This window comes from Pseudomonas bubulae (assembly GCF_037023725.1).
GTDB lineage: Bacteria > Pseudomonadota > Gammaproteobacteria > Pseudomonadales > Pseudomonadaceae > Aquipseudomonas > Aquipseudomonas bubulae.
In genome coordinates, this window is the sequence record NZ_CP146077.1 from 2242843 (window position 1) to 2299107 (window position 56265).

At 60.7% G+C, this 56265-nt stretch carries 54 protein-coding genes, 1 tRNA gene and 1 pseudogene (1 of these 56 only partly in view); 33 read left to right on the forward strand and 23 right to left on the reverse strand.

What is annotated here, in order from left to right:
- Both V6L81_RS10460 and V6L81_RS10465 read right to left on the reverse strand, forming a co-directional pair.
- Positions 1-451: the 5' portion of a heavy metal sensor histidine kinase gene (locus V6L81_RS10460; protein WP_095038520.1), read on the reverse strand. The gene continues 941 nt to the left of window position 1, outside the view; only the first 451 of its 1392 coding nucleotides appear in the window; its start codon is at positions 449-451; its stop codon lies beyond the left edge, outside the window.
- Positions 451-1131 (reverse strand): heavy metal response regulator transcription factor, encoded by a 681-nt coding sequence (locus V6L81_RS10465; protein WP_095002193.1) that lies wholly within the window; start codon positions 1129-1131, stop codon positions 451-453. Before V6L81_RS10465 ends, V6L81_RS10460 begins: the two co-directional genes overlap by 1 nt.
- A 155-nt stretch (positions 1132-1286) precedes the next feature.
- On the opposite strand from V6L81_RS10465, the gene V6L81_RS10470 reads away from it, so the two are divergent.
- Both V6L81_RS10470 and queF read left to right on the forward strand, forming a co-directional pair.
- Entirely contained in the window at positions 1287-1823 is a 537-nt protein-coding gene (locus tag V6L81_RS10470) for a plastocyanin/azurin family copper-binding protein (protein ID WP_095019362.1), read from the forward strand.
- A gap of 81 nt (positions 1824-1904) precedes the next feature.
- Positions 1905-2735, forward strand: coding sequence for an NADPH-dependent 7-cyano-7-deazaguanine reductase QueF (queF, locus tag V6L81_RS10475; RefSeq protein WP_095019361.1), 831 nt, complete (start codon positions 1905-1907; stop codon positions 2733-2735).
- A 109-nt stretch (positions 2736-2844) separates the two neighbouring features.
- On the opposite strand, the gene V6L81_RS10480 is transcribed toward queF, so the two are convergent.
- Together V6L81_RS10480 and V6L81_RS10485 are read right to left on the reverse strand one after the other, a co-directional pair.
- Positions 2845-3318, reverse strand: coding sequence for a peroxiredoxin (locus tag V6L81_RS10480; RefSeq protein WP_095002190.1), 474 nt, complete (start codon positions 3316-3318; stop codon positions 2845-2847).
- 13 nt (positions 3319-3331) lie between these two features.
- Positions 3332-3892 carry a glycine cleavage system protein R gene (locus tag V6L81_RS10485; RefSeq protein ID WP_016780071.1) on the reverse strand — a complete coding sequence of 187 codons (561 nt, stop codon included), beginning with the start codon at positions 3890-3892 and terminating at the stop codon, positions 3332-3334.
- 327 nt (positions 3893-4219) lie between these two features.
- On the opposite strand from V6L81_RS10485, the gene dapA reads away from it, so the two are divergent.
- From dapA to V6L81_RS10510, 5 genes are all read left to right on the forward strand, one after another.
- Positions 4220-5098 carry a 4-hydroxy-tetrahydrodipicolinate synthase gene (gene dapA, locus V6L81_RS10490; protein WP_095002189.1) on the forward strand — a complete coding sequence of 293 codons (879 nt, stop codon included), beginning with the start codon at positions 4220-4222 and terminating at the stop codon, positions 5096-5098.
- Between the two features lie 17 nt (positions 5099-5115).
- A complete protein-coding gene (gene bamC, locus V6L81_RS10495) occupies positions 5116-6231 on the forward strand; it encodes an outer membrane protein assembly factor BamC (protein ID WP_095020284.1) in 1116 nt (371 codons plus the stop codon).
- Positions 6232-6235: 4 nt separating this feature from the next.
- On the forward strand, positions 6236-6994 hold the full coding sequence (locus tag V6L81_RS10500; RefSeq protein ID WP_095002187.1) for an MBL fold metallo-hydrolase: 759 nt from the start codon (positions 6236-6238) through the stop codon (positions 6992-6994).
- A gap of 28 nt (positions 6995-7022) precedes the next feature.
- Positions 7023-7736, forward strand: coding sequence for a phosphoribosylaminoimidazolesuccinocarboxamide synthase (purC, locus tag V6L81_RS10505; protein WP_019410660.1), 714 nt, complete (start codon positions 7023-7025; stop codon positions 7734-7736).
- A gap of 91 nt (positions 7737-7827) precedes the next feature.
- A tRNA-Ser gene (locus V6L81_RS10510) sits at positions 7828-7917 on the forward strand.
- Between the two features lie 86 nt (positions 7918-8003).
- On the opposite strand, the gene V6L81_RS10515 is transcribed toward V6L81_RS10510, so the two are convergent.
- Positions 8004-9578 (reverse strand): sensor domain-containing diguanylate cyclase, encoded by a 1575-nt coding sequence (locus tag V6L81_RS10515; RefSeq protein WP_338660665.1) that lies wholly within the window; start codon positions 9576-9578, stop codon positions 8004-8006.
- A 274-nt stretch (positions 9579-9852) separates the two neighbouring features.
- Between V6L81_RS10515 and V6L81_RS10520 the strand changes: the two genes are divergently transcribed.
- The gene (locus V6L81_RS10520) at positions 9853-10902 is read left to right on the forward strand and encodes an alpha/beta hydrolase (protein WP_338660666.1); all 1050 of its coding nucleotides are present in this window, start codon (positions 9853-9855) and stop codon (positions 10900-10902) included.
- A 15-nt stretch (positions 10903-10917) separates the two neighbouring features.
- Positions 10918-11406: pseudogene (locus V6L81_RS10525) on the forward strand (cupin domain-containing protein); the annotation flags it as partial.
- Between the two features lie 65 nt (positions 11407-11471).
- Here the strand turns inward: V6L81_RS10525 and V6L81_RS10530 are convergent.
- The 4 genes from V6L81_RS10530 to poxB all read right to left on the reverse strand — a co-directional run bounded on the left by V6L81_RS10530 (position 11472) and on the right by poxB (position 15370).
- On the reverse strand, positions 11472-12365 hold the full coding sequence (locus tag V6L81_RS10530) for a LysR family transcriptional regulator (RefSeq protein ID WP_095019351.1): 894 nt from the start codon (positions 12363-12365) through the stop codon (positions 11472-11474).
- A 25-nt stretch (positions 12366-12390) separates the two neighbouring features.
- Positions 12391-13182 (reverse strand): type I methionyl aminopeptidase, encoded by a 792-nt coding sequence (gene map, locus V6L81_RS10535; RefSeq protein WP_095002180.1) that lies wholly within the window; start codon positions 13180-13182, stop codon positions 12391-12393.
- Positions 13179-13421 carry a ParD-like family protein gene (locus V6L81_RS10540; RefSeq protein ID WP_016780087.1) on the reverse strand — a complete coding sequence of 81 codons (243 nt, stop codon included), beginning with the start codon at positions 13419-13421 and terminating at the stop codon, positions 13179-13181. The genes map and V6L81_RS10540 overlap by 4 nt, the downstream gene beginning before the upstream one ends.
- A 227-nt stretch (positions 13422-13648) precedes the next feature.
- Complete coding sequence (poxB, locus tag V6L81_RS10545) at positions 13649-15370, reverse strand: ubiquinone-dependent pyruvate dehydrogenase (protein ID WP_095002179.1); 1722 nt, start codon at positions 15368-15370, stop codon at positions 13649-13651.
- 348 nt (positions 15371-15718) lie between these two features.
- Here poxB and V6L81_RS10550 point away from each other — a divergent pair, with 348 nt between their 5' ends.
- Both V6L81_RS10550 and V6L81_RS10555 read left to right on the forward strand, forming a co-directional pair.
- Positions 15719-17098: a glutamine synthetase family protein gene (locus tag V6L81_RS10550; protein ID WP_338660667.1), complete on the forward strand. Its 1380-nt coding sequence runs from the start codon at positions 15719-15721 to the stop codon at positions 17096-17098.
- Positions 17099-17191: 93 nt separating this feature from the next.
- Positions 17192-17842 carry a bifunctional 2-polyprenyl-6-hydroxyphenol methylase/3-demethylubiquinol 3-O-methyltransferase UbiG gene (locus tag V6L81_RS10555; RefSeq protein WP_095019348.1) on the forward strand — a complete coding sequence of 217 codons (651 nt, stop codon included), beginning with the start codon at positions 17192-17194 and terminating at the stop codon, positions 17840-17842.
- On the opposite strand, the gene ampC is transcribed toward V6L81_RS10555, so the two are convergent.
- Positions 17839-18993: a class C beta-lactamase gene (gene ampC / locus V6L81_RS10560; RefSeq protein WP_095031712.1), complete on the reverse strand. Its 1155-nt coding sequence runs from the start codon at positions 18991-18993 to the stop codon at positions 17839-17841. The genes V6L81_RS10555 and ampC overlap by 4 nt on opposite strands.
- Before the next feature lie 251 nt (positions 18994-19244).
- Here ampC and rnd point away from each other — a divergent pair, with 251 nt between their 5' ends.
- The 3 genes from rnd to V6L81_RS10575 all read left to right on the forward strand — a co-directional run bounded on the left by rnd (position 19245) and on the right by V6L81_RS10575 (position 21727).
- On the forward strand, positions 19245-20378 hold the full coding sequence (gene rnd, locus V6L81_RS10565) for a ribonuclease D (RefSeq protein WP_095002175.1): 1134 nt from the start codon (positions 19245-19247) through the stop codon (positions 20376-20378).
- Positions 20375-20668, forward strand: coding sequence for a YcgL domain-containing protein (locus V6L81_RS10570; protein WP_095002174.1), 294 nt, complete (start codon positions 20375-20377; stop codon positions 20666-20668). The genes rnd and V6L81_RS10570 overlap by 4 nt, the downstream gene beginning before the upstream one ends.
- Positions 20669-20794: 126 nt before the next feature.
- Positions 20795-21727 carry a D-2-hydroxyacid dehydrogenase gene (locus V6L81_RS10575; RefSeq protein WP_095002173.1) on the forward strand — a complete coding sequence of 311 codons (933 nt, stop codon included), beginning with the start codon at positions 20795-20797 and terminating at the stop codon, positions 21725-21727.
- A gap of 111 nt (positions 21728-21838) precedes the next feature.
- Here the strand turns inward: V6L81_RS10575 and V6L81_RS10580 are convergent, their stop codons facing one another.
- Positions 21839-22432 (reverse strand): nitroreductase family protein, encoded by a 594-nt coding sequence (locus V6L81_RS10580; RefSeq protein ID WP_016780095.1) that lies wholly within the window; start codon positions 22430-22432, stop codon positions 21839-21841.
- A gap of 155 nt (positions 22433-22587) precedes the next feature.
- Between V6L81_RS10580 and V6L81_RS10585 the strand changes: the two genes are divergently transcribed.
- From V6L81_RS10585 to V6L81_RS10620, 8 genes are all read left to right on the forward strand, one after another.
- Positions 22588-23037: a YcgN family cysteine cluster protein gene (locus tag V6L81_RS10585; RefSeq protein WP_016780096.1), complete on the forward strand. Its 450-nt coding sequence runs from the start codon at positions 22588-22590 to the stop codon at positions 23035-23037.
- A 28-nt stretch (positions 23038-23065) separates the two neighbouring features.
- Positions 23066-24298, forward strand: a complete 1233-nt coding sequence (locus V6L81_RS10590) for a hypothetical protein (RefSeq protein WP_338660668.1) — start codon at positions 23066-23068, stop codon at positions 24296-24298.
- 282 nt (positions 24299-24580) lie between these two features.
- Positions 24581-24670 (forward strand): K(+)-transporting ATPase subunit F, encoded by a 90-nt coding sequence (gene kdpF / locus V6L81_RS10595; RefSeq protein WP_016780098.1) that lies wholly within the window; start codon positions 24581-24583, stop codon positions 24668-24670.
- An 8-nt stretch (positions 24671-24678) separates the two neighbouring features.
- Positions 24679-26373 (forward strand): potassium-transporting ATPase subunit KdpA, encoded by a 1695-nt coding sequence (kdpA, locus tag V6L81_RS10600; protein ID WP_338660669.1) that lies wholly within the window; start codon positions 24679-24681, stop codon positions 26371-26373.
- Between the two features lie 10 nt (positions 26374-26383).
- Positions 26384-28456, forward strand: coding sequence for a potassium-transporting ATPase subunit KdpB (gene kdpB, locus V6L81_RS10605; RefSeq protein ID WP_338660670.1), 2073 nt, complete (start codon positions 26384-26386; stop codon positions 28454-28456).
- A gap of 18 nt (positions 28457-28474) precedes the next feature.
- Positions 28475-29035 carry a potassium-transporting ATPase subunit KdpC gene (kdpC, locus tag V6L81_RS10610; protein ID WP_338660671.1) on the forward strand — a complete coding sequence of 187 codons (561 nt, stop codon included), beginning with the start codon at positions 28475-28477 and terminating at the stop codon, positions 29033-29035.
- Positions 29036-29167: 132 nt separating this feature from the next.
- Positions 29168-31834: a sensor histidine kinase KdpD gene (locus V6L81_RS10615; protein WP_095026101.1), complete on the forward strand. Its 2667-nt coding sequence runs from the start codon at positions 29168-29170 to the stop codon at positions 31832-31834.
- Between the two features lie 36 nt (positions 31835-31870).
- A complete protein-coding gene (locus V6L81_RS10620) occupies positions 31871-32572 on the forward strand; it encodes a response regulator (RefSeq protein WP_095023979.1) in 702 nt (233 codons plus the stop codon).
- Here V6L81_RS10620 and V6L81_RS10625 read toward each other — a convergent pair.
- Positions 32539-33588 carry a patatin-like phospholipase family protein gene (locus V6L81_RS10625; RefSeq protein WP_095002166.1) on the reverse strand — a complete coding sequence of 350 codons (1050 nt, stop codon included), beginning with the start codon at positions 33586-33588 and terminating at the stop codon, positions 32539-32541. The genes V6L81_RS10620 and V6L81_RS10625 overlap by 34 nt on opposite strands.
- Positions 33589-33799: 211 nt before the next feature.
- Between V6L81_RS10625 and V6L81_RS10630 the strand changes: the two genes are divergently transcribed.
- The 3 genes from V6L81_RS10630 to V6L81_RS10640 all read left to right on the forward strand — a co-directional run bounded on the left by V6L81_RS10630 (position 33800) and on the right by V6L81_RS10640 (position 35749).
- Positions 33800-34078, forward strand: coding sequence for a hypothetical protein (locus tag V6L81_RS10630; protein WP_095002165.1), 279 nt, complete (start codon positions 33800-33802; stop codon positions 34076-34078).
- A 28-nt stretch (positions 34079-34106) separates the two neighbouring features.
- Positions 34107-34874, forward strand: a complete 768-nt coding sequence (locus V6L81_RS10635; RefSeq protein WP_095002164.1) for a CHAD domain-containing protein — start codon at positions 34107-34109, stop codon at positions 34872-34874.
- A gap of 77 nt (positions 34875-34951) precedes the next feature.
- Complete coding sequence (locus tag V6L81_RS10640) at positions 34952-35749, forward strand: acyl-CoA thioesterase II (RefSeq protein WP_095023977.1); 798 nt, start codon at positions 34952-34954, stop codon at positions 35747-35749.
- On the opposite strand, the gene V6L81_RS10645 is transcribed toward V6L81_RS10640, so the two are convergent.
- The 3 genes from V6L81_RS10645 to V6L81_RS10655 all read right to left on the reverse strand — a co-directional run bounded on the left by V6L81_RS10645 (position 35750) and on the right by V6L81_RS10655 (position 38513).
- On the reverse strand, positions 35750-36007 hold the full coding sequence (locus tag V6L81_RS10645) for a terminase (RefSeq protein ID WP_095002162.1): 258 nt from the start codon (positions 36005-36007) through the stop codon (positions 35750-35752).
- Positions 36008-36106: 99 nt separating this feature from the next.
- On the reverse strand, positions 36107-37588 hold the full coding sequence (locus V6L81_RS10650) for a methyl-accepting chemotaxis protein (RefSeq protein WP_095002161.1): 1482 nt from the start codon (positions 37586-37588) through the stop codon (positions 36107-36109).
- A 115-nt stretch (positions 37589-37703) separates the two neighbouring features.
- Positions 37704-38513, reverse strand: a complete 810-nt coding sequence (locus V6L81_RS10655; protein WP_016780110.1) for a TatD family hydrolase — start codon at positions 38511-38513, stop codon at positions 37704-37706.
- A gap of 236 nt (positions 38514-38749) precedes the next feature.
- Between V6L81_RS10655 and V6L81_RS10660 the strand changes: the two genes are divergently transcribed.
- The 3 genes from V6L81_RS10660 (at position 38750) to V6L81_RS10670 (ending at position 41258) form a co-directional block, all read left to right on the forward strand.
- Entirely contained in the window at positions 38750-40168 is a 1419-nt protein-coding gene (locus tag V6L81_RS10660; RefSeq protein WP_095002160.1) for a transglycosylase SLT domain-containing protein, read from the forward strand.
- 103 nt (positions 40169-40271) lie between these two features.
- Positions 40272-40706, forward strand: a complete 435-nt coding sequence (locus tag V6L81_RS10665; RefSeq protein ID WP_095002159.1) for a DoxX family protein — start codon at positions 40272-40274, stop codon at positions 40704-40706.
- Positions 40707-40949: 243 nt separating this feature from the next.
- A complete protein-coding gene (locus V6L81_RS10670; protein ID WP_095019095.1) occupies positions 40950-41258 on the forward strand; it encodes a hypothetical protein in 309 nt (102 codons plus the stop codon).
- Between the two features lie 51 nt (positions 41259-41309).
- Here the strand turns inward: V6L81_RS10670 and V6L81_RS10675 are convergent, their stop codons facing one another.
- From V6L81_RS10675 to V6L81_RS10695, 5 genes are all read right to left on the reverse strand, one after another.
- Positions 41310-42575: an FAD-dependent oxidoreductase gene (locus V6L81_RS10675; protein ID WP_338660672.1), complete on the reverse strand. Its 1266-nt coding sequence runs from the start codon at positions 42573-42575 to the stop codon at positions 41310-41312.
- Complete coding sequence (locus V6L81_RS10680) at positions 42568-44157, reverse strand: aldehyde dehydrogenase (NADP(+)) (protein ID WP_095026104.1); 1590 nt, start codon at positions 44155-44157, stop codon at positions 42568-42570. Before V6L81_RS10680 ends, V6L81_RS10675 begins: the two co-directional genes overlap by 8 nt.
- A gap of 86 nt (positions 44158-44243) precedes the next feature.
- The gene (locus tag V6L81_RS10685) at positions 44244-45191 is read right to left on the reverse strand and encodes a dihydrodipicolinate synthase family protein (protein ID WP_095002155.1); all 948 of its coding nucleotides are present in this window, start codon (positions 45189-45191) and stop codon (positions 44244-44246) included.
- A gap of 49 nt (positions 45192-45240) precedes the next feature.
- Positions 45241-46167 (reverse strand): 4-hydroxyproline epimerase, encoded by a 927-nt coding sequence (locus V6L81_RS10690; protein ID WP_240881540.1) that lies wholly within the window; start codon positions 46165-46167, stop codon positions 45241-45243.
- Positions 46168-46224: 57 nt separating this feature from the next.
- Entirely contained in the window at positions 46225-47868 is a 1644-nt protein-coding gene (locus V6L81_RS10695) for an APC family permease (protein ID WP_095002153.1), read from the reverse strand.
- Positions 47869-48070: 202 nt separating this feature from the next.
- Between V6L81_RS10695 and V6L81_RS10700 the strand changes: the two genes are divergently transcribed.
- A complete protein-coding gene (locus V6L81_RS10700; protein WP_095002272.1) occupies positions 48071-48844 on the forward strand; it encodes an AraC family transcriptional regulator in 774 nt (257 codons plus the stop codon).
- A gap of 107 nt (positions 48845-48951) precedes the next feature.
- Positions 48952-49428 carry a transcription elongation factor GreB gene (gene greB / locus V6L81_RS10705; protein ID WP_029611319.1) on the forward strand — a complete coding sequence of 159 codons (477 nt, stop codon included), beginning with the start codon at positions 48952-48954 and terminating at the stop codon, positions 49426-49428.
- Between the two features lie 703 nt (positions 49429-50131).
- On the opposite strand, the gene V6L81_RS10710 is transcribed toward greB, so the two are convergent.
- Positions 50132-52636: an ABC transporter permease gene (locus tag V6L81_RS10710; protein ID WP_338660673.1), complete on the reverse strand. Its 2505-nt coding sequence runs from the start codon at positions 52634-52636 to the stop codon at positions 50132-50134.
- The gene (locus V6L81_RS10715; RefSeq protein ID WP_095002151.1) at positions 52636-53319 is read right to left on the reverse strand and encodes an ABC transporter ATP-binding protein; all 684 of its coding nucleotides are present in this window, start codon (positions 53317-53319) and stop codon (positions 52636-52638) included. The genes V6L81_RS10710 and V6L81_RS10715 overlap by 1 nt, the downstream gene beginning before the upstream one ends.
- A 10-nt stretch (positions 53320-53329) precedes the next feature.
- Here V6L81_RS10715 and V6L81_RS10720 point away from each other — a divergent pair, with 10 nt between their 5' ends.
- The 3 genes from V6L81_RS10720 to V6L81_RS10730 all read left to right on the forward strand — a co-directional run bounded on the left by V6L81_RS10720 (position 53330) and on the right by V6L81_RS10730 (position 55414).
- Positions 53330-53935 (forward strand): arylesterase, encoded by a 606-nt coding sequence (locus tag V6L81_RS10720; RefSeq protein WP_095019100.1) that lies wholly within the window; start codon positions 53330-53332, stop codon positions 53933-53935.
- A 58-nt stretch (positions 53936-53993) separates the two neighbouring features.
- Positions 53994-54287, forward strand: a complete 294-nt coding sequence (locus V6L81_RS10725; RefSeq protein ID WP_003446817.1) for a hypothetical protein — start codon at positions 53994-53996, stop codon at positions 54285-54287.
- Positions 54288-54385: 98 nt separating this feature from the next.
- On the forward strand, positions 54386-55414 hold the full coding sequence (locus tag V6L81_RS10730; protein WP_095002149.1) for a L,D-transpeptidase family protein: 1029 nt from the start codon (positions 54386-54388) through the stop codon (positions 55412-55414).
- Positions 55415-55552: 138 nt separating this feature from the next.
- On the opposite strand, the gene oprI is transcribed toward V6L81_RS10730, so the two are convergent.
- On the reverse strand, positions 55553-55804 hold the full coding sequence (gene oprI / locus V6L81_RS10735; RefSeq protein ID WP_003172710.1) for an outer membrane lipoprotei OprI: 252 nt from the start codon (positions 55802-55804) through the stop codon (positions 55553-55555).
- Between the last annotated feature and the right edge of the window lie 461 nt (positions 55805-56265).

Consider the following 56265-nt stretch of genomic DNA (forward strand, 5'->3'; position numbering starts at 1 on the left):
GCTGCAGGAAGTGCTGGTGGTGGGTGATATCCAGCAACAGGGTCAGATGCGGCGCATCGGGGCTGTCGGTCTGCGGTACCAGAACACGGTAATCGGTGCCGTTTATTTGCAGGCTGCCCAAGCCCGGGCGGGTCTCAAGCGCCAGTGGCAGGCGCGGTGAGCTGTCAAACCATAGATGCCCGTCCGGGCCGCGCACCCGTATCGCCAGGTCCGGCTGGTGGGCCAGGTCCTGCATCAGGGCGGGCAGGCGCAGGGTGAAGCGTTCAAGGGTGTCAGCCCCTTGCAGCGTACTGCGTAGTACGGCGAGGCGACTTTCCATCAGTTGCTGGTCGAGCTCGACAAAATGCACCTCGCTGGCGCGCCCGAACAGCACCCCGGCAAACAGCGATACCACGGCGGTACAACCGGCAAACAGCAGCGCCAGGCGGCTGCTCAACGACAGGCGGCGCATCAACTGCTGCGCTCTTCAAGCACATAACCCATGCCACGCACGGTGTGGATCAGCTTCTGCTCATGGTTGTCGTCGATTTTCAGGCGCAGGCGGCGAATCGCCACTTCGATGACGTTGGTGTCGCTGTCAAAGTTCATGTCCCATACCTGTGAAGCAATCAACGACTTGGGCAGCACTTCTCCCTGACGGCGTAGCAGCAGCTCCAGCAGGGCGAATTCCTTGGCGGTAAGGTCGATGCGCTGGCCGTTGCGCTCAACACGGCGGCGGATCAGATCCAGGCGCAGGTCGGCCAGTTGCAGGCTGGTCTCCTGGGGAGTGTTGCTGCCGCGGCGCAACAGGCTGCGAACCCGTGCCAGCAGCTCGGAAAAGGCGAACGGCTTGACCAGATAATCATCGGCCCCCAGCTCCAGGCCGTGGACGCGGTCAGCGACCGCATCCCGTGCGGTCAAAAACAGCACCGGCATGCTCAGCCCGGCGCTACGCACCGCTTGCAGGATTTGCCAGCCATCACGGCCGGGCAGCATGACGTCGAGAATCAGCAGCGAGTAATCCCCGGTCAGGGCCAGGTGTTGCCCGGTAATACCGTCGGCCGCCAGTTCGGTGGTGAACCCGGCCTCGCTCAGGCCCTGGCGCAAGTACTGTCCGGTTTTGACCTGGTCTTCGACTATCAGCAGTTTCATGGTCGACTCATCATAAAAATTAACCTCAGCCTTATACCTTGGTGCAGGTTATGCAGGGTCAAGCTGACAAAGTTGTAATCTTGCAGTCAGTTGAATGCCAGTGCCGAGACTTTAAAGTAGCGCCAAGCCTGACATTTTTGTTTCTGGGAGTAAGTATGACCGCACGTATCCGTTTGTCGCTTGCTGGCTGTTTTTTGGCCTTGAGCCTGCCGGTAATGGCATCGCCTGCCGGGCATTTTGATTTTGGTCAGCCCGCACCTGCCGCCAGCGCCACGCGCACGGTTGAAATCGACATGACTGATATTGCCTTCACGCCAAAGTCGCTGGATGTGAAAGCCGGTGAAACGGTGCGTTTTGTCCTGGTCAACAAAGGGCAGTTATTGCACGAGTTCAACCTGGGCAATGCCGCGATGCACGCGGCACATCAGAAAGAAATGCTCGAAATGCAGCAAAGCGGCATGCTTACCCCGACCGGTATGGGGCATGACGGCATGGATCACTCGGCAATGGGCCACGGCGCCATGAATATGCCGGGCATGAAGCACGATGACCCCAACAGCGTGCTGGTCGAGCCGGGTAAAACCGCGGAGTTGACCTGGACCTTCACCCGCGCCGACAACCTGGAATTTGCCTGTAATGTGCCGGGTCACTATCAGGCTGGCATGGTCGGCAAGGTGAAAGTTGCGCCTTAAAACGTCCTGATTGTCGGTGAACGCTGAAAGCCTGGCTTAAACCCGATAGAATTACCGGGTTTTTCTAGCCAGGTTTTTGTCATGCATCCCGCCGCCGAACATTCCCCGCTGGGCAAGTCCAGTGAATACATCAGCACTTATACCCCGTCCTTGCTGTTCCCGATCCCGCGCGCGGCGAAATGGGCCGAGCTGGGGCTGAGCGCCGAAACGCTGCCTTATGTCGGCGTGGATTTCTGGACCTGCTTCGAGCTGTCCTGGTTGTTGCCATCGGGCAAACCGGTGGTGGCCATTGGCGAGTTTTGCTTTGCCGCCGATTCGCCGAATATCGTCGAGTCCAAGTCGTTCAAGCTGTATCTCAACTCGCTGAACCAGACGGTATTTGCCGATACCCCGAGCCTTGAGGCTACATTGCGTGCAGATTTGTCGGCCGCATCCGGCAAGCCTGTCAGCGTGCGCGTACGCAGTCTGGATGAAGTTCAGGCTGATGGCGTAGCCGTATTGCCGGGTGTGTGCATTGATGACCTGGATATCACGGTCAGTGATTACGCGCAGCCGCGTCCTGAATTGCTCAAGTGCGACGATTCCCAGGTGGTTGAAGAAAGCGTCTACAGCCACTTGCTCAAATCCAACTGCCCGGTCACCAGTCAGCCGGACTGGGGCACGGTGGTGGTCGAGTACCGTGGGGCGGCGCTGGATCACGCCAGTTTGCTGGCGTACCTGGTGAGCTTTCGCCAGCATTCGGATTTTCATGAGCAGTGTGTGGAGCGGATCTTTCTCGACCTGCAGCGTTTGCTCAAGCCCGAGAAGTTGACCGTGTATGCGCGCTATGTGCGCCGTGGTGGGCTGGATATCAACCCGTACCGCAGCACCGAAGCGGTCGAGTTCCAGAATGTGCGGTTGGTGCGTCAGTAATACGCTGTGACTCATGTGGGAGCGGGCTTGCTCGCGATAGGTCTATGCGGTTTGCCTGACAAACCGCGTCGCCTGAATCGCGAGCAAGCCCGCTCTCACAGAGTTTTGCTTAGCCGTTATTCAGCGCCTTGGCCTGCTCCAGCACTGCCTCGACATGGCCTGGCACTTTCACGCCGCGCCATTGGTGACGCAACACGCCGTCCTTGTCGATCAGGAAGGTGCTGCGATCCACGCCAAGGTACTCCTTGCCGTACAGCTTTTTCAGCTTGATCACGTCAAACAGCTGGCAAAGGGCTTCGTCCTTGTCGCTCAGCAACTCAAACGGAAAACCCTGCTTGGCCTTGAAGTTCTCATGGGACTTGAGGCTGTCGCGGGACACACCAAACACTTCGGTATTGGCCGCCTGGAACTCGGCGTAATGGTCGCGAAAACCCTGGCCCTCAGTGGTGCAGCCCGGCGTGCTGTCCTTGGGATAGAAGTAGATCACTACCTGCTTGCCCTTGAGCTGCGACAGGCTGACGGTTTTTTCACTCGTCGCCGGGATCTGGAAATCGTCTACGGGTTGGTCAATTGCAACAGCCATTGAGTCGGTTTCCTTACATCGGGTTCTGTGGGCGCCAAGGTTCGATCAGTGCGTCCAGGTTCAGCGCGTCGGCGAAGTCGAGGAACTGATCACGCAGCCAGCTGATTTGCACGCCGGCCGGCAAGGTCACGGTGAAGGTGGCGTTGAGCATGGTGCCGCCGGTTTGTGGCGCCTGGTAGGTATCGCACGTCAGGTTTTCCAGCTCGACGTTGTGGTCCATGAAGAACTGGCACAGCTCGTTGATGATGTCCGAGCGGTAGGCCGAGCTGACATAGGCCACGTACGGCAGCGCCTGCGGGCGGGTTTCAAGGGCCGCACTGCGTACTACATTGACGCTGAACGCGTGCTTTTTGGCCAGCGCAGGCAAGCCAGCTTCAAGGCGTGCCAGGGCGTCCCAGCTACCGGTAACTTCCAGGACCAGGGCACTGCATTCGCCGTGGCGAGTCAGGCGCGAGGTCACGACAGCGCAGCGATTTTCATGGCTGGCGCGGCACAGCACGTTAGTCAGCTCCATTGGGTTGGCGCCAAGGGCACTGATGACAAGGAATTGTTCGCGAACTGTGGGGGTGGACATTCAACCTTCCTAAAACGATGAGCGGTCAGTACGGTCGATGGCAGGCAAGTTGAGTATCAGGTAACACTTGAGCGTCAGAAGCCCGTCAATACTGCGTTCCAGGCGGTTTGCAGGCTCTGCAAAACGTGCTCGGTGGCGTTTGGGCGGGGCTTTTGGCGCTTGCTGAGGGCCTGTGAAACAGACTTGCGCACACATCAGTACCAATCAAAGGCTGAAGGGTAGCGAAAAGCAACGCGAAGGGGAATGCTCATCGGGCGCGCTGTTGCTTGTGCAAGGGTCATGGCGCCAGTACCATTACGGCTCTCTTTTTCCGGCAGGAGCGGTTGCATGATTGCGGGCAGTATGGTGGCACTGGTCACACCTATGGATGCACAAGGTCGTCTTGATTGGGACGCTCTGAGCAAACTGGTGGACTTTCACCTGCAAGAGGGCACCAACGCCATTGTTGCCGTTGGCACTACAGGTGAATCGGCAACTCTGGATGTGAACGAACACATTGAAGTGATTCGTCATGTCGTCAAGCAGGTTGCAGGGCGCATTCCGGTGATTGCCGGCACGGGCGCCAACTCGACGCGTGAAGCGATCGAACTCACCACCAATGCAAAGGCCGCTGGCGCCGATGCATGTCTTCTGGTGACACCGTATTACAACAAGCCGACCCAGGAAGGCCTGTACCAGCACTTCAAGGCGATCGCCGAAGCGGTCGATATCCCGCAGATCCTGTACAACGTTCCGGGCCGTACCGCCTGCGACATGCTGCCGGCTACCGTCATTCGTCTTTCCACCGTGCCGAACATCATCGGCATCAAGGAAGCCACCGGCGACCTGACGCGCGTACCGGCCATTCTGGCAGGGGTGAGCAGCGACTTCCTGGTGTACTCCGGCGACGACGCCACCGCAGTCGAGCTGATCCTGCTCGGCGGCAAGGGCAATATCTCGGTAACCGCCAACGTTGCTCCGCGTGACATGAGCGACCTGTGCGCTGCTGCGATGCGTGGCGATGCCGACACTGCCCGCGCGCTGCACGAAAAGCTGATGCCGCTCAATAAAACCCTGTTTATCGAATCCAACCCTATCCCCGTGAAATGGGCGCTGCATGAGATGGGCATGATGTCGGACGGTATCCGTCTGCCACTCACCTGGCTCAGCGAGCCTTGCCACGAACCACTGCGTCAGGCAATGCGCCAGTCCGGTGTCTTGGTTTAATTGAGGAAGCACTACGCATGAAGCGATTGGCCGGACTTTCCGCACTAGCCGTGATTATTTCCAGCACCAGCGGCTGCGGTTGGCTGTGGGGTCAAGAGGGTTACTTCCGCGACCGTGGCAGCGACTACCTGGAGGCGCGTCAAACCGCTCCAATGCAGTTGCCGCCGGGTGTCCAGACTGACAAGCGCCTTGTGCCGCTGTTGCCGATCCCCAGCAATGTGCCCGACGACAACGTCAAGGGCGAGTTTGAAGTACCGCGTCCACAGCCGTTGGCTGTAGCCGCCAGTGCCAGCGATTTCAGCCTGCAGAAAAGTGGCGACAGCCGCTGGGTCATGGCGCAGCGTTCGCCGTCAGAAGTCTGGCCGGTAGCGATGCAGTTCTTCCAGGACAATGGCTTCCGCATCGACGAACAGCGCCCGCAAACCGGCGAGTTCACCACGAGCTGGCAGCGTGCTGACGAGCTTTCCGCTCCGATCGCCCGCCATGTGGGCAGCAGCGGCCTGGCCTCCGACAGCGAAACCCGCCTGCGGGTACGCATCGAGCCGGGTGTGCAGCGCAATACCAGCGAAATCTACGTGGTCAGTGCCAACCGCCCGGCCGGTAGCAGTGCCAACGTCGACTTTGGCAACCGCTCGGTCAACACCGGTCTGGATGCAGCCCTGGTTGATGAAATGCTGATCAGCATGAGCCGCAACGCCGAGAAGGGCGGTTCGGTTTCGCTGCTGGCTGCCCGTGATTTCGACACCCCTGCGCGTGTGAGCCTGAACGAAGACGGCAGCGGCAACCCGGTGCTGACCCTGACCGAAGACCTCGACCGTGCCTGGTCTAGCGTAGGTCGTGCACTTGAACAGGGCGAATGGCGCGTTGAAGACATCAACCGCACGTTGGGCCTGTACTACATCAACCTCGCCGAAAAAGCCGAGAAGAAGGACGAGAAACCTGGTTTCTTCTCCGGTCTCTTTGGCAGCAAGCCGGACAAGGAAGAAGTTGAAGCCCGTGCCCAGCGCTATCAGGTTCGCCTGAGCAAGGTGGGTGAAAACGTGCAAGTGACCGTCGAAGAAAACATCAACACCGTTGCCTCGCCAGAAGTGGCGCGCAAGGTGCTGGGCGTTATCCAAGACAACCTGGGCTGATTGTATGCGTTTTGCCGTTCTCGGCAGTGGTAGCCAAGGGAATGGCACGCTGATAGCCAGCGACAGCACCTATGTACTGGTCGATTGCGGTTTCTCGTTGCGAGAAACCGAGCGTCGTCTCGCCAGGCTGGGCATCAGCGCTCACCAGCTGAGCGCGATTCTGGTCACCCACGAACATGCCGACCATGTGCATGGCGTGGGTTTGCTGTCGCGGCGCTACAATTTGCCGGTGTACATGAGTCGTGGTACCCAGCGCGGGATGCGCAAGCCTCTGGAGGCCGCCGGTTACGTGGCGGGTGGCCAGACGCTGCAAATCGGAGCCTTGAATATCAGTGTGACCCTGGTCGCCCATGATGCCCAGGAGCCCACCCAGTATGTATTCAGTGACGGCAAGCGGCGGTTCGGCTTGCTGACCGACCTGGGTTCGTATTGTGCTGGCGTGCTGGACAGCTATCGCGACCTGGATGCGCTGATGATTGAAGCCAACCACTGTCGGGACCTGCTTGCCCGTGGTCACTACCCTGCGTTTCTCAAGCGCCGGGTAGGGGGCCAGGAAGGACATTTGAACAACCACCAGGCCGCAAGCCTGGTGGCCGAGTTGGGCTGGCAAGACCTGCAACACCTGGTACTGGCCCACCTCAGCAGCAAGAACAACCTGCCGCAGCTGGCCCGGCAATGTTTTGTCGACACCCTTGGGTGCGACCCGGACTGGCTGCAACTGGCCGATCAAGATTCAGGGCTCGACTGGCGCACAATCGCCTAGCCCACCTACTTAGCATGCGGAGCCCATCATGGAAAAACGTGAAGAACTCTATCGCGGTAAAGCGAAATCGGTTTACAAGACCGACGACGAAAACCGCTTGATCCTGCTGTTTCGCAACGACACTTCGGCGTTCGACGGCAAGCGTATCGAACAACTTGATCGCAAGGGCATGGTGAACAACAAGTTCAACGCCTTCATCATGCAGAAACTCGAAGAAGCCGGCGTGCCGACCCAATTCGACAAACTGCTGGGTGACAACGAGTGCCTGGTGAAGAAACTCGACATGATCCCGGTCGAGTGCGTTGTGCGTAACTACGCAGCGGGCAGCCTGGTCAAGCGTCTGGGTGTGGAAGAGGGCATGAAGCTCAACCCGTACACCTTCGAACTGTTCCTCAAGGACGACGCCAAGGGCGACCCGTTCATCAACGAATCCCACGTCGTGGCTTTCGGTTGGGGCACGGCCGAGCAACTGGTTCGCATGAAAGAACTGTCGCTCAAGGTCAACGACGTACTGAACAAGCTGTTCGATGACGCTGGCTTGCTGCTGGTCGACTTCAAACTTGAGTTCGGCGTATTCCACGACGGTTCCATCGTCCTGGGTGACGAATTCAGCCCGGACGGCTGCCGTCTGTGGGACAAGGCTACCGGCAAGAAAATGGACAAGGACCGCTTCCGTCAGGGTCTGGGCGACGTAATCGAAGCCTACGAAGAAGTTGCAAACCGCCTCGGCGTCCCGCTTTAAGCAGTAAAGGCGCGCAAGCAACTGATACAGCGCGGTTTTTTTGAAAAAAGGCTTTGCCATAATCAAAAACCGCGCTATTATTCGCGCCGTTGGAGAGATGCCAGAGTGGCCGAATGGGACGGATTCGAAATCCGTTGTACTGGCGACAGTACCTAGGGTTCGAATCCCTATCTCTCCGCCATTATTGAACAAGACGAAGCCCCTGAAATGGTTGAACATTTCAGGGGCTTTTTCGTGGGCGTCGATAAATGCGGTGCCCATTTCCCCTCAGGCAGACACCACCCGGTTGCGCCCGCTTTCCTTGGCACGGTAAAGGCGTTCGTCGGCCAGTTTTAGTACTTGCTGCGGTGTCATTGGCGCGCCGGCCTTGCTGGCAACACCTATGGAGATTTTCAGGTTGCCGACTTGCGGTATGCGAGCGTCTGCGATGCTTTGGCGTATGCGTTCGGCGATGGCTCTGGCCGTTTCTTGCGTGGTATCCGGTAGCAGCAGCGAAAATTCCTCCCCACCGCTGCGACATGCCAGGTCGTTTGCCCGTGAGTTCTGCTTGAGGATTTCGGCCACCTGCTTGAGTGCAACGTCGCCAGCGTCGTGCCCGAATGTGTCATTGACCCGCTTGAAATGATCAATATCCAGCGCCAGTACCGTGTAGGGCTGCTGGGTCTGCTCCAGCACGCTCAGTAACTCTTCCATGGCCCGGCGATTGGCCAGGCCGGTGAGAGGGTCACTTTGCGCCTCGTGGCTGAGGCGGCCAAGCTTTTGCTGCAGCAGTTGCACCCCCGCCAGCATGGCCTGGCGGATGGCCGAAGCATCGTGGTACCAGGCGTTGATACGTTGCAGCAACTCCGTAGTCTGCGGCGCGGACAGCTGTTGCGCCGCGGCAGACAGCAGGCGCAGGGGCCGGGCGATCAGCGTTGTGCCGACGAATACCAGTACCATCCCCAGAAGCCCGGCCGGAATCATGCCCATGATCATGTCGTGCATAAGCCGGCGCAAGGTCGCCTGACTATGCTCCCTGGGTTGTTGCACCACTACCGCCCAATTGGAGTCCGGGACCTGGCTGTAACCTGCCAGCATTTCGACGCCTTCGGAATTCCTTATTTCCATCGAACCGCGTTCGCCGCCCAGGGCCGCATCAACCGCAAGGTTTTCACCAAGCACTTCAGAGATACGCGCAGGATTGGGGTGGTAAAGCAGTCGACGATTGCTGTCGGCCACAAACGCAAAAGTGCCTTCGTGATGAAAGTGGCTGCTGATGACGGTGTGCAAGGCACTTTGATCAAGCAGGTAAATAGACCCGACCACGGCGCCGAGAAACACACCGGCCTTGCTGAAAACAGGTTCTGATACGAATACGATCAAGTTGCCCTGGCGGGATACATAGGTCGAGCTGACCAGTGCCCGGCGCTCTTGGAGTGCTTGCCTGATACCGCTGGCCGGGACGTTGGAACCGACAATCTGCGCCTGTGGCGGATTCGAGGCCAGGACTTTGCCGTTGGCATCGAGGATTTCGACGGAGTTGAAATACTGATCCTGTGCCTCCAGCCTCAAGGCTTCTTCATGCAGCACCTGGGGATCGTCCCAGTGCTTGCCGAGGATTTTGGCGCTGTAGTTCAGGTTGTTGTGGGCTGCGCGCAAGAACTCACCAATGCTGGAGGCAACTTTTGCCGCATAGGCAGCATTGGACTCCAGGGTCGAATGGATCAGGGCGTCGCGTTGTACGCGATAGGCCACCACAAGGCTGTTGCACAGGGTCGCCAGGACTGACGCCAGAACAATGCAGAGGATCAGGCCGCGCAGGTTTACGGGCAATGGGCGTGATGGTTTAAAGCTGTCGGTCATGGGCATGTTCGATAAGCGCAAAAAAACTTGAATAGAGGTTTGGACTCCAGAACCTGGCGGTGCGCAGGTCACTAGCAGAGTAGGTAGGGGTGAGCGCTCTGTCACACCCGTAAACAAGAATAATTGCTGAACTGCGGCTATCGCCCGCTTGCGGCCGACGGCGGGTGCCAATCACCAGTCGGTGGATTTATGCGTCATTGGTATAAGTGCTATCAATAAAGCCGCGTTTATCAATGAATTCCTACAGAAGTTTTAACTTGAAAGGGAGATTACTGTGACGTTTACGGTGCTTAAAGCCACGTTTATGGCCGCAATGGTCGGCATGTCCGCCGCGGAGGCGGGGGACTACAAGACCAACCCGTTCACCCTGACCTACGCGGGTGCGATCACTCGCAACGAGCCAGGCAAAGTCAATATCCACCCGGTCACCTACCAGCTCAATGGCCTGGACATCGCCGCCAATGTGTACACCCCCGCCAATTACGATGCGGGCAAGAAATACCCTGCCATTGTCGTCGCGCACCCCAACGGCGGGGTCAAGGAGCAGGTGGCGGGCCTGTATGCCCAGCGCCTGGCGGACAGGGGCTATATCACCATCACCGCCGACGCCGCCTACCAGGGCGCCAGCGGCGGCCAGCCGCGCAATGTCGACAAACCTGCCAACCGTGTTGAAGACATCCACGGCATGGCCGATTTTATTGCCAGTTACCCCGGTGTTGACCCCCAACGTCTGGGCTTGCTGGGTATCTGCGGCGGCGGTGGCTATGCCTTGAAAGCCGGGCAGAGCGACAAGCGTTTCCAGTCGATTGCCACTGTGAGCATGTTCAATTCAGGTCTGGTACGCCGTAATGGCTTTATGGATTCGCAACTGGACACCCTCCAGGAGCGTCTGCAGCAGGCCTCCGCTGCCCGTGCCCAGGAAGCGGCAGGTGGCGAAGTAATCTACACCGGCGATGTCAAACTCACCGACGAGCAGATCGCCAAGCTGCCCTTTGATCTGTATCGCGAAGGTTTCGAGTATTACGGCAAAACCCACTCCCACCCCAACTCGACCTTCAAATACACCCTCAGCAGCCTGATGGACCTGATGAGTTTCGACGCCACCAACCAGCTCGAATTGCTCAACAAACCGTTGCTGATGATTGCCGGCAGCAAGGCCGACACCCTGTATATGACCGAGCAGGCGTTCGCCAGGGCCACGGGCACCCAGGACAAGACACTGTTCAAGATCTATGGTGCGACCCATATCCAGACCTACTGGGTGCCTGAATATGTGGACACTGCCATTAACCAGCTGGCTGATTTCTATGCCAGAACACTCTGATTCCGGGAGGTTTGCATGAAGCGGACACTGTGGACACTTGCCATGTGTGTTGCGGCCCCCCTGGCGGGTGCCGCCGGATCGTCAGCCGTTGACGACAAGGCCCGGGCGCAGCAGATCACCCGCAGCGCCGACCAGGCCTCGACAGCGGGTCCCGAGGACTACTTTACCGGGCAGGTACGGGTCGATCCGCTGTTTGCCGCCAGCGAGGAAATCAACGCTTCGGGTGCCTACGTCACCTTTGCGCCGGGCTCCCGCTCCGCCTGGCACACTCACCCGGCCGGGCAGCGGCTGGTGGTGGTGTCCGGCGTGGGACTGACCCAGGAGTGGGGCAAGCCGGTGCAGCAAATCCACCCCGGCGATGTGGTGGTTTGCCCACCGGGCGTCAAACACTGGCACGGCGCCGCAGCGGACGGTGCCATGACTCATCTGGCCGTCACCGGCAGCGTGGACGGTAAGAGCGTGACCTGGATGGAGAAAGTGACGGATGAGCAATACCAGAGCCGTTAAGTTTCAGAGCCCTGCCATGCTGGCTGCGGGGTGGACGGGCAAAGCCGTGAGCTGGCACCTCCTCAGCCTGGGTAACGCAAGGCTTCGCGCAGCAGGGTGAAGGCCGGGGAGGACTGGCGTCGGCTCGGGTAGTAGAGGTGGTAGCCGGAGTAGGGTTCGCACCAGTCCTCCAGCACACGGATCAGGCGGCCCTGCTCGATATAGGGCCGTACCACGTCTTCCGGCATATAGGCCAGGCCCAGCCCCTGCAGGACTGATTCCAGGCGCATGGCAATGTTGTTGAACACCAGTTGGCCTTCGATCCGCACGTTGAGTGCCTGGCCGTTTTTTTCGAATTCCCACATAAACAGGCCGCCGTGGGTAGGCATGCGCAGGGTGATGCAGTTGTGCGCCATGAGATCGGCCGGGATCACCGGCTTGGGGTAGTGGCTGAAGTAAGCGGGGGAGCCGATCACCGCCATGCGCATATCGGGCCCGATGCGCATGGCAATCATGTCCTTGGCCACCTGTTCGCCCAGGCGCACGCCAGCATCGAAGCCCTCGGCGACGATATCGGTCAGGCCGTAGTCGACGATAATCTCGATGCTCAAGTCCGGGTGGTCGGGCAGCAGCCGCGCCAGCACCGGCTGCAGCACCGCAATCGCCGCATGCTCCCCTGCGGTGATGCGCAATTTGCCCGCTGGCCGGTCACGGAACTTGCTGAGCAGCGCCAGCTCGCTGTTGATCTCGTCGAAGCGTGGGGCGATCACCTGCAGCAGGTGCTCGCCCGCCTGGGTCGGGGCAACGCTGCGGGTAGTGCGCGCCAGCAGGCGCACCCCCAGGCGTTCCTCGAGCTGGCGCATGGCCCGGCTCAGGGCCGGTTGCGACATGCCCAGGCGGGCGGCGGCGCGGGTAAAGCTGCGCTCCTGGGCAACTACCGCGAAGATCGCCAGTTGGTCGTAGCTTTCAACCGTCATATCGCCGTCCCTGTGCAGTGGCCCGTCAAACGATGGCGGGGTACTCGGCCAGGGTGTCCGGCCACGGGCTCAGCACCTCAAAGCCGTCGTCAGTCACGGCCACCATATGCTCCCACTGGGCCGACAGCGAGCCATCCCTGGTCACGACAGTCCAGTGGTCAGGCAGCGTCTTCACATGGCGCTTGCCAGCGTTAAGCATCGGTTCGATGGTGAAAATCATGCCGGTCTTGAGCTTCATGCCCTGGCCCGGATAACCGTAGTGCAGCACCTGCGGTTCGTCGTGATAGACCTTGCCGATGCCGTGGCCGCAATACTCGCGTACCACACTGAAGCCTTCTTTCTCGGCCAGGGTCTGGATGGCGTGGCCGATATCGCCCAGGGTTGCGCCCGGGCGGACCATGCGGATCCCGGCACACATGGCGTCGTAGGTGGTTTTCACCAGATGCCGGGCTGCGGGGCTTGGCTCGCCGACAAAGTACATGCGGCTGGTATCGCCGAACCAGCCATCCTTGACCACGGCGATATCGATATTGACGATATCGCCGTCGCGCAGCACGCGGTTGGACGGGATGCCGTGACATACCACTTCATTGACCGAAGCACATACGGTTTTGGGGAAACCGTGATAGCCCACGTTGCCGGGGATGGCCTTTTGCACGTTGACGATGTAATCGTGGCAGATCCGGTCGAGCTGGTCGGTGGTGACCCCGGCCTTGACGTGCTCGGCGATCATGGCCAGCACTTCGGCGGCCAGCTTGCCCGCGACCTTGGACTGGGCGATTTGCGCCGGGGTGTTGATAACGACGCTGGCCTTCATGAATGTGCTCCGGTTGCGAGGGGGGTGTCTTGCAGTGCCACATTCAAGTCCAGGCCGCCAGCCTGCTCGGCCCGCACCAGCAGGCGGCAGATCTGGTTGTGATCAAGGTTGGGGTGCAGTTCGGACAGCATGCCGATCCGCATCCAGTGCTCGGCTTGTGCATTGATCGAGCGGCTCAGCGCGTTGCTGGCGACCCGCAGGTTTTCGTGCATCTGCTCGGATATCTTGACGATGCCCATCAGCGTTCCAATATGAAATGTATATGGAACGTATATTAGGCGAGAGCTGCTCGTGATCGCAAGCTGTAGCGGTTTTCAATCGTGTAGAAACTCTGTTTCCGGTCAAGGTCTCCCTGTGGGAGCGGGCTTGCTCGCGATGCATGCGGCGCGGTCTGTCAGGTAAACCGCGTCAATTTCATCGCGAGCAAGCCCGCTCCCACAAAGTACTGCGGTTATTGGAGAGTTAATCAGCGCCACAAGTTGACTTTGGCCAGGTCGATCAGCTCCCGGGCGCGGCCGTCCATCACGGTCTTGAGCATAAACAGGCTGAAGCCCTTGGCCTGTTCGAACGTCTTGGTCGGCGGCATGACCAGCTCCTGACGGGCGCTGACCACATCCACCAGCACCGGGCCGTCATGGGCGAAGGCTTCGCGCAGCGCCGCTTCCAGTTCGGATGGATGCTCCACGCGAATCCCTTTAACCCCCATGGCCTGGGCCATTGCCGCAAAGTCCGGATTTTTCAGGTCGCAACCCACATCCGGGAAGCCCGCTGCCTTCATTTCCATTTCGACAAAACCCAGGGTGCCGTTGTTGAGCACGATGACCTTGACCGGCAAGCCCACCTGGCTGAGGGTGAGGAAGTCACCCATCATCATGGTGAAACCACCGTCGCCGGACATTGAGATAACCTGGCGATCCGGGTATGTCGCCTGTGCGCCGATGGCCTGCAGCATGGCATTGGCCATCGAGCCGTGGTTGAACGAGCCGATCAGGCGCCGTTTGCCGTTCATTTTCAAATAGCGGGCTGCCCACGCAGTGGGGGTGCCAACGTCGCAGGTGAAAATCGCATCCTCTGCCGCCAGCTCACTGACCAGCCGGTTGAGGTACTGGGGGTGGATGATAGAGCTGCCAGGGCCACTTTCCGCCAGGGCGTCGAGGTCTTCCCGGGCTTTTTTGTAATCGTCCAGCGCCTGGTCGAGGTGGTCGCGGTCGGGGTTTTGCATCACCTTGGGCAATACTGCCTCAAGTGTCAGCTTCACATCACCGAGCAGCCCCAGTTGCAGCGGGCAGCGATTGCCCAGGGCTTCGGGGCGCAGGTCGATCTGTGCGATATAACTGTGCTCGGGATAGAACTGGCGATAAGGAAAGTTGGTGCCCAGCATCAGCAGGGTGTCGCAGTTCATCATCGCCTTGTAACCCGAGGCGAAGCCGATCAGGCCGGTCATGCCGACGTCATAGGGGTTGTCGTATTCGACATGTTCCTTGCCGCGCAGGGCATGCACTATGGGCGCGTTCAACCGCTCGGCCAGGGCCAGGATTTCGCTATGGGCACCGGCGCAGCCTGCGCCGCACAGCAGTGTGACTTTCTTGCCGTCATTGAGAAACGACGCCAGCCGGTCGATATCGGGCGGGGCGGGACAGACCAGCGGCTGGGCAGGCTTGAGCCATTGCGCCACCTTGGCCTCGGTCGCTTGCAGCGCCACATCCCCCGGAATCACTACCACCGCCACTCCGCGTTTGGCGATGGCCGTGCGCATGGCCCGATGCAGAATCTGCGGCAGCTGCTCAGGGCGGGACACCAGTTCAACGTAGTGGCTGCATTCCTTGAACAGGCTTTCGGGGTGGGTGGCCTGAAAATAGTCGATACCGATTTCGCTGCCGGGAATGTGAGCGGCCAGTGCCAGCACCGGTACTCCGCTGCGATGGGCGTCGAACAGGCCATTGATCAAGTGCAGGTTGCCGGGGCCACAGCTGCCGGCGCAAACCGCCAGCTCGCCGGTCAAATGGGCTTCGGCCCCGGCGGCGAATGCGGCGGACTCCTCGTTGCGCATATGGATCCACTCAATCTGCTCCTGGCGACGCAAGGCGTCGGTAAAGCCATTGAGGGAATCACCCACCACGCCAAATACACGCTTTACGCCGGCTTGCTGCAGGGTTTCGGTGATGAAATCGGCAACCGTTCTGGTCATGGTGCGGGCTCCTCGAAGCAGTAGGGTGGATCAAGCAGGATAGACACTGCATGCGACCTTGCCGGGGATTGAAACGTTCACAGAGCCCGCTCCCACAGAGGCTTGATTGTTTAGCGCCGATGTAACCAAAGGTATAAATCCCTGCATTTAAACAACCCACCCGGGCGTGTGAGGCTGGGTTCCCTTTTTGGCAACGGTTGCAGGTATGAGCAGCATTCAGTGCCCCTGGCAGGCCTTCTGGGCCCTGTTTCACTGCCGTCATGCCCGCCCGCCGGATCTTCATCGTGCCGTCAAATCCTGAATATGTGCGCCCCGGCGCCTGTCTGATACGAACCGATGAGTATTGCCATGAGTGCTGCAACCGCGTTTGTCCCGCTGCAACAAGCCCTGGATTTTCTGGAATTACATCCCCACATCGAGATGTTCGAACTGTTCATCATCGACAATAACGGCGTGCCTCGCGGCAAGTTGCTGCACCGCGACGAGTTGCTGGCGGTCTACGAGAGCGGTCGGCCGCTGCCGAGCACGATTCTGGGCTTGAGCATTAACGGCGATGATGTGGAAAACACCGGCCTGGTGTGGGATGTGGGCGACATCGACTGCCGTGCCTATCCCGTCAGCGGCAGTTTGCAGCCCATGCCGTGGCGCCTGATTCCCACGGCGGCAGTACAGGTCAGCATGCATCCCCAACAGGGCATGCCCGCCACAGTGGCCGACCCCCGGCACTTGCTGGCCAAGGTTATCGACGGCCTCAAGGCCGATGGCTACTACCCGGTGATGGCGGCGGAGCTGGAGTTTTATCTGCTCGATCAGCAGCGCGACAGCAACGGTCGCCCGCAACCGGCCCGTGATGCTGATGGCCAGCGCCCGCGGGCGACCCAGGTTTACGGTTTGCGCGAGCTGGAGCAGATCGAGCCGTTTCTGGCCGATTTGTACAGCGCTTGCAAGCTCCAGGGGATACCTGCACGCACGGCGATTTCCGAATATGCGCCGGGGCAGGTGGAAATTACCCTGGAGCATCGCAGTGACGCGCTGCAGGCAATGGACGAAGCGGTGCGCTACAAGCGCCTGGTCAAAGGCGTGGCGCACAAGCACGGGATGGTTGCCTGCTTTATGGCCAAGCCTTTCGATGATCTGGCCGGTACCGGCATGCACATGCATGTGAGCCTGGCCGACAAGGACGGCAACAACCTGTTTGCCAGCGAGGCAGCGGACGGTACGCCGTTGCTCAGGCAGGCGGTGGGCGGAATGCTCAGCACTTTGCTCGATTCACTGTTGATGTTTTGCCCCAATGCCAACTCCTACCGCCGATTCCAGAGCAACAGTTATGCGCCGCTGGCCGCTACCTGGGGCGTGGACAACCGTACGGTGAGCCTGCGGGTGCCCGGTGGTCCGGCGTTTTCACGGCATATCGAACACCGCATATGTGGTGCCGATGCCAATCCGTACCTGGCCGCGGCAGCTATTCTGGCCGGAATCCATCGTGGCATTCGCGAGCAACTCGACCCGGGTGCGCCGGTCGAAGGCAATGGCTATGCCCAGGCCAGCGAGCGGTTGCCGACCGACTGGCTGACCACCTTGCGGGCGTTGCAGGCTTCGGAGTGGGCAAAAGAAGCCTTCGGTCCGGAGTTTCTCAAGGTCTACCTGGCCGTGAAAAACGCGGAATACCGTCAATTCATGGGCGAAGTGGGCGAGCAGGACTGGCGCTGGTATTTGCAGCAGGCGTGACCCGCCTGTTTTCATGGTTTTGTGACAATTTTTTCACTGGTGTCCCGATAATCTCTGCGTTGATCATCATCAAACACAAGAGTTCGCGGGCCCATGTCATCGCAGCCACCTTCCACCCCTATAGAGCATGAGCTCGCCGAGCAGTTTGACCGCGAGCATGCGAAGGTTTGCCTGCAAGTACAGCCCCAAGGGCTTGCCCGCAGGTTCGTGTTGTGGCGCGAGCGGCGCCTGGTGCGCCGGGCGCTCAAGGTTGCGGGCGAGCCTGGACTGATCCTGGATCTGGCTTGCGGAGCCGGGCGTTTCTGGCCGATTTTGGCCGAGCATGGCAATCGGGTGATCCTGGCCTGCGACTCGTCGCAGGCCATGCTCGATCACGCACAAACCCACCATCCCGCCGGCCTGCTGGCGCGCATCAAACTGTTTCAAAGCTCGGTGTTTTCCATCGATATTTCGGAAAACGCCGTGGACTGCATTTTTTGCATGCAGTTGTTCCACCATGTGCGCGACAGCGATCATCGCCAGGCCATTTTGCGCGAGCTGCACAGGGTCAGTCGTGACGGCCTGATCCTTTCTGTGCCCCTTGGTCGTGCGGCGGAGCAGGGCTGTGACCCGCTCCGTATCGTGGTGAACAAGGATGAAATTGAAGGTCAATTTGAGCGGGCAGGCTTCAGTATCCTCAAACAGTACGAAGTGCTGCCCGGTTGTGGCATGGGCAGCATCTACATCTTGCGCAAGGACATTTAGTCCAGAGCCTTGAGCACCTCGTATGCCAACTTGACCCGTGCGTCGTTGGGGTAGTTCTTGTTGGCCAGAATGACGATCGATTTTTGCTTGGCAGGCACAAACACTGCGTAGGCACCAAAGCCGCCGGTTGAGCCGGTCTTGTTGACCCATACCGCCTGTTGTGGGGCCAGAGGCGGATTCAGGGCGATGGCGTCATTGTTTTCATAGGCCATGTTGTTCGAGTTGCCTTCCAACAGCGATTTGAGCTCGACAGGGTAAGGGTACTGTTCCCAGATCAGATCCTGCGTCATGGGGCCCACGCGGAAATAACCGATGTGCGTGTCAGCCAGAGCCTTGCGAATCTGCGGGCTGGTTTCGCCCTGGCCCAGGTTGAGCTCGGTAAAGTGGATCAGGTCGCGGGCGCTGGTTTTCACGCCATAGGCTTCATTGCCGAGCACGCCGGAGTTAAGCCTGACCGGTGCATCCTGCTTGTCGTAGCCCTGGGCATACAACGTCATTTTGCTGGCGGGCACGGTGTAGTAGGTGTTGTGCAGCCCCAGTGCCGGGAACAGTTGTTGCTCCATTGCCTGGGTGAACGGCAGGTTCAGGCTTTTGGCGGCAATCACGCCGAGCATGCCGATGCTTGGATTGGCGTAGCTGCGCTGGGTGCCCATCGGGTAGGCGGGTTTCCAGCGTTTGAGGTAATCCATCAACTGGCGCTCGTCCTGCACGCTGTCCGGCAGCTGCAAAGGGAAGCCGCCTGCAGTATGGGTGGCCAGATGGGCCAGGGTTACCTTGCCAAAGGGTGTGCCTTCAAGTTCCGGCTCGTATTTGCCGACGGTATCGGACAGCGAAAGCTTGCCCTGGGCCTGAGCATAAGTGGCCAGGGTTGCGGTAAACAGTTTGCTGACCGAGCCAACCTCGAACAGCGTGTCGGGGGTCACTGGCTCTTTACTGGCCTTGGACGCGACACCGAAGCTGTAAAAGTGTTGCTTGCCGTTAGCGCTCACGGCGATGACCAGGCCGGGCACGGCGTATTCTTGCATTACGTGCCTAGCGCCGTTTTGCACCACTGCATCCAGGTCAGAACCCTTTGCCAGTGCACTACTGGCAAAAGAGCAAAGGCCTATCAGCGAAAGTGCCAGTGCTGACAGTTTGCAGGTCATTTTCATGGGGTATCCTCGGTTTTTAGTGCGCAAATCTACTCGTGCCCGCTCACAGTGGCCCGACTGGCTTGTCACATAATGTGTTGTAACAAATCTTCAATGGCGTTGAGCCAGGCAATTTATAGAGGAAATCACTCTAGGGATGCGGGTTTTATATGGAAGTTTCGTAGGTTTTTTCGCGCACAACATGACGAGGCAATGTCCGGTAATCCCTGGCGGCGATATATACTGCGCGCCATTCTTCAAGGGAGAGCCGTGTGGCCATCGATATTCACTGGATTCGCGACAACGATAGCCTCGGCCAGCATTGCGCCGAATGGCAACAATTGCCGTTCGTAGCCCTCGACACCGAATTTATGCGGGTCGACACCTTTTACCCGATTGCCGGCCTGATCCAGATTGGCGACGGCACGCGGGCGTACCTGATCGACCCGTTGACCATCGACAACTGGCAGCCCCTGGCCGACCTGCTGGAAAACCAGGCGGTGGTCAAAGTGCTGCATGCCTGCAGTGAAGACCTTGAGGTTTTACTGCGCCTGACCGGCAGCCTGCCGGTGCCACTGTTCGACACCCAACTGGCAGCCGCCTATCTGAACCTGGGCTTCTCCATGGGCTATTCGCGCCTGGTCAAGGAAGTCCTGGATATCGATCTGCCCAAGGGCGAGACCCGCTCCGACTGGTTGCAGCGTCCGTTGTCGGAAACCCAGATCAGCTACGCCGCCGAAGATGCCGTGCACCTGGCTGAAGTCTACAAGTTGCTGCATCCGCGCCTGTCGGCGGAAAAGTACCGCTGGGTGCTGGAAGATGGCGCCGAACTGGTCGCCAACCTGCGCCGCGAAACAGATCCTTACGAGGTGTACCGCGAAGCCAAGCTGGCGTGGAAGCTGTCACGGGCCCAACTGGCGGTATTGCGTGAAATCTGCGCCTGGCGCGAGCACGAAGCCCGTGCCCGGGACCTGCCGCGCAACCGCGTGATACGCGAGCATGCATTGTGGCCTCTGGCCAAAACCCAGCCTGATAACCTGGTGGCACTGGCGCGCATTGAAGACATGCACCCGCGCACCGTGCGTCAGGACGGTGAGTTTTTGCTTGATCTGATCAAGCGTGCTGGCAGTCTGCCGCCGGAACAATGGCCGCCCGCCGTGCCCGAGCCGTTGCCGGTTGAAGCCGCGTTGCTGATCAAGCGTCTGCGTGCCATCGGCCAGGCTGAAGCTGAGCGCCTGAACATTGCGCCGGAACTGATGCTGCGTAAGAAAACCCTGGAAGCCCTGCTTAAAAGCGGCTTCCCCAATGGCCCTTATCAATTGCCGGAATCACTGCGCGGCTGGCGCCGTGAGTTGATGGGCCAGGCCTTGCTCGATTGCCTGGCCACCGCTGGAGAACTGTCTTGAAACGTATTTGCTCGATCTACCGCAGCACCAAACGCAACGAAATGTACCTGTATGTACTCAAGGCCGATGCCCTGGAGCGCGTGCCGGAACCGCTGATGCTGGCTTTTGGCAAGCCGATCCACGCCTTTGATCTGGTGCTGACGCCCGAGCGCAAGCTGTCGCGCGAAGACATCACCAAGGTTCTGGAAAACCTCGAGAGCCAGGGCTATCACCTGCAAATGCCGCCGGCCGAAGACGAATACATCGAGCACTTGCCTGAAGAGCTGTTGCGTCGCAACGACCCGATGTAAGTGCGGCGCCAGGTGCCCGGTTCCGGGCGCCTGTCTGAAACGGACTCATTTTGATTGGCGCTGGCCGAACGCGACGGGGCAAACCTCGGCGACGGGCGCTGGCAGTGTTTTGGAAAGGTTAGAAACATGCGCGTCCTGATTGCCGAGCACGATTACCCGCTGTACACCCAACTGCTGCAGCGCCTCGCCCCGGATCTGCAACTGCAGTCCAGCGGCGATTCCGAGGAACTGTCGCGCATGGCCGGTGAATGCCCGGTGTGGCTGGGCCAGCCGGACCTGCTGGCGACCCTGCTGCGCCAGGGCCACAAGCCTGCTTGGTTGCAGTCGACCTGGGCGGGCATCACACCGTTGTTGGCCGAAGGTCTCAAGCGTGACTATCGACTGACCCGCGCCGTGGGTATTTTTGGTCAGGTGATGGCTGAATACGTTCTGACCTACATGCTCGGCCACGAGCGTGAAGTCATGGCCCGGCTGGTCAGCCAGGTCGAGCGCAAGTGGGATAACCGCATGGGCCAGAGCCTGGTCGGGCGTAAGGTGCTGATCGTCGGGGCCGGGGATATTGGCCAGACCGTGGCGCAGTTTCTGCTGCCTTTTGGCGTTGAGTTGCATGCCATCGCCACAACCGCCCGCGAGCTGGCACCGTTCAAGGAAGTGGGTGTGCTGAGCGACTTGCCGCGCCTGGTGGGGCAGGTGGATTACGTGATCAACCTGTTGCCCAACACCCCGGACACCCATGATGTGTACGATGCCGAGCTGTTTGCGCAGTTCAATCCCAATGCCGTATTCATCAATGCCGGGCGCGGTGTGTCCGTGGTTGATGCCGATCTGGTCGAGGCTTTGCGCGTGGGGCATCTGGCGGGCGCGGTGATTGACGTCTGTCGTCAGGAGCCGCTGCCGGCCAAGCATCCGTTCTGGACGGCCTGGGGCTTGCTGTTGACCGGGCACAGCTCGGCGCCGACCTCGCCACCGATGATGGCCCAGCTGTTTGTCGACAATTTGCGTGCGTATCAGGCGGGTGAGGCATTGCGTGGCGAAGTGGATTTCGACCGCGGTTACTGATCCTGTAGATACTCTGTTGCCGGTCAAACCACTCCTGTGGGAGCGAGCCTGCTCGCGAAGGCCATTCGCGAGCAGGCTCGCTCCCACAGATGAAGTATTCCTGTAGCCGGGTTACAGGCTGAAATCGCCTTCAGCCACCAGCTTGCTCAGCGGTTCGCGCTGGCTTGGCACTTCCTTGGCTTGCAGGTAATCCACCAGGCTCGACTTGTCACCGATCTTGCCGATCGCAACCATTGCCTGGACCTGGTAGCCCTCAGGGATTTTCAGCTCCTGGCGCGCCCGTTCAAAATCCAGACCGCTCATGCCGTGGGTGTGCCAGCCGCTCAGGTGAGCCTGCAGGGCCAGGTGGCCCCAGGCGGCGCCAGTGTCGAAGGCGTGGGTCGGTGCGGGTTTTTCTTCGGTGGTGCCCGGTGCCGCGAAGGTGGTCTTGGACACAATCACCACCAGCGCGGCAGCATGCTTGGCCCAACCCTGGTTGAACTCCACCAGCAGGCTCAGGTAACGGTCGAACTCCGGGGTGCCGCGCAGGGCGAACAGAAAGCGCCAGGGTTGTGCGTTGTAGGCCGACGGTGCCCAGCGTGCCGCCTCAAAAAAGCTCAGCAGGGTGGCTTTGTCGATGGTCGCATCGGTAAAGGCGCGGGGCGACCAGCGCTGGGTAAATTGCTCGTGAATGCTGTGATCGGCTTTACGGCTGCTAGCAGGCATGGCGGTTTCCTGAGGTAAATGTAACGGCTCAATTCAGGGGCTAAAACTACTGGGATGCCGTCAAGCTGACAAGTCTGACGACAAGCCCTTGGCCCGCGGGGTCTTGGGCACTAGACTGGCGGCCTTTTCCACTCCCTGATGTTGATGTTTGAACCATGGCCGCAATCGTTGAACCGTTCTGGATCCGCAAAACCCTCGATCAACTTGATCAGGAGGAATGGGAGTCGCTGTGCGACGGCTGCGGATTGTGCTGCTTGCAAAAGCTCGAAGATGAAGACGACAACAGCGTCTACTACACGCGCATCGCCTGCAAACTGCTCGATCTGAAAACCTGCCAGTGCACCGACTACCCTAATCGTCGTGATTCAGTCCCTGACTGCATTCAGCTGTCGCCGGGCAAGGCCGAAGAGTTCAAGTGGCTGCCGCCGACTTGCGGCTACCGGCTGGTGAGCGAGCGCAAGGACTTGCCGCTGTGGCATCACCTGGTGTGTGGCGACCCGGACGCTGTCCACCATGAGCGCATTTCACAGTCCGGGCGCATGCTGGCCGAAGGCAGCGTGCCTGAAGATGACTGGGAAGATCATTTGATTTTCCGCGCCGGTTAAGTGCCGGAGCGGTTTGCAAGGAGTGTGTATGCCGCTGCGTTATCGAGTGCCCCTGGGTTTGCTGCTGTTGCTGGCGGCGGGCCCGCTGTGGGCTGGGCAAAAAGTGGCGCTCGATTACCACGTACAGTTGTTGCCCAAAAGCGATCAGGCCGAGGTGCGGATCACCCTGGCCGAGGGTTCTGCTGTGCGCAGCCTGGATTTCGACCTGGGCGCGCCGGGCAGTTACAGCGACTTCAAGGCCGACGGGCAATGGCAACTGAGCCCCGACCCGGTCCATAGCCGGGGCCTGTGGCATCCGCCAGCGGGCAGTGCCAGCCTGAGTTACCGCGTCCGCCTGAGCCAGCCGCGCAAGAACGGCACGTACGACACCCGGATCACGCCTGACTGGGCGTTGTTTCGCGGTGAGCAACTGATCCCGCCTGCCAGCCTCGATCAGCAGGATGGGGTCGAGCTGGTGTCGCGGCTTGAATTCGAACTGCCCAAAGGCTGGAAAAGCGTTGAAACCGCTTGGCCGCGTATCGGTAAAAACCGCTTTCGTATCGATGATGTGTCGCGTCTGTTTGATCGCCCCACCGGCTGGATGCTCGCGGGTAACCTGGGCAGCCGCCGCACCACCCTGGGCGAAACCGAGGTCACGGTGAGCGCACCCAAGGGGCAGGGCATGCACCGCATGGATGTGCTGACCCTGTTGACCTTTGTGTGGCCGCAGGTGCAGGCGGTGTTCCCGCGCAACCCGCCCAAGCTGCTGATCGTCGGCGCGGGCAGCCCGATGTGGAAAGGCAGTGCAGCGGGGCGCAACTCGATCTACCTCTATAGCGGTTTGCCGCTGGTCAGCGAGAGCGGTTCAAGTCCGTTGTTGCGCGAAGTGGTGCAGTTGTTCAGCGGCATCAACGATGAGCCGGGGCATGACTGGATCGGCGAGGGCCTTGGCGAGTACTACGCCATCGAACTGCTGCGCCGCGCCGGCGGCATGAGTGATGAGCGTTACCAGACCCTGCAGCACAAGCTCAACGCTGCCGGTAAAAACGTGACCCGCCTGCGCGGTGAACAGGCAAACGCGGCCATGGTTGCGCGGGCAGTCACGCTGTTGCAGGCACTGGACCGTGAAATCCGTTTGCAGACCCACAGCAAGCGCTCGCTGGATGATGTCAGCCAGGCGCTGATGCGTATGGACAAGGTCAACACCGCGAGCTTTATCCAGCTGAGCGAAAGCGTGCTGGGCGGCGCCTCCGAGGTACTGGACAGCCCGCTGTTGCGCTGATCCTAACCCACGTGTAGCAGCTGCCGAGGGACGAAGGCTGCGTCCGGCGGCGTAGTCGTCGTCAATTTGGCCAATGCGGTTTGTCAGTTACGCCGCATCCAGATGCTTTACGACCGCTTCGCGCTCGAACGCAGCCGCGTTCCTTCGCCAGCTGCTACGGCAGGCATCGCTGCTTTTTTACACCTTCTTTACGCCCCCGCATCCCTCTCGATCTCGATCCTTTACGCCCTGATTCCCCACACTCTCTTCCTACGCGGCAGGTGCCGCCTGGGGAGAGTTGTCATGGGCATTCTGGATGGGGTGTCGCTGCTGCTGGCAGTGGCGCTGTTCGTTTATCTGCTGGTTGCGCTGTTGCGCGCAGACCGGAACTAGGAGCGGGTATGCACAGTTATGACTATGGGCTGATGCTTGCCTTTTTTGCCCTGGTGCTGTTGCCCGCACCCTGGCTGGGGCGTTTTTACTACAAGGTGATGGAGGGCCGGCGCACCTGGCTGAGCCCGGTATTGGGGCCCGTCGAAAAGGTCTGCTACCGCATCGCCGGGGTTGACCCGGGCAATGAGCAAAGCTGGCAGAAGTACACCCTGGCCCTGCTGGTTTTCAACCTGACAGGCTTTGTGTTGTTGTTCGCCATTTTGCTGTTTCAGTCGTACTTGCCACTCAACCCCCAGCAGTTGCCGGGGCAGGAGTGGACGCAAGCGTTCAATACCGCGGTGAGTTTTGTCACCAACACCAACTGGCAGAGCTACAGCGGTGAAGCCAGCCTGAGCTACTTCAGCCAGATGGCCGGGCTGACCGTGCAGAATTTTGTCAGCGCCGCTACCGGCCTGGCCGTGCTGGTCGCCTTGTGCCGTGGTATCAGCCGCCGCTCGGCGCACACGCTGGGCAACTTCTGGGTCGACATGACCCGCGCCACGCTCTATGGCCTGCTGCCGTTGTGCCTGGTGCTGGCGTTGCTGCTGGTGTGGCAGGGCGTGCCGCAAACCTTTGCCCATTACGTCAATGCCGTAACCCTGCAAGGTGCCGATCAAGTAATCCCGCTGGGTCCGGCTGCCAGCCAGATTGCGATCAAGCAACTGGGCACCAACGGCGGCGGCTTTTTCGGCGTGAACTCGGCGCACCCGTTCGAAAACCCGAGCGCCTGGAGCAACTTGTTCGAAATGGCCTCGATTATTCTGATCCCGGTGGCGTTGGTGTTCACCTTCGGCCATTACGTCAAGGACCTGCGTCAGAGCCGCGCAATCATCGCCTGCATGCTGGCCTTGTTCCTGATCGGCGGCGGCACCGCGCTGTATGCCGAGTACCAGCCGAACCCGGCGCTCAACAGCCCGCTGGTCGAGCAGAGCGCACCGCTGGAAGGCAAGGAAGTCCGCTTTGGCACCACCGGCAGTGTGCTGTGGACCGAAACCACGACCTCGGCCTCCAACGGCTCGGTCAATGCCATGCACGACAGCCTCAACCCGCTGACCGGGATGGTGGCACTGCTCAACATGATGGTCGGCGAAGTGATCTTCGGTGGCGTCGGTGCCGGGCTCTACGGGATGTTGCTCAACGTGTTGATCGCGGTGTTCCTCGCCGGCCTGATGATCGGCCGCACCCCTGAATACCTCGGTAAAAAACTCCAGGCCAGGGAAGTCCAGCTGCTGGTGGTGACCTTGCTGGTGATGCCGGTGGGGGTGCTGGTGCTGGGCGCGATTGCCGCCGTACTGCCCAGTGCTGTGGCCTCGGTCAGCAACCCCGGGCCCCATGGTTTCAGCCAGATCCTGTATGCCTTCACCTCGGCCAGTGCCAACAACGGCTCAGCTTTTGCCGGGCTTAACGCCAACACGCCGTTCTACAACCTGATGCTGGGCCTGGGCATGTTGATCGGACGCTTCGGTTACATCCTGCCGGTGCTGGCATTGGCCGGCAGCCTCGCGATCAAGAAAAGCGCGCCGATTGGCCAGGACAGTTTTCCGACCCACGGTCCGCTGTTTGTCGCGCTGCTGACCGTGACCATCTTGCTGGTGGGCGGCCTGACCTTCCTGCCGACCTTGGCCCTTGGCCCCATCGCTGAACAACTGACCCAGGGCTTCTGAGGAGACGAAGATGACTATGCCTGCTCCTGTTTCAAAGCTGACGCCAACGCCTGAAGCCAGGGCCCCCGAGTCGCCGAAGACTTCGTTCGCCGATATCTGGCGTCCGGCGCTGTTGCAAGCATTCGTCAAACTCGACCCGCGCCAGCTGAAACGCTCGCCGGTGATGCTGGTGGTCGAGCTGACCGCGATTTTTACCACGGTGCTGTGTGTTATCCCCGAGCCTGCAGTGCCTACCGGGGTGGCGGTGCAAATCGCTCTGTGGCTGTGGTTTACCGTGCTGTTCGCCAACTTTGCCGAAGCCCTGGCCGAGGGGCGCGGCAAGGCTCGGGCCGATAGCCTCAAAGCTGGCAGTGTGGGCTTGAGTGCGCGTCGGCGCACTGCCACGGGCGGCTTTGAAATCGTCCCGGCCACCCGCCTGCGCAAAGGGGATGTGGTGCGCGTCGAAGCGGGGGAGATGATTCCCGGCGACGGCGAGGTGATTGAAGGGATTGCCGCGGTCAACGAAGCGGCGATTACTGGCGAATCGGCGCCGGTGATCCGTGAGTCGGGCGGTGATCGCTCGGCGGTGACCGGCAATACGCGGCTGGTCAGTGACTGGTTGCTGGTGCAAATCAGCGCCAACCCCGGCGAGTCCACTCTGGACCGTATGATCGCACTGGTCGAAGGGGCAAAGCGGCAGAAAACCCCTAACGAGATTGCCCTGGATATTCTGCTGATCGGCCTGACCCTGATCTTTCTGATCGTGGTCGTGACCTTGCAGCCGTTCGCTTACTTTGCCGGTGGCAGCTTGCCCCTGGTGTTTCTGGTGGCCCTGCTGGTGACGCTGATTCCGACCACCATCGGCGGCTTGTTGTCGGCCATCGGTATTGCCGGCATGGACCGCCTGGTGCGCCTCAACGTGATTGCCAAGTCGGGGCGGGCGGTTGAAGCCGCGGGCGATGTGCATGTGTTGATGCTCGACAAGACCGGCACCATCACCTTCGGCAACCGCCGCTGCACGGCGCTGTATACCTGCCCCGGCGTGACCGCCAAAGAGCTGGCAGAGGGCGCGTTGCGCGCTTCGCTGGCGGACGAGACGGCAGAGGGCAAGTCCATTGTCGAGTTTGTTCGGGGCCAGCACAGCCTGCCCGAGTTACCCGTGTCGGACTTCACGGCCGTACCCTTTACCGCTGAAACCCGACTGTCGGGTATCGACCACAACGGTCGGGTGTACCGCAAAGGGGCCGTGGATTCAGTGCTGGCGTTTGTCGGCCTCAAACGCGGCGAGCTGTTGCCGGCCCTGTCCCGGGAAATCGACAAGATCGCCCAGAGCGGCGGCACTCCTTTGCTGGTCTGTGCCCAGGGCAAACTGCTGGGCGCCATCCACCTCAAGGACGTGGTCAAGCCGGGTATTCGCGAGCGTTTTGCCGAGCTGCGCAAGTTGGGCATCCGCACCGTGATGGTGACTGGCGACAACCCGCTGACCGCCGCGGCCATTGCCGCTGAAGCCGGGGTGGATGACGTGCTGGCCGAGGCCACGCCGGAGAAAAAACTGGCGCGCATTCGCCATGAGCAAAATGACGGCCGCCTTGTGGCGATGTGCGGTGATGGCGCCAACGACGCTCCGGCCCTGGCCCAGGCCGATGTGGGCATGGCGATGAACGACGGCACCCAGGCGGCCCGCGAAGCCGCGAACATGGTGGATCTGGACAGCGATCCCACCAAGCTGCTGGATGTGGTGCAGATCGGCAAGGAGTTACTGGTGACCCGTGGCGCATTGACCACGTTCTCGATCGCCAACGACGTGGCCAAGTACTTCGCGATTCTGCCGGCGCTGTTTGCTTCGATCTACCCGCAACTGGGCGTGCTCAACGTGATGAGCCTGCAGAGCCCGCAAAGCGCGATTGTGTCAGCCATCGTATTCAACGCGCTGATCATCGTGGTGCTGATCCCGCTGGCATTGCGCGGTGTGCGGGTGCAGGCGGCCAGTGCGGCGCACCTGTTACGCCGCAACCTGCTGATCTATGGCGTGGGCGGGTTGGTGGTGCCGTTTGTGGGCATCAAGCTGATCGACATGCTGCTCACCGCATTGCATCTGGTTTAAGCATTGGAGGGTTACACCATGAGCACTTTTTTACGTCCGGCCCTGAGCCTGATGCTGTTGATGACCGCCATTACCGGCGTGATCTACCCGCTGACCGTCACCGGCATTGCCCAGCTGGCGTTCCCCGAACAGGCCAATGGCAGCCTGGTCCGTGACAGTGCCGGCAAGGTGCTGGGGTCGGCATTGATTGCGCAGGATTTCAGCGGTTACAGCTGGTTTCACCCACGGCCATCGGCGGGAGCGTTTGCCACCGTGGCCAGTTCGGCCAGCAACCTGGCACCGAGCAATCCGGCGCTGGCGACACGGGTCAAGGACAGTGCCGCCCAGCTTGCCGTGCCGGGCCAGGGGCCGGTGCCCCTGGCGCTGCTGACCACCTCGGGCAGCGGGCTGGACCCGCACTTGCCACCAGAGGCAATACGCTATCAACTAGCCCGTGTCGCTGCTGCTCGCAGCTTGCCGGTACAGGCTGTTGAACAGCTGGTGGCGGAGCATATCGAGCGGCCGCTGGTGGGGCCGCCGGTGGTTAACGTGCTGCTGTTGAACAGCGCATTGGCGCAGTTGAAGAGCCCCTCACCCTGACCCTCTCCCGGAGGGAGAGGGGACTGACCGCACGCGGCTTCAAGAAAACCACATATCAGCTCCCTCTCCCTCCGGGAGAGGGCTGGGGTGAGGGTAAAGCTTTCAGTCACACAATTTATCAGGAACCCCCCCATGACTCATTCCGCCCGCGCCGATGCGTTGCTAGCCGATCTACCGCGCGCAGGCCGTGGCCGGCTTAAAGTGTTTCTCGGCGCGGCACCCGGCGTGGGCAAAACCTACGCCATGCTGCAAGCGGCTCATACGCAACTGCGCCAGGGTGTCGAAGTACTGGCCGGGGTGGTCGAAACCCATGGCCGCGCCGAGACCGAGGCCTTGCTCAATGGCTTGCCCCAGCAGCCCATGCTGCGCTCGGATTATCGCGGCGTGCAGCTTGAGGAAATGGACCTCGACGGCCTGCTTGCCGCCAGACCCAAGCTGGTACTGGTCGATGAGCTGGCCCACAGCAATGCCCCCGGCAGCCGTCACGCCAAGCGCTGGCAGGATGTGCAGGAATTGCTCGCGGCCGGGATCGATGTGTACACCACGGTCAACGTCCAGCATCTGGAAAGTCTCAACGATCAGGTGCGCGGCATCACCGGGGTCCAGGTGCGTGAGACCCTGCCGGACTGGGTTGTGCAGGAAGCCTACGAACTGCTGCTGATCGACCTGCCGCCCCGGGAACTGCTGGAGCGGCTGCGCGAGGGCAAGGTGTATGTACCTGAGCAGGCACGGGCAGCGATTGATGCGTTTTTCAGCCAGACCAATCTCAATGCTTTGCGCGAACTGGCAATGCAGACCGCTGCGGTGTATGTCGACGATGAACTGGACAAGGGCTATCGCCAGCAGGGGCAATCGGCCCCGGCGCTGCGCGGGCGTTTGCTGGTGGGGATCGACGGCGATACCCATGCCGAGCGCCTGGTGCGGCATGCCAGCCGGGTCGCGGAGCGTCGGCATCTGCCCTGGAGCCTGGTGCATGTGGACAACGGCCGGGCAGGCGACGAGCAATCACGCCTGCGCCTGCAAAGCGCCCAGCAACTGGCTGAGCGCCTGGGTGGCGAGGTGGTGTTGCTGCGTGCCGGTGAAGTGGCTAAAACCCTGATCCAGCATGCCGGCGAACGCCGTGCCAGCTTGCTGCTGGTGGGTCAGTCGCGGTTGACCTGGCGCCGTCGCCTGTTTGGCGGCGGACTGGCGGCGCGCTTGTTGCGTGACGCCCACGGCCTGGAAATCAACGTGCTCGACAATGAGCAGTCCCCTGTACCTGTCACCAACCGCCCGGAACACTCACTGGTGTGGTTCGACTACGGCCTGGCGCTGCTTGCCACGCTACTGGCCAGTGCCCTGGCCTGGGGAGTATCCAGCGTACTGGCGCTGCCCAATATCTCCCTGGTGTTTCTGGCTGCCGTGCTGCTGGTGGCCGTGCGCAGCAGCCTGGGGCCAGCATTGGCCTGTGCGGCGCTGTCATTTCTGGCCTATGACTTCCTCTTTATTCCGCCCAATTTCTCGTTCAGCATCCAGCGCGAAGAAGATGTGCTGACGTTGTTGTTTTTTCTGTTGATGGCGGCGCTCACTGGCAAACTGGCGGCTCGCCAGCGCCGGCAGTTGCAGGCCTTGCGCGACACTCAGCACGAAACCACCGAGCTTCTCGACCTGTCACGCAAGCTTACCGCCGCGACCGACCGCAAGGCTGTGGTCAATGCTGCCGGGCAGCATTTGAGCGGCTGGAAAGAGCTGGACATATGCCTGCTCAATCGCGATGGCAATGGCGGCTGGGACGTTGAAAGCGGCGGGCCGTTACAGTTCTGCGAAGCGGAGCGCGCCGCTGCTGACTGGGCCTGGGCCCACGACCAGCCTGCGGGGAAGGGTACGGGCACTTTGCCGATGGGCCGTTGGTGGTGGTGGCCGATCAGCGCCGAGGAGGGGCCATTGGCCTTGCTCGGCGTGTGCACCAGGCAGGGCCATTCACTAAGTGGCCAGCGTCGTCGGCTACTGATGGCTTTGAGCCAACCCCTGGCCCAGGCACTGGCGCGCGCGCGCTTGGCCCAGGACCTGGAAGCGGCCCGCCTGCACGGCGAAACCGAGCAGTTGCGCAGCGCACTGCTGGCATCGGTGTCCCATGATCTGCGCACACCGCTGACCAGCATGCGCGGCAGTATCGACACCTTGCTGGCCCTGGGCGAGGCGATCCCGTTGAGCGATCGCCGCGAGTTGCTCGAAGGCACCCGCGATGAAGCCGAGCGCCTGGACCGCTACATCCAGAACCTGCTGGACATGACCCGCCTGGGCCACGGTGCGCTCAAGCTGGCGCGCGACTGGGTGTCGCCTGCCGACATTGCCGGCAGCGCCTTGAACCGCTTGCGTGCGGTGCTGGCGCCCTTGCAGGTGCAGGTGGATGTTGCAGCGCAATTACCGCTGTTGCACGTGCATGGCGCCCTGATCGAGCAGGCGCTGGTCAATGTGCTGGAAAACGCTGCGCGCTTTTCACCCCCCCATGGCCAGTTGCAATTAACGGCGGGAGCCGATGAAAGCGAATTGTGGTTTGCCGTCAGTGATCAGGGCCCGGGGATCCCCGAGGAGGACAGGGTGAAGATTTTCGATATGTTTTATACCGCCGCACGGGGCGATCGCGGCGGGCAAGGCACGGGCCTGGGGCTCGCCATCTGCCAGGGCATGGTGGGGGCCCACGGCGGGCGGGTCAGCGTCGGCGAAGGCATCGGCGGGCAGGGTACGTGCATTACCCTGTATTTGCCGTTAAGTCTTCAACCGTGCCCCGAGAATGAAGGGCTGGAAAGTGAAGACTGATATTCTTTGGCTATCCCTCTATTGCGATAACAAGTCATGAGCCAGAGCGCGACCATTTTGGTCATCGACGATGAACCGCAGATTCGCAAATTCCTGCGTATCAGCCTGGTGTCCCAGGGATACACCGTGCTGGAGGCCGCGACCGGGGCCGATGGCTTGAGCCAGGCAGCGCTCGGACGGCCCGATGTGCTGGTGCTCGACCTGGGCTTGCCGGACATGGATGGCCAACAGGTACTGCGCGAGTTTCGCGAGTGGTCAAATGCGCCGGTACTGGTGCTCTCGGTGCGCGCCAGCGAAGCGCAAAAAGTCCAGGCACTGGACGGTGGGGCCAACGATTACGTGACCAAACCCTTCGGCATCCAGGAGTTTCTGGCACGAATCAGGGCCTTGTTGCGCCAGGCGCCTGTGGGCGAAACCCGGGAGTCGGCGCTTGAACTCGGCCCCTTGACCGTCGACCTGGCGTTCCGCCGTGTGCTGCTCGATGGCGTCGAAGTGGCGCTGACCCGCAAGGAATACGCGGTGCTGGCGCTCTTGGCGCGTCATCCGGGGCGGGTCATTACCCAGCAGCAATTGCTCAAGGATATCTGGGGCCCGAGCCATGTCGAAAACAGCCATTACCTGAGAATTGTCGTTGGCCATTTGCGCCAGAAACTGGCGGATGATCCGACCCGGCCACGGTATATCGTGACCGAAGCCGGGGTTGGCTACCGGTTGTTGGACGCCTCGTCCTTTTCGTAACGGTCCAGGGTGTCTTTTGCAATCAGGCGACCCAGGGCGATCAGCTCCTGGGCTTTGTAGAACTCGAAAAACCGGCACACCCGCTTGGGCACGTTGATCAGGATATCGGGCGGGTAACCGGCGATCTTGTATTGCGCCAGTGAAGTCTGCATGACCTCGAAGCTCTGGTTGATCAAGTCCAGCAGCGAGGCCGGGCCGACGTTGTCGATGATCACCGAGCCGGTGGCTGACTTGGGCGAGCCCTCTTCAGCGGCAGGGGAGGCGGTTTGCGGTGTGTCGAGCCAGGGATTGGGCTTTGCCTGGGCCAGCGGCTCGGCCTGGGGGTTGAGCAGTTCCTGTTCGAGGTTGAGCAAGTGCTCGGCCTGTTTGTTGCGAAACGGCATGCGCGAGCCCAGCGAACTCATCAGGTTGTCAAAGCGCCCCTTGAAAGCCGCCGGGCGCTGGATCACCGGCAACTGGTAGTGGCTCTGGTGGGTGGAGTTGAGGTTGACGGCGACGATCAGGTCGCAGTGGCTGGACACCACCGGCACGATGGGCAGCGGGTTGAGCAGGCTGCCGTCCACCAGCATGCGGTTGCCCTGCATCACCGGGGTAAACAGGCTGGGGATCGCTGCCGAGGCGCGCATGGCCTGGTGCAGGCAGCCCTCCTGAAACCAGATTTCCTGCTGGTGGGTGAGGTCGGTGGCGACGGCGGTGTAGGGGATGCGCAGGTCCTCGATATTGATTTCACCGACCATATTGCGGATCTGGCCGAAGACCTTTTCACCGCGAATCGCTCCAAGCCGGAAGCTGACATCCACCAGGCGCAGCACATCGAGGTAGTCCAGGCTTTGAATCCAGTCCCGGTACATGTCCAGTTTGCCGGCGGCGTAAATCCCGCCCACCACCGCGCCCATCGAGCAACCGGCGATACAGGCGATTTCATAGCCGCGGCTTTCCAGCTCTTCAATCACGCCGATATGGGCATAGCCCCGGGCACCGCCGGAGCCCAATACCAATGCAATACGTTTTTTCATGAACCCCACCTTCGCCTGACAGTCACTCACAATGCCTTTTTGTGACCCTGAGTGACAGCTTTTGGCATGAACGCGTATCTACCAGCTAGGCTAGTGCCTTGTAGCAATGACGGGTAGGTGTTGCCGGTTTTTTTGATTTTTACGTTGTGGCACTTTTATGCAGGTTGTTCGTCTGAGATTGCACTGAACTTTAATTTCTGAGGAAAACAACATGAAAGCATGGATTTGTGTACCGCTGATCGCGCTGGCGTTGGCAGGTTGTGCGGGTACCAAGGCGTATCGCGACAGTTGTGCGACGAACCTGGATTCGGCCTGGCATGAACTGGACCTGGCCAAGGCGGAAGGCTTCGCCGGGACTGTCAGCTACTCCAAGGCCTTGTCCTTGTTGACGGCGGCCAAGACCCAGCAGCAATTTGAAGCCTTTGAGGGTTGCACCAAAAAAGCCGAGAAGGCGCGTTTCTATATTCGTGAATCCCGCGCCGGGCGTTGAAGCGCAGCGGTAAAGGGGGAGGGTGAGGATGTCTGAGCTGGTTGACCGGATAGTGGCAAACATCGTGCGTCTGGAGGTCAGGTTACTGGCCTGTCAGGCGCGTCTGGAAGCCGATACGGACCCGGAGGCCCTGCACGACCTGCGCACCACTGTGCGCCGCTTGCGCAGCCTGTTGCGGCCTTTGCGCGGGTTGCCGGGGGTTGTGCAACTTGAAATGTCTGCATCCCAGGTTGGCGTGTTGACCACCCCCCTGCGTGATCTTGAAGTGCTGGCGGCACATTTGCAGGCGCACGGCTACACGGCGCAGGCGCAACGCCGCACGCAACAGTTGGCCGGCAGTTATGCCCGGGTGGCCGACAGTGAGCAGTTGGCTCAACTGTTGATGATCCTCGAGGTGTTTCCGCGCTTTTTGCGTGCTGCCGAGCGAGAAGGCCTGCTGCGTGGTTTGCGCCAGCGGATCGCAAAGGTCCTGGAAAAACAGTGGAAAACCCTGGAAAACGCTCTCAATGACCCTGGCCATGACCGCCATCGCGTAAGGTTGCTGATCAAGCGCGTACGCTATGCCGCTGAAGCCTACCCGGAGTTGAACCAGCTGCCGCCCTTGGTGCTGGCCCGCCTCAAGGGGGCACAGCAGGCGCTGGGCGAATGGCACGATGCCTGGCAATGGTTGCTGCAGGCCGGGCAACACGCCGACTTGCAACCCTGTGTGGCGCAATGGCAGGCCACCCTTGAGCACGGCGAAAAACGCGCTGACAAGGCGTTGGTCAAATTGAGTGCGGCTTGCTTTCACTCCTGATCTTTGGCCGATACAGCACTGTGCAGAGTCAGATGGATGGGTAGTATCCCGTCATATTTATCTGTTTCGAGGTGCTTATGCAGTTTTGCGAATTGGTTGCGGCGGTGCGCAACACGCCTTTGGACGTGACCATCCCGGCCGATTGGGGCCAGGGCCGCGCCAGCTTTGGCGGCCTGTTGGTGGCTTTGCAGTACGAAGCCATGCGCGCCCATGTGCCTGTCGAGCGGGCGTTGCGCTCATTGGCAGTGAGTTTTGTCGGGCCGGTGGCCGCCGATGTACCGGTGCGTTTCGAGGTTGAGGTGCTGCGCGAAGGCAAGGCGGTCAGCCAGGTGCTGGGGCGGGTGGTGCAGGACGGTCAGGTCATGACCCTGGTACAAGGCAGCTTTGGCGCTGCGCGGGAATCAGTGGCGAACGTGGACGGCTTGCCTGCGCCTGAGATGAAGGCGCCCGAAGATTGCCCGCTGTTGCCCTATATCAAAGGCGTTACCCCGGAGTTTATGCGTCATTTGTCCATGGCCTGGGCCGTGGGCGCACTGCCGTTCACCGGTCGTGGAACGCGGGAAATGGGCGGCTGGGTACGTTTTGATGGCGGTGTTGAGGACGAACCTCTGACAGAAACCCATTTGCTGGCGCTGGTCGATACCTGGCCGCCTGCACTGCTGCCGTTACTGAACAAGCCGACAGCAGGCAGCACGCTGACCTGGACCATCGAGTTCGTGCAGCCACTGCCTAAGGTCAGCACGTTGCAGTGGTGCAAGTACCTGGCCGTCATCGAACATGCGCGGGATGGCTACGGCCATGTGGCGGCCAACCTGTGGGGCCCAGGCGGCGAGCTGATTGCGCTCAGCCGCCAGACCGTAGCCGTGTTCGGTTGATCAGAAGGTCTGGCTGTTATCCGTTGCGCTGGTGGCCTTGTGGCCCTGGCGTTGCAGGATCAGGGCCGCAAACAGGGCAACCAGACCGATCACCGCGCTGGTGGCGTTTTCACTGAAGACGCCCGACACCAGCAACAGAAAAGCCACCACCATCATCGGCACTGCGATCAGGTTGATTGCCTGATACGCGGTGTTTTGCTGGCCGTGCGGGTTGGAGCGCCATTGCCAGGCCGGTAGATTTGGATGACGTTTGCCCATGATTGCTCTCCTTGTTCGAGGGTTCAGCCTGGGCTGAACCGGATAAACAAATCATAGATTTATGGTCACCCTGCGGCGAATCAACAATGGCTATTGGCCTTATAGCTTTAGTTGACCAATCGCCCGATTCAACTCGCCTGCCAGGGTTGCCAGTTCATTGCTGGTAGTGGCCGAGTCGACGGTCTGTTGCACGGTGTTTTCGGTGACATCGCGGATGCTCACCACTGCCCGGTTCATCTCTTCCGCGACCTGGCTTTGCTGCTCGGCGGCCACGGCAATCTGGGTGTTGCTTTCGCGCATTTGCGCCACGGCGTGAGTGATCTCGGCCAATGCCGCGCCCGCTTCCTGGGCCTGCTGCACGCAGTCGTCGGCCTTGAACGAGCTTTCCTGCATAAAGTCCACGGCGTCGCGGGTGCCCGCCTGCAAGGCCGAAACCATGGCGGTGATTTCGTCCGTGGATGTCTGCACGCGTTTGGCCAGGTGCCTCACTTCATCGGCGACCACGGCAAAGCCACGACCCATTTCACCTGCGCGAGCCGCTTCGATGGCCGCGTTCAACGCCAGCAGGTTGGTCTGTTCGGCGATGCTGTGAATCACACTGACCACGCCGTTGATCTTCTGGCTGTCCTGGGCCAGTTGCTGGATCATTTCTGCAGTGGTTTGCACCCCGGTGGACAGGCTGGCGATTGACTGTTGCACGCGGCTGACCACCTGCTGGCCACTCCCCGCCAGGTTGTCTGCGGTTTGCGACAGGTCGCGGGTAGCCCCAGCGTGTTGCGCAATATGGTAGACCGTGGCCGACATTTCATTGATTGCGGTGGCGGCCTGGTCGGTCTCGCTTTGCTGGCCGAGCATGCCGTGGCGCACCTCGTCCATGCTGCTGGCCAGGCGCGCGGCCCCGGCATCCAGTTGCGCGGCGGTTTGGGCCACGGTGTTCACCACCCGCTGGTAACCGGCCTGCATGGCATTGAAGGCGCTGGCCATCTGCCCGACCTCATCGGTACACGCCAGGGGCACCCGGGCGGACAGGTCACCGGTTTTCTCCACATGCAGCATCACGTCCTTGAGGGTGTTGAGCTGGCTCAGCAGGAAGCGGATCAGCAACTGCGAAGCGCAGAGCATGGCCAGCATCAGGATCAGCACGGCGGCGGCATAGTTGGGCAGCCGCTCGACAAACACCTGGGCCAGGCTAGGTGTATGGGCCAGCACGGCGATTTTTTGTCCGTCGTCGCGGGTCAGTACCTCGGCGCCCAGCAGCAGATTGTGGCCGAACAACGGCATGGGATTGATTGAGACCCAGCCGTTGGCGTTGCCCAGTTGCGGCAGGGCTTGATCGTTGACGCTGGCGATCTGGTCGGGCGCCAGGGGCAGCAATTGGCTGGCCTCGGGCAAGGGCTGCCCGGCAGGCCAGGCACTGAGCAATTGCGCCTGGGCCCGGGCGTTGGCCTGGGCGGCGTTGCTGCGCGATTGCTGTTCCAGCTGCACGGCGTAGAGCACCAGCAGCAGTGTGGTGACAAAAGCCACCGCGTTGACAGCCCAGAATTTGTATTTGAGCGAGATGTTGCTAAGCCAGGTGCCCATGGGAGGTCTTCTCTGAATTGGCGCAAACAATATTGGCAAGGTGCCATCATTGTGCCGCTATTCAGTGACAATCTTGTTGATGTGGGTCAAAAGAGGCACTGCGTGGGAGCGGGCGTCAGTCTGTCAGTACCGGCAACCCGTAAAACGCCCGTGCACACGCGGTGGTGTGTTCGGCCAGGTCCTGCTCGCTTTCGCCACGGTGCACGGCCACTTCGCGCAGCACATCGGTCAGGTAGGCCGGTTCGTTGCGACCATTTTTCGGTTTGGGCCGCAGGGTCCGCGGCAACAGGTACGGCGCATCACTTTCGAGCATCAGGCGACCGCGCGGGATATCGCGTACCAGCGGGTGCAGGTGGGTACCGCGGCGTTCGTCGCAGATCCAGCCGGTAATGCCGATATGGAGGTCAAGGTCGAGGTAGCTGAACAGCGCCTTTTTCTCCCCGGTAAAGCAATGCACCACAGCAGCCGGCAAGCGGTCGCGAAAGTCGCGCAGGATTTCCAGCAAACGCTGGTTGGCATCACGCTCATGCAGAAAAACCGGCAGTTGCAGGTCAACAGCCAGCGCCAGATGTTCTTCCAGCACTTTCTCCTGCTGGGCGCGGGGCGAAAAGTCGCGGTTGAAGTCCAGCCCGCATTCACCCACCGCACACACGCCCGGTTCCTTGAGCAGGGCAAGCAACTGGCGGGCGCTGTCGCCGTTCCAGTCACTGGCCGAGTGCGGGTGAATGCCGGCCGTAGAGAACAGCCGCTGGCCGCTTTCGTCCAGCTCGCGGCACAGTTGCAAGGCCTGTTCGCTGCCTTCGACGCTGGTGCCGGTCAACACCAATTGGCACACCCCGGCCGCGTAGGCACGGTCCAGCACGGCCTGGTGTTTGCCGTCAAAGCTTGGGTTGGTCAGGTTGACGCCGATATCAATGAGTTGCATGGTTTTACCTCAGGCCACAGGCCTCGCAGCATATCAGAGCTGTAGATTTACAAGAAAAACCAAGAACTACAGACAGTTATGGTTGTCTTTGAATGCCGCAACAACGCAATGCCCGGTTGTTTAAAGGACGCATTGACTGTTTTGCGCGCTGATTCCAGCGCTTGAAAGCCTCACTTGAGGCAACCGGTTGTCGGGAAACCGACCGGGTGCTGGGCTGTATTCTTTCCGGAGAACGGATGACAAGACCGACGCTATTGATTGCGCTGTGCCTGCTGCTGTTGCCGCTACCGGCACTGGCGCGCCTGACCGGACCTTTACAGGTCGGGCAGCCAAGTCAGGTCCGCGATCTGGCGCAAATCCGCAGCAGTCAGGTGTTGCGGGTGCTGGTCAATCAAAGCCGCAACAGCTCGGGCGAGGTGCAGGGGCAGGCGATTGGCGTTGAATACCATCGTCTGCGTGCGTTTGAACGCTACCTCAACAGCCATGCCCGCGATGGCCAGGAAATAACCCTCAAGATCATCCCTAAAGCCAAGGATCAACTGCTGGGCGCATTGTCCCGGGGTGAAGGCGATGTAGTTGCCCCGGGTGAGTTGATCGATTTCAAGCCCAGCCGCGCCATCAGCGCCAGTGATCCGATCGTCGACGATGTGCCCTTGCTATTGGTGGGGGTCAAGGGCGAGCGGCGCTTTACCCGCCTAGAGCAACTGTCGGGCCGCACCGTGGCGTTGACCACCGGCAGTGCGGCGGGAGCCTCGGTCAATTTGATCAATCAAAAACTGGCCCTGCGCAAACTGCCCCCGGTGAAGATTGAGTGGGTAGATCCGACCCTGGCGGTGGAGGATGTGCTGGAGATGGTGCAGGCCGGGATTTTTCATTTGACCATCGTGGAGCGCCCGATTGCCGAGCGCTGGGCCACGCTGATGCCCAAGCTGCGTTTTGACCGCAAGGTGCTGGTCAGCGAGCCCGAGGCCATGCACTGGTATGTACGCCGTGATGCGTCGATGTTGCGGGCCAGCATCGACCGGTTTCTCGATGGCTACAAGGCCCCGGCCGATCAGGATGTGGCCTTTGAGCGGGTATACCGACGTTTGTACCGGGTGCATTACCCGTTGGCCCGGGCCGATCGCCAGCAGCTTGAAAAACTGCGCCCGGTGTTGCAAAAACATGCCCGGCAACAGGGCATGGACTGGTTGAACCTGGCAGCGCTGGCATTCAAGGAGTCTACCCTCAACCCTGAAGCCAAAGGCAGCGGCGGGGCGACAGGGCTACTCCAGATTACCCCCTCGGCCGCCCGGCGGGTGGGGGTCAACAATATTCAAAATGTCGATAGCAATGTGCAGGCCGGTGCCCGGTATCTGTCGCTGATCCGCCGCAAGTTCTTTGCCAGCCCCAAGCTCAACGAGCGTGAGCGCATGGCGTTTGTGCTGGCGGCTTACAACATGGGGCCGGAGCGGGTGCAGGGCATGCGGGCTGAAGCCAGGCGACGCGGCCTGAACCCCAATCAATGGTTCTTTCAGGTGGAACGTATTGCCATGGAGCAGGTGGGAATGGGGGCTGTCAGCTATGTTAATAGCGTGAATAAATACTATTTGGCCTTTGACCGGGAGCGGGATTCCCTGGAACCGGCAAAAGCTGAACTGGTCACACGCAAATAATCGAATAATTTGATTGTTTTGTCAGGTGTATTCGACTTTTAACATTATAAAAACTGATTAGTATGGCGAGCATTCCCCAACTGATGACCTAAAGGATTCCATCATGAGCAAATTGATCCATACCGTACTGGGCAGCCGCGCAGGTTATGGTTTGACGGTCTTGCGTATTTTCGTCGGTATTATCTTTGCCGCCCACGGTTCGCAAAAACTGTTCGGCTGGTTTGGCGGCGGGGGCCTGGCGGGCACGGCGCAATGGATGGAGAGCATTGGCCTGGCGCCGGGCATGTTGATGGCAGTGCTGGCGGGCGGTACCGAGTTTCTGGGCGGTCTGGCGCTGATTATCGGCTTGCTGGCGCGCCCTGCAGCCCTGGGCCTGTCGTTTACGTTGCTGGTGGCGATCTTCTCGGTGCATATCAGCAATGGCCTGTTTATGGCCAACAACGGCTATGAATTCGCCCTGGCCTTGCTGGGTGGTACCGTGGCAGTGCTGATCGAAGGTGCAGGCAAGTTGTCGATCGATCGTGCACTAGCTGACTGAAAACCCGATGCCAGTGAAAAGGCCCGCCCAGAGCGGGCCTTTTTCGTTCCAGATGATTGTTGACAGTAGTAAGCAGGTTTATCTAGGATGTTTTCTTGCGCCGATTTAAACAGCTACTTGCGGGGCGCCAGAGGGTCACAGACCGTCTAAGAGGCTTGAAACAGGCCTTGAAATACCGCTAAAGCGCTGGTTCGGTGTTGCCTCTCACCTGCCACGCAGAATCTTGAGGCGGAGAACCGATACATGAGTCACCCACGTCCCCTTGTACGTCTTGCGCCGATCTCGGCCAGCCCAACCTTGCGCAACCCAAAAATCCTCCTGGGCGGTAAGCATCAGCCTACGTTGCTGCGCTATCTCGATGGCTGGCCACGCCGCAAAGGGCGGCCTACGGCGTTTCTGATCCAGTTTGTGGAAGAGGGCGATCAACTGGCGCGATTTGCCGCTGACAGTTTTGACCTGGCGGTGATCCAGTCCCCCGATGCTGAAAATGCCGAGCGGGTGATTCACAACCTCACCCGTGTTTGTCGGCAGGGGTTGATAACCCTGCGCTGAGGCTCCAACCCCGTAGCAGCCTCGTTCCTACGGCAGCTGCTACGGATGGGATCAGAAACGCTCCAGCCGGTAAGGGTGCAACTCAGGCAGCGCGTGGGCACTGGTTGCCCCCGCCAACTGCGCGATCAGTTCAGCCGTTACCGCTGCCTGGGTCAGGCCCAAATGCTGATGGCCGAAGGCAAGCAGTACCTTGCCGTCGCACACCCGGTCGATGATCGGCAGTGAGTCCGGCAACGACGGGCGAAAGCCCATCCATGGCGTCGCGTCTTCAGCGCTAAGGTCATGGCGCAACAACCCTTTGCTCAGGCGATGCAGCTGCCAGGCGCGCTCCATGCTCGGCGGCGCTTCCAGGCCGGCAAATTCAACTGTACCCGCCAGCCTCAAGCCATCGCTCATCGGGGTCATGATGAATTTGCGTTCCAGTGAGGTGACGGCAAACGGCAGCCGGTCATGCTCGTGGGGCAGCATCAAGTGGTAACCGCGTTCGGTATCCAGCGGAACGTGCTTGCCGGTCAGGGTTGCGGTGAGTTTGGCCGAGTGGGCGCCGCAGGCGATCACGACCCGGCGGGCGGACACCTGGCCCTGGGCTGTCATCAGAGAAACTCCGGCCTCACTCAGTTGCCCGCCTGTGACCTGTTGCTTGAGAAACTGCACACCGCACTTTCTGGCAGCCTCTACCAGTTCGCAAACCACGCGATAGGGGTCGATAAAGTGCCCCGTGGCCGGAAAAAACAACCCGCCCTGAATCTGCTCGCTCAGTTGCGGCGCTGTCTTGTGTATGGCCCCGGCCTCCCAGAACTCGACCGGTACCTGCTGCTGGCGCATGCGTGCCTGCAGTGCCAGAAGTGGCTGCAGGGACTCGGAACGTTCGTACACCAGCAACGAACCGTCTTCGCGCATCAGGCCCGGGCAGTCAATGCCCTCCAGCAGCCTGTGCCAGGCACCCAGGCTGCTTTCGTTAAGGGCCCGAATACCGGCTACAGTGCGCTGAAAGGGCGCCTTGCGCAGGTTCAGCAGCAGACGCGTGAACCACGGCAGGGCCCGGGGCATATATTTCCAGTCCAGGCGCAGGGGGCCCATCGGGTCCATCAGCATGGCCGGCAAGCGCTTGAGAATCGACAGGTCGGCAATCGGGAACACCTGTTCGGTGGCCAGGTGCCCGGCATTGCCGTATGAGGCGCCATGGCCCGGCTCCTGCGGGTCGATGACCACCACCCGCTGGCCCTGGCGCGCCAGTTGCAGGGCACAGGCGACGCCGATGATTCCGGCGCCGACTACGGCAATGTCAGCTGTATTTCCAGCGAAGTGATCAGGCATTTTCCAGTACTTCTCTGTGGCCATCGAGCAGGCGGCGCAAGTGCAGCGGGTTGGCGTGCTTGAGTGCCGTCGGCAACAGGCTGTCAGGGAAGTCCTGATAGCAGACAGGACGCAGGAAGCGCTGGATGGCCGCAGTGCCAACCGAGGTGGTGCGGGTGTCCGAAGTCGCCGGGAAAGGCCCGCCGTGTACCATCGCGTCGCACACCTCAACCCCCGTTGGCCAGCCATTGACCAGCAAGCGACCAGCCTTGCGTTCCAGGGTCGCAAGCATGGCCCTGGCACTGTCGAGGTCGGCTTCATCCAGTTGCAGGGTGATGGTCAATTGGCCTTCAAGGTGCTCGAGCACCTGGCGGATCTCCTCGTCATCGGCGCATTGCACCACCAGCGCCGCAGCACCAAAGACTTCGGCCTGCAATGCAGGGTCGGCGAGGAAGTCCCCGGCCCGGGTCACAAACAGATGGGCCTGGCACTGGTTGGGTGTCTCCCCCCTCAAGCCTGCAGCGGCCTCTTGAGCACTGTTCAGTTCCTGCAAAGAGCCAATACCGGCTTCATAGGCCTGGAAAATCCCGGGAGTGAGCATCGTCTGGGCTGGACTTTGCTGGACCAGCCGGGCAGCTGTGCTGATAAATCTATCCAGTGCCGGCCCTTGATGGCCGATAACCAGACCCGGGTTGGTGCAAAACTGGCCTGCACCCTGGGTCAGAGATGCAACAAAGCCCTGCGCCAGTGATTCGCCGCGAGCCTGCAGCGCAGCGGGGAACAGCAGTACCGGGTTGATCGAGCTCATCTCCGCATACACCGGGATGGGTTCGGGGCGTGCTGCTGCCACTTTGCACAAAGCCATGCCGCCACTGCGCGAGCCGGTAAAGCCGACTGCCTTGATGCGTGGATCGCTGACCAGGGCAACACCGACTTCACGGCCGGAACCGAACAACAGGGAAAAGACCCCTTCAGGCAGGTTCGATTCTTTCACCGCACGGGCAATCGCATGGCCAACCAGTTCGCTGGTGCCAGGGTGGGCGCTGTGGGCCTTGACCACCACCGAGCAGCCGGCCGCCAGTGCCGAGGCAGTGTCGCCACCCGCCACGGAGAAGGCCAGCGGGAAGTTGCTGGCACCGAATACCGCCACCGGGCCCAGTGGCACCTGGCGTTGGCGCAAATCTGCACGGGGCAGTGGTTGGCGCTCGGGCAGCGCGTTGTCGACCCGCACATCCAGCCATTCTCCAGCGCGTACGGTACGGGCAAAGGTACGCAGTTGCTGGCAGGTACGTGCGCGTTCACCGACGATGCGCGGGCGTGGCAGGCCTGATTCGCTGACGGCGCGGTCAATCAATTCATCGCCAAGGGCTTCGATTTCAGCGGCGATGGTTTCCAGAAAAGTGGCGCGAGTTTCCAGTGAGGTCTCGCGAAAGCTGTCAAAAGCCTCCTGGGCCAGGGTGCACGCCTGCTCGACATGTTCGCTGCCGCCGCCAAGGTAGGCCGGTTCGAGCACAGTGCCGGTGGCGGGATTGATCGCCCGGATCGCTTCGCGGTTACCGGTGATGGCTTGCTGACCGATCAGCATGTTGCCTGTCAGAGTCATGGCGTGTTCCTAAAAATGGGTTGGCTGGAACAAGGCGGCGCACATGATGTGCGCCGCTGTTCAGGGATGCAGGGCTGCGCTGCGGGTCAGGCGACGTTCTGTTCGGCGGACCAGGTTTTGTACCACTGGCGGAACAGGCTGTACTGGTTCTCGGCGTAGTGGCGTTGGGCATCGCTCAGCGCATCGGTGTCGTTGAAGTGCAGGCTGTATTCTGTGTCGCCATTGAGCACCATCAGGTGCTTGTAGTAGAGCACCAGGTCAGTGCCTTCATCGAACGACGAGAGCACCGCCAGGGCGGCTTCCAGCTCGCGGGCCAGGCGACGGGCTTTAGGGTCGCCCTTGGCCGCTTGCTTGCTCAGTGCCACCAGGTGCAGCACTTCGCGAGGCAGGGCGTTGCCGATGCCGGTAATGGCGCCGGTGGCGTTGCAGTTGACGAAGCCATGCACAACCTGGGTGTCGACGCCGACCATCAGGGTCACATCATCGTCTTTGGAAGTGATGTGTTCGGCGGCGTAACGCATGTCGGCAGCACCGCCGAACTCTTTGAAGCCGATCAGGTTCGGGTATTGGCTACGCAGTTCGAAGAACAGGTCGGCGCGGGTGGCGAAGCCGTAGTACGGGCTGTTGTAGATAACCGCCGGTAGCTGTGGAGCGGCTTGCAGGATGGCGGCGAAGTGAGCTTTTTGCGCAGCAGGCGAGGCTGCACGGGACAGCAGGCGTGGAATCACCATCAGGCCCTGGGCGCCAACTTTGGCAGCGTGTGCCGCATGGGACACCGCTTCGCGGCTGTTTACGGCGCCGGTGCCGACGATGGTTGGGATGCCCGCAGCTACCAGGCGTGCCACACCTTCCTGGCGCTCGGCTTCGGTCAGCAAAGGCCAGTCACCCATGGAGCCGCAGTACACCACGGCACTCATGCCGATATCGATCAGTTCGCGGCCCTTGGCCACCAGCGCGTCGAAGTCCGGCTTGCGCTCGGCGGTGCAAGGGGTCATCAGGGCAGGCATGCAACCGGTGAAAATGTTATCGCTCATTGTTCTAACTCCTCGAGTCGTTTATTCGGATGTGTTTACGGCGAAGGGCTTAAATGCCCCACGCGAAAGGATCTTTTTCGTCAATCAGCAGCATGCTGTCGGCAGTCATAAAGGCTTGGCCGGTAATGAACGGGCGAATGCGCTCGCCGTCCCATTGATAACTGCCGACAAACTGGCTGGCGGTGATGCTGGCCTGCACCCAGGGCTGGCCTGGAGCCAGCTTGCCGTCGGCGGCCAGGCACGCCAGCTTGGCGCTGGTGCCGGTGCCACAGGGCGAGCGGTCATAGGCCTTGCCCGGGCACATGACAAAGTTGCGGCTGTCGGCCTTGTCGTCGTCGGCAAACAGTTCGATATGGTCGATCAGGGCACCGTCTTCGCCGTGGATACCCTGTGCCTCAAGGGCCTTGAGCATGGTCCAGGTGTACTCGGTCAGGGCTTCGACATTGTCCAGTTGCAGTGTCTTGCCGTGATCGGAGACCAGGAAGAACCAGTTGCCGCCCCAGGCAATATCGCCCTGCACACGGCCATGCCCCGGCACCTCAACGGCGACCTGCTGGCGGTAGCGGTAGGAGGGCACATTGCCTACGGTGACCTTGCCATCTGGATGCAGGGTGGCGGTGACCGGGCCGACCGGGGTGTCGATCTTGTGCTCGCCGATCTCGATCTGGCCCAGGTGATGCAGGGAGGCGATCAGGCCGATGGTGCCGTGGCCGCACATGCCCAGATAACCGGCATTGTTGAAGAAGATCACCCCGCACGTGGCATCCGCCGACACGGGCTCGCAGTACAGTGCACCGACCAGTACATCGTTGCCTCGGGGCTCCAGCAGGCAGGCCCGGCGCCATTGGTCATGCTGGTCGCGCAGGGTGTCGCGCTGCTCGGCAATGCTGCGCCCGGCCAGTTGCGGGAAGCCTTTGATCACCACGCGGGTAGGTTCGCCGCCGGTATGTGAATCAATGATATGGACTTGCTTCATGAACGTATCCCTTGGAAGAGAACAACGGCTCGGAGGACTACTGTGGTTAACGGTGTCTCAGGATGAAGTCTGGATAAACGCCCCCGTGGCGTGGCTGGCCGGGGTGTTACTGGCAAGTTCCGGGGCTTCTTCGCTGTCCTCGTCGTCTTCCAGCCGGACCAGATGAGCCGGCACGCCGGTGGCCGCGCCCCAGTAATAGATGCCCGTCGCGCAAGCTGCGACGACCAGGGTGTCAAACGGGTGGGCAAGTACGCCCAGGCCGCCGAAAGTGCCGAGTTTGGACAGCACCATGGTTACGGCGTAGAAGCCGATCAGCCACAAAGATGAGCGTACTTGCTGGCCCAGGCTCAGGTGGTTGGTCGGTACGAATCGCGAACACAGCAGGTACACCACGAACATCACGATTTGCAGGCCGAGCAGCCAGGACACGGTGTTCCAGCCTGACCAGTAAACAATCAGCGCAGCGACGATAAATGACAGCGGCCCCATCACTCCCATCCACTTGACCCGGAACGGGCGCGGCATGTCTGGGGCATTGCGGCGCAATGCGGCCACGGACACCGGTGCCACTGCGTAGCTCAGTACCAGGGCGGCAGATACCACGCTGATCAGGGCTTCCCAGGACGGGAAAGGCAGGGTCCAGAACACCGACAGGCCAAAGGTCAGCCACAGCGCCGGGCGCGGGATGCCGGACTTTTCATCGATGCGGGTGAAAATCTTGAAAAACGTGCCGGTTTGCGCCCAGCCATAAATCACCCGCGGTGTGGCATTCATGTAAATGTTGCCGCAGCCGCTTGGCGAGATCACCGCATCAGCCACCACCAGATAAGCCAGCCAGCCCACACCCAGAGCCAGGGCGATGTCGCGATAGGGCAATGCCAGTTCCTTGGTCACGCCGGCCCAGCCGTTGGCCAGCATTTCAGTGGGTACGCCGCCGAGGAAGGCCACTTGCAGCAGCACATAAATCACGGTCGACAACAGGACCGACAGGATCAGGGCAATCGGGATGGTGCGTTGCGGGTTCTTCACTTCACTGGCCACCGAAATGATCGGTGTCAGGCCCAGATAGGCGAAGATAATGCCGCCTGCAGAAACGGCCATCTGCACACCCGACAGGCCGAACGGGGCGAAGCCCTGGGCGTAGAGATTTTCCGGTTTGAAGAAGGTGAACAGCACGCCGATGACCAGCAGCGGCACGATAAATTTGAATACGCTGACCAGGTTATTGGCCATGGCGAAGGTCTTCACGCTTCGGTAGTTGAGCATGAAAAACAGGCACAGCAGGCCGAACTGCAGGAGCCAGCCCAGGATCGAAGGGTCACTGGAGCCGGCCTTGGTCAGCTCGGGGAACCATGCCGCGGCGTATTGGCGGGCGGCGACCACTTCAATTGCCACCAGGCTGGAGAAGGCGATCAGGGTGATAAAGCCCATCAAGTAACCGAGCAACGGGCCATGGGAGTAAACCGGGTAACGAATGACGCCACCGGCGCGCGGCAGGGCAGCGCCCAGCTCGCAGTAAACGATGCCTAGCAACAGCACGGAAAAACCGCCCAGCAGCCAGGAAAAAATCCCAGCCGGGCCAGCGATCGCCGACACATGACTGGCTGCAAACAACCAGCCGGAACCGAAGATGGCACCCAGACCGATAAAGGTCAGGTCCATCAGTGAGAGCTGTTTCTTGAATTTGCCTTTACCTGACATAGCGTCGCCTTTTTGTGAGTTATTGGTTAGGCAGGTGTGATGTCATTTGCCATTGCGCCAATACGGTTGGCGGGTGTGCAATGGCGCTAGATTGAACGTCGGGGAAAGTTTGCGATTGATCTTTTCCATTGAAGCCGATGACGAAATCAGCACAATGCACCCAGGCGGCCGATACCTGGCCAGTGGTGGGAGAGTGAGTTTGATGACGCAGAATGCTTTTGCAATCCTGAGCCAGGGCAGCGAGTTGAGCCGCCCCGAGAGTCTTGAGCAGTTGCTCTCGGGGGTAGCCCTGTTGCTACCGATGCTCGATGCCATCCCCAATGCCGCGATCTTCATCAAGGACAATGCCGCGCGCTATGTACTGGCCAACCGCACCCTGGTCCAGCGCTGCGGCCTCAAGCAGTTGCAACCCCTGCTCGGCAAAACCAGCGCCGAGGTATTCCCCGCGCAGTTGGGGCCGGGCTATACCGAGCAGGATCGCCAGGTGCTGGAGCAGGGGCTGGTGCTAGAGGACCAGCTGGAACTGCATCTGTACGGGACCCGGGAGCCTGGCTGGTGCCTGACCCACAAGCGCCCGCTGTACAATCTCCAGGGCGAGATCATCGGCCTGGCCGGGATCTCCGTGGACTTGCAATCAGCCAGTGATACCCACCCGGCGTACCAGCGGCTGGCGGCAGTGGATGAGCACATTCGCACGCATTTCAACCGCCGCGTTACCCTGGGTGAGTTGACCCGTATTGCCGGAATCTCCGTGGCGCAACTGGAGCGCTACTGCAAGCGTGTGTTTCACCTGACGCCACGGCAGATGATCCAGAAGGTGCGTCTGGAACACGCCCATCGGCTGTTGCTGACCGATATTCCGATTACCCAGGTGGCCCTGCAGTGCGGATACACCGACCACAGCGCATTCACCCGCCAATTCAAGGCATTGACCGGCTTTACCCCGCGCCAGTATCGCCAGGCCACGGCACAGTGAGAGTGTCGCCGCGCTTGTGATTTTTATCAGCGCCTCTATGTATTTCGTCGCGCCGGGGTGCTAAGAGTCTGCCCTGGCCAATGCAACCTGCTGGAGAACGACCGCGAGTGAGTACCAACATCATCACCAGGCAAGGCCATGAAGCCCTGAAGCAGGAGCTTGACTACCTGTGGCGGGAAAAGCGCCCGGATACCACACGCAAGGTGACCTGGGCAGCATCACTGGGTGATCGCAGCGAAAACGCTGACTACCAGTACAACAAGAAGTTGCTGCGCGAGATTGACCGACGGGTGCGCTACCTGCGCAAGCGCCTCGAGGATGTACGGGTGGTTGATTACTCGCCGGAGCAGGAAGGCCGGGTGTTTTTTGGTGCCTGGGTCGAAATTGAAAACGAGGCCGGGGACGTCAAGAAATTCCGCATTGTGGGTTACGACGAAATCTACGGACGCAACGACTACATCTCCATCGACTCACCGATGGCCCGTGCGCTGTTGAAGAAAGAGGTGGGCGACGAGGCAGTGGTGCAGACCCCGAGCGGGGAAGTGCTGTGGTGGATCAACGAGATTTATTACGAGAAAAGCTAGGGTAAAACCTGGGCGGATATTTAGCCGCTGCAGGGTTTAACTGGTGTACCGCGTACATATCCGGCATCTGCGTATAACTGGAATATTGGTTTCGCCCTTACGGCGAGTCACTTTTTCCAGACGCCGAAAAAGTAACCAAAAAGGCTTGCCCCTGGCGTACGGCCTTCGCTGCGCTCAGGTTCCCTCGTTCCGGTCCCGCTCCGTGGGCCCGCCGCCACGGGCCATCCATGGCCCATCGCGGCTCTCCCGGCATCCATGCCGGGAGGCCCACTGCGCAGAACCTCCTCTCGGCCTCCCGATGGGGCGGGTAGATCAAGATCAAAAGCCGTCGAGGCGGCCGACCGGCCGGCCTGTTTGAATGCAGGATTTTCGACCGACATATCTCCCTGTGGGAGCCGGGCTTGCCCGCGATGCAGGCACCTCGTTCTATCTGGAGGAACAAAGTGCTGCCATCGCGGGCAAGCCCGCTCCCATAACAGAGCCGGAAGGAGCCGGCGAACCTTGGCGAATCGGCCGAATGGTAGGGCGAGGACCTTTTGGTTCCTTTTGGGTCCTTTCAAAATGGACTCGCCGTAAGGGCGAAACCAATACTTCAGTTATACGCAAATGCCGGATATGTACGCGGCGTAACAGTTGATTCCCAAAACGACGATCGCAGCCTCGCTGCGCTCGTCAACGCCAGGATTTATAGTGTCTGGCCATATCAACCCTCGCGCAACACCGTCAACGGGCTGGCATTCAGCGCCCTGCGTGTGCCAAACACGCCCGCACCGCCCACCATCACCGCGCCCAGCACCGGCAACAGCAACAACCACGGATGTGGGTGCCACGGCAGGTCAAAGGCAAAGCGGTAAAGCACCAGACTGACCAGTTCGGCCCCCAGCGCCGCCAGCAGGCCGCTGGTGGCGCCCAGCAAGCCGAACTCGATGCGCCGGGCCTTCACCAGCAGTTGCCGCTCGGCCCCCAGCGCGCGCAGCAGGGCGCCCTGGCGAATGCGTTCATCCAGGGTGGATTGCAAGCCGGAAAACAGCACCGCCATGCCCGCCGCCAACACAAACAGCAGCACGTATTCCACAGCAATGGTCACTTGCGCCAGGATGCTGCGCAGTTGCTCCAGCAATGCATCGATAGGCAAGATGGTCACGGCCGGGAAGGTGCGCGACAGTTCGATGATTTCCTTGTCGTGTCCCGGTGCCAGGTAAAAGCTGGTGAGGTAGGTGGCCGGCAAGTCCTGCAAGGTGCCAGGCTGGAAAATCATGAAAAAGTTGGGCTGGAAGTTGTCCCAGTTGATGCTGCGCAAACTGGTGACCCGTGCTTCGCGATTGACACCGGCAATGGTGAAGGTCATCAGGTCGCCCAGCTTCAGCTTGAGGCTTTCGGCGACTTTGGCTTCCACTGAAACGCCCGGCACATCGCCTTCGGGCTTCGGGCCCCACCAGCTACCTGCCGTCAGCTGGTTTTCGGCAGGCAGGTCAGCGGCCCAGGTCAGGCTCAGGTCGCGCTGGATGGCCTTGTCGCCACTGGAGTCCTTGCTGACGATGTCCTGCACCGGTTCGCCATTGATGCTGATCAGACGCCCCGGAATGACCGGGTACAGCGGCGCAGCGCGGGCCTGAAGGGTCATCAGGTGGGCGCCGAAAGCCTCCTTGTCGGCCGGCAGGATATTCAGCGCAAAGTAGTTGGGTGCATCTTTGGGCAACTGGTTTTGCCAGGTGTCGAGCAATTCGCCGCGCAGCAGGGCGATCAGGGCCATCGACAGCAGGATCAGGCCAAAGGCCAGGGCCTGGCCCGCCGCGGCCAGCGGATGGCGCAGCAACTGACCCAGCCCCAGGCGCCAGGGCAGTGAGGCACGGGCCAGCAGGCGGCGCAGACTTTGCAGGCCCAGCAGCAGGATTCCGCCAAGCACCACGGCGGCAATCACGCCACCCCCGAGCAGGGCGAAGGTCAGCACCAGGTCCAGGCTCATGCGCCACATGATCAGCCCCAGTGCCAGCAGCGCCGCGCCGTAGACGGTCCAGGTGCTGGCCGGAATCGGCAGCAAATCGCGGCGCAACACCCGCAGTGGAGGTACGCGGCCCAGTGCCGCGAGCGGCGGCAAGGCGAAACCAGCCAGCGCCACCAGCCCGGTACCCATCCCGGCAATCGCCGGCATCAGGCCGCCGGGCGGTACGTTAGCCGGTAGCAGGTCATGCAACAGGGCGAACAGTCCAAGTTGCGCGAGCCAGCCGAGAAAGGAGCCGGCGAGGCTGGCCAGCAGCCCGAGCACACTCAGTTGCAGGGTAAACAACCAGAGTGTTTCGCGCCGTGACAGGCCGAGGCAACGCAGCAGGGCGCTGGCATCGAAACGCCGATTGGCAAAGCGGGTGGCAGACAACGCTACGGCCACGCCCGCCAGCAGCACCGCCACCAGGCTGGCCATGTTCAGGTAACGCTCGGCCTTGCCCAGCGCACCGCCGATCTGCTGGTTGCCGTCACGGCCGTCCAGGAGGCGCTGGTTGGCGTCCAGGCCAGGCTTGATCACCTGGCGATACGATTCCAGCGCCGGTGCTTCACCGCGCCACAGTTCGCGGTAGGTGACACGGCTGCCCGGTTGTACGATGCCGGTGGCGGCAAGGTCGTCAAGATTGATCAGTACTCGTGGGGTCAGGCTGTAAAGGTTGCCGGCCCGGTCGGGTTCGTAAGTCAGCACGCGGGTGATACGTACGGTTTTTGAACCGACATCGATTTCATCGCCGACCTTCAGGTCCAGCGCGGTCAGCAGTCGGGCTTCGGCCCAGGCCTCACCGGATTTGGGACCGCCCCCAGGCTGTTCTTCGGCATAGGGCTGCGGGGCGCTTTTCAGTTCGCCGCGCAACGGGTAGGCATCGTCTGCCGCCTTGATGCTGGAGAGCTGAATGCCATTGTCGGTGGCAATCACGCTGGCGAATTCGACCACGCGGGCGTGTTCGAGGCCCAGGTCGTTGCCGACCTTGATTTGTTCTTCACGGGCCGGGGCCGTGCCATCAAGCACCAGGTCGGCGCCGAGGAACTCGGTGGCACGCAACAACATCGCGCCATTAAGACGGGCACCGAAGTAGCCGATGGCCGTGCTGGCCGCCACGGCGACCAGCAGGGCGAAGAACAGCACCCGCAGCTCGCCGGCGCGGGCATCGCGCAGTAATTGGCGTACGGCCAGACTCAGCATGCGCAACAGCGGCAGACGTGCCATCAGGGCTCCAGAGGGCCGACCAGATGGCCAGCTTCAAGACGGATCAGGCGCCGGCAACGATGGGCCAGGCGTTCGTCATGGGTCACCAGCACCAGGGTGGTGCCGTTTTCCTTGTTCAGTTCAAAGAGCAGGTCGGTGATGCGCTCGCCAGTGTGGCTGTCCAGGTTGCCGGTAGGTTCATCGGCAAACAGCACGTCGGGATTGGCGGCAAATGCCCGGGCAATGGCGACCCGTTGCTGCTCGCCGCCGGACAGCTGGCGTGGCGAGTGACTCAGGCGCTGGCCCAGGCCGACGCGTTCCAGCAGGTGGCGGGCATGCTCGCGGGCATCCTTGCGACCCTCCAGTTCCAGCGGCAGCATGACGTTTTCCAGGGCATTGAGGCTGTCGAGCAGCTGGAATGACTGGAACACAAAGCCCACGTGTTCGGCCCGCACCCGGGCGCGCTGGTCTTCGTCCAGGGTGCTCAGGGCCCGCCCGGCCAGGATTACTTCGCCCTGGCTGGGCAGGTCGAGGCCGGCGAGCAGGCCCAGCAGCGTCGATTTGCCTGAACCTGAGGCGCCGACAATCGCCAGGCTGTCGCCCTTGCTCAGTTCGAGGCTCAAGGAGTGCAGGATGGTTAACTCGCCTTCCGCGCTGGGAACCACTTTGCTAAGGTTCTGCGCGGTGAGAATACTTTCGCCCATGGAGAATCCAATGCGTGTGTGGTTTTTAAGTGTTGCTCTGGCCCTGATGTGCGTGGCACAGACGGCAACGGCGGGAACTATCTTGATCGTCGGCGATAGTATCAGCGCGGCTTTCGGCCTGGATACCCGTCAGGGATGGGTGTCTTTGCTCGAACAGCGGCTCAGGGAGCAAGGCTACGACGACAAGGTGGTCAATGCTTCGATCAGTGGCGACACCAGCGCCGGAGGGCTGGCGCGGCTTCCTGCGCTGCTTGCAGAGCATAAACCGGATGTAGTGATTGTCGAGCTGGGTGGCAACGATGGCCTGCGCGGGCAGCTCCCTGCGCAATTGAAACAAAATCTTGCAGGAATGATTGATGCCTCGCAGCAGGCGGGTGCCAAGGTGTTGCTGTTGGGGATGCAATTGCCGCCCAATTATGGCGCGCGTTACACCCGGGCTTTTGCTGCGGTGTACAGCGAGCTGGGCAAGGAAAAAAACGTTGCCCTGGTGCCGTTTTTGCTTGAGGGCGTGGGCGGCAAGCCCGAACTGATGCAGGCCGATCGCATCCACCCGGCAGTCGGTGCGCAGGGGCTTTTGCTGGATAATGTGTGGCCGGCGTTAAAACCCCTGCTTTGATGCTTTTCTAGTGGCAGTGTTTCGGCTAAGGTGGCGCCCCCCCGATTTGGAGCCCTCGATGTCGCGTCCTGCCTGGTCTTTATATGCCTATCAACTGATCGAGCCCGATGAGCAGCTCGATCTGTTCGCCTGCCAGGAGGTACGGGTGCATCTGGTGACACGTCAACTGGAGCTGGGAGGCACCATTGACCGCACCTTGTGTGGCTCATTGCTGCCGGCGCAACCGCGTTGGTCGGATGTCACCCGCAAGGTGTTTCAGGACCACCGGTTATGCCCGCTGTGCCGGGCAATCATCGAGTCGCAGCGCCGGGGCACGGAGCCCATCTGGCCAGAGTTGCGCTTTGAACTATGATCTTACCTGTTTGATGCCCTGACCGGCTCACGCTCCCCGTGGGCGCGGTGTACACTCCCTTTTTTTGTCCCCCGTTGATTATGCGAAGGATGTTCCGGATGTTGTCGCGCCTACCTGCAGTTACCCGCTACCTGTCCGTTGCCGCACTTTGTGTTGCGGGTCCCGCGGTCGCGCTTGAATTCCCGCTGCCACCGCCTGGCGAAGATGTCGTTGGCGAAGTGCAGGTGATCAAAGGCAAGTACGAAGATTCCTTTGCCGACCTGGGTAACCAGTACGAGCTGGGCTATTCGGAAATGATCGCTGCCAACCCCGGGGTAGACGCCTGGCTGCCGGTCAAAAAGAACCCGGATGGCACCCTCGTCGATACCGATATCGTGTTGCCGACCCAGTTCATCCTGCCGCCGGGCAAGCGTGAGGGGATCGTGATCAACCTCGCCGAATACCGCCTGTATTATTATCCCAAGGACCAGAACAAGGTTTACACCTTCCCGCTGGGGATTGGCCGCGAAGGTTGGGGATCGCCCCTGGGGCAAACCAAAATCACCGCCAAGACGCCCAATCCGACCTGGACACCGCCGGCTTCGATCAAGGCCGAGCACGCCAAAAATGGTGACCCGCTGCCTAACGTGGTGCCTGCAGGCCCCGATAACCCGCTGGGTCCGTTCAAGTTCACCCTCGGCATGCCGGGCTACCTGATCCACGGCTCCAACGCCAAGTTCGGCATTGGCACGGGCACCAGCCACGGCTGCTTCCGCATGCTTAACCAGAACGTGCTGCAAATGGCGCAGATGGTGCCGGTGGGTACGCCGGTGCGGATCATCAACGAGCCGTACAAAATTGGCGTCAGTGGCGGCAAGGTGTTCCTTGAAGTTCACGAGCCGTTGAACGTGAAGGATGGTTCGTTGCTGGCCGTGAGCGACAAGTCGCACTTGACCCCTGAAGACTTGCAGAACAAGTACGCAGGCTTCATGAACTTCCTGCTCAAGCATCAGGACCTAGAAAACAGCATCCAGATAGACAAGGATCTGGCATTCCCGGTAGTGGGAGCAGAAACCGGCATACCTGCAGTAATCGGCACAACCAATACCGGTATGGCTACTGGCCAGTCGCTGGATTATGTGCAGTAAGCCGTACTGAACAAGCGCAATAAAAAGCCGCCCCGGTTAATACCCCTGGCGGCTTTTTTATTGCCTGTTTAGTGACCGGCAGGCAATAAAAAAGCCGACCTATAAATAGGTCGGCTTGATAACAGTCCCGAAGGACTGTTACTTGCGGCTTGCTTTTTCAAGCATGCGCAGAGCGCGCTCGTTAGCTTCGTCAGCAGTCTGTTGTGCTTTTTGAGCAGCAGCCAGAGCTTCATCAGCTTTACGGTAGGCTTCGTCAGCACGAGCCTGGGAGCGAGCTGCTGCATCTTCAGTTGCAGTCAGACGGGCTTCAGTTTCTTTAGATACGCTGCTGCAACCGGTAGCCAGAACTGCGGCCAATGCCAGAGCAGAGAATTTCAGAACGTTGTTCATCGTGTTCCCCTTCAAGGACTTTCTAATTGAAGCTGTTCCTTCAAAGTGAGGAAACAGCCGGCGTACATAGTACCCATTACTTGTAGTAAGTAAAATGACCTAGCGCAAGAACCAAAAAAAATAATTGGCTGGCAATCTCGGTAGGCTAGCTTTAACAGATTGTGTTTGTAAAACAGTCAGTTTGGAGTGCACGAAGTGGCATCAGAGTGATGGCGCAGCGTGACTTTAAGTGCGGTTGTACGTCATAGCCTCAACCTTCCGGAAAATGTTCAGGGCCGGGTCAAGGATGTCGGGCCGGCGAAACGTTTGGGCGGGCCTGATCTGCTGACAACTGGCTGCCCCGGGAAGTGAACATTTGCACTAGAGTGGCTACTCTCTAATCAGGCCTGCCGGCACATCCCGGGCTGGCAGCGCGTGCGTGATGGCGTAGTAGTTCCCTCGGCGGAAAAACATCAGTAAGG

Coding starts and splice junctions, on each gene's coding strand:
- V6L81_RS10640 (WP_095023977.1), top strand. CDS start 34,952: ATGCAGTTTTGCGAATTGGTTGCGGCGGTGCGCAACACGCCTTTGGAC.
- V6L81_RS10650 (WP_095002161.1), bottom strand. CDS start 37,588: ATGGGCACCTGGCTTAGCAACATCTCGCTCAAATACAAATTCTGGGCT.
- kdpC (WP_338660671.1), top strand. CDS start 28,475: ATGAGCACTTTTTTACGTCCGGCCCTGAGCCTGATGCTGTTGATGACC.
- V6L81_RS10465 (WP_095002193.1), bottom strand. CDS start 1,131: ATGAAACTGCTGATAGTCGAAGACCAGGTCAAAACCGGACAGTACTTG.
- V6L81_RS10675 (WP_338660672.1), bottom strand. CDS start 42,575: ATGCCTGATCACTTCGCTGGAAATACAGCTGACATTGCCGTAGTCGGC.
- V6L81_RS10480 (WP_095002190.1), bottom strand. CDS start 3,318: ATGGCTGTTGCAATTGACCAACCCGTAGACGATTTCCAGATCCCGGCG.
- kdpA (WP_338660669.1), top strand. CDS start 24,679: ATGCACAGTTATGACTATGGGCTGATGCTTGCCTTTTTTGCCCTGGTG.
- V6L81_RS10580 (WP_016780095.1), bottom strand. CDS start 22,432: ATGCCTGCTAGCAGCCGTAAAGCCGATCACAGCATTCACGAGCAATTT.
- V6L81_RS10485 (WP_016780071.1), bottom strand. CDS start 3,892: ATGTCCACCCCCACAGTTCGCGAACAATTCCTTGTCATCAGTGCCCTT.
- V6L81_RS10620 (WP_095023979.1), top strand. CDS start 31,871: ATGAGCCAGAGCGCGACCATTTTGGTCATCGACGATGAACCGCAGATT.
- kdpF (WP_016780098.1), top strand. CDS start 24,581: ATGGGCATTCTGGATGGGGTGTCGCTGCTGCTGGCAGTGGCGCTGTTC.
- V6L81_RS10710 (WP_338660673.1), bottom strand. CDS start 52,636: ATGGCACGTCTGCCGCTGTTGCGCATGCTGAGTCTGGCCGTACGCCAA.
- V6L81_RS10590 (WP_338660668.1), top strand. CDS start 23,066: ATGCCGCTGCGTTATCGAGTGCCCCTGGGTTTGCTGCTGTTGCTGGCG.
- V6L81_RS10655 (WP_016780110.1), bottom strand. CDS start 38,513: ATGCAACTCATTGATATCGGCGTCAACCTGACCAACCCAAGCTTTGAC.
- bamC (WP_095020284.1), top strand. CDS start 5,116: ATGAAGCGATTGGCCGGACTTTCCGCACTAGCCGTGATTATTTCCAGC.
- V6L81_RS10515 (WP_338660665.1), bottom strand. CDS start 9,578: ATGACCGACAGCTTTAAACCATCACGCCCATTGCCCGTAAACCTGCGC.
- V6L81_RS10730 (WP_095002149.1), top strand. CDS start 54,386: ATGTTGTCGCGCCTACCTGCAGTTACCCGCTACCTGTCCGTTGCCGCA.
- ampC (WP_095031712.1), bottom strand. CDS start 18,993: ATGAAAATGACCTGCAAACTGTCAGCACTGGCACTTTCGCTGATAGGC.
- V6L81_RS10550 (WP_338660667.1), top strand. CDS start 15,719: ATGAGTGCTGCAACCGCGTTTGTCCCGCTGCAACAAGCCCTGGATTTT.
- V6L81_RS10540 (WP_016780087.1), bottom strand. CDS start 13,421: ATGGGCATCGTCAAGATATCCGAGCAGATGCACGAAAACCTGCGGGTC.
- oprI (WP_003172710.1), bottom strand. CDS start 55,804: ATGAACAACGTTCTGAAATTCTCTGCTCTGGCATTGGCCGCAGTTCTG.
- V6L81_RS10555 (WP_095019348.1), top strand. CDS start 17,192: ATGTCATCGCAGCCACCTTCCACCCCTATAGAGCATGAGCTCGCCGAG.
- V6L81_RS10645 (WP_095002162.1), bottom strand. CDS start 36,007: ATGGGCAAACGTCATCCAAATCTACCGGCCTGGCAATGGCGCTCCAAC.
- V6L81_RS10585 (WP_016780096.1), top strand. CDS start 22,588: ATGGCCGCAATCGTTGAACCGTTCTGGATCCGCAAAACCCTCGATCAA.
- V6L81_RS10670 (WP_095019095.1), top strand. CDS start 40,950: ATGAGTCACCCACGTCCCCTTGTACGTCTTGCGCCGATCTCGGCCAGC.
- poxB (WP_095002179.1), bottom strand. CDS start 15,370: ATGACCAGAACGGTTGCCGATTTCATCACCGAAACCCTGCAGCAAGCC.
- V6L81_RS10660 (WP_095002160.1), top strand. CDS start 38,750: ATGACAAGACCGACGCTATTGATTGCGCTGTGCCTGCTGCTGTTGCCG.
- V6L81_RS10725 (WP_003446817.1), top strand. CDS start 53,994: ATGTCGCGTCCTGCCTGGTCTTTATATGCCTATCAACTGATCGAGCCC.
- V6L81_RS10680 (WP_095026104.1), bottom strand. CDS start 44,157: ATGACTCTGACAGGCAACATGCTGATCGGTCAGCAAGCCATCACCGGT.
- dapA (WP_095002189.1), top strand. CDS start 4,220: ATGATTGCGGGCAGTATGGTGGCACTGGTCACACCTATGGATGCACAA.
- V6L81_RS10695 (WP_095002153.1), bottom strand. CDS start 47,868: ATGTCAGGTAAAGGCAAATTCAAGAAACAGCTCTCACTGATGGACCTG.
- V6L81_RS10630 (WP_095002165.1), top strand. CDS start 33,800: ATGAAAGCATGGATTTGTGTACCGCTGATCGCGCTGGCGTTGGCAGGT.
- V6L81_RS10615 (WP_095026101.1), top strand. CDS start 29,168: ATGACTCATTCCGCCCGCGCCGATGCGTTGCTAGCCGATCTACCGCGC.
- V6L81_RS10665 (WP_095002159.1), top strand. CDS start 40,272: ATGAGCAAATTGATCCATACCGTACTGGGCAGCCGCGCAGGTTATGGT.
- V6L81_RS10715 (WP_095002151.1), bottom strand. CDS start 53,319: ATGGGCGAAAGTATTCTCACCGCGCAGAACCTTAGCAAAGTGGTTCCC.
- kdpB (WP_338660670.1), top strand. CDS start 26,384: ATGACTATGCCTGCTCCTGTTTCAAAGCTGACGCCAACGCCTGAAGCC.
- V6L81_RS10470 (WP_095019362.1), top strand. CDS start 1,287: ATGACCGCACGTATCCGTTTGTCGCTTGCTGGCTGTTTTTTGGCCTTG.
- V6L81_RS10530 (WP_095019351.1), bottom strand. CDS start 12,365: ATGACGGTTGAAAGCTACGACCAACTGGCGATCTTCGCGGTAGTTGCC.
- V6L81_RS10700 (WP_095002272.1), top strand. CDS start 48,071: ATGACGCAGAATGCTTTTGCAATCCTGAGCCAGGGCAGCGAGTTGAGC.
- map (WP_095002180.1), bottom strand. CDS start 13,182: ATGAAGGCCAGCGTCGTTATCAACACCCCGGCGCAAATCGCCCAGTCC.
- V6L81_RS10500 (WP_095002187.1), top strand. CDS start 6,236: ATGCGTTTTGCCGTTCTCGGCAGTGGTAGCCAAGGGAATGGCACGCTG.
- V6L81_RS10575 (WP_095002173.1), top strand. CDS start 20,795: ATGCGCGTCCTGATTGCCGAGCACGATTACCCGCTGTACACCCAACTG.
- V6L81_RS10625 (WP_095002166.1), bottom strand. CDS start 33,588: ATGAAAAAACGTATTGCATTGGTATTGGGCTCCGGCGGTGCCCGGGGC.
- V6L81_RS10635 (WP_095002164.1), top strand. CDS start 34,107: ATGTCTGAGCTGGTTGACCGGATAGTGGCAAACATCGTGCGTCTGGAG.
- queF (WP_095019361.1), top strand. CDS start 1,905: ATGCATCCCGCCGCCGAACATTCCCCGCTGGGCAAGTCCAGTGAATAC.
- V6L81_RS10690 (WP_240881540.1), bottom strand. CDS start 46,167: ATGAAGCAAGTCCATATCATTGATTCACATACCGGCGGCGAACCTACC.
- V6L81_RS10720 (WP_095019100.1), top strand. CDS start 53,330: ATGCGTGTGTGGTTTTTAAGTGTTGCTCTGGCCCTGATGTGCGTGGCA.
- purC (WP_019410660.1), top strand. CDS start 7,023: ATGGAAAAACGTGAAGAACTCTATCGCGGTAAAGCGAAATCGGTTTAC.
- V6L81_RS10685 (WP_095002155.1), bottom strand. CDS start 45,191: ATGAGCGATAACATTTTCACCGGTTGCATGCCTGCCCTGATGACCCCT.